Raw genomic sequence first — 57671 nt, 5'->3', positions numbered from 1 at the left:
CTGGTTCGGACCGGATATGGACGGCCTGAGCTGGCACGTACAGTACGGCGCCGAAGAGGTCGAAGACGGCGCCAACAACATGGGCGGCCAGATCCATTACAGCAACGATATGTATTTCGTCGGCGCATCGTTTGACGCGAACGACGGCGGCAGCGGCGGAACCGACGAAGAAGCCATGAAGCTCGTCGGCAGCATCAATCTGGACGGCGGCTTCACTGTCACCGGCGCCTTCGAGTCCATCTCGGGGGCCGGCTTCGTCGACGGTGCTGACCGCGACGCCTTCTGGCTGGCAGGCTCCTATCGGGCCGGCGACACCCGCTTCAGCCTCGCCTTCGCCACCGCCGATGAACTCGACACGGTGGACGACAGCGGCGCCAGCCAGGTCTCTCTGGGCGTTTTCCACAATCTGGCGGAGAGCACCACCGTATACGCCATCTTCACTGACATCTCCAACGACGATGGCGGCAGCTACCGCTTCGTGTCGGCGCCCCACACCTCATCCTTCGATTCCGACCTTTACACCGGCGGCACCGCGGGCGAGGACAGCAGCGCCATCGCGCTCGGCATCAAGTACAACTTCTCCGCCGACATCATGTGATCCCTCCTGGCACCTCCAGGAATGGTCAGCGGGCACCCGGAAGGGTGCCCGTTTTTTTTGCTCACCGATTACAGAGCGCACGGCCAGGCATTGATGTGGATCCCGCCACATCATGGGTGGCGGTTTCCTTCCGGCAAGGACGGATGCCAGGAGACGGGATTGGCGGCGCGATCTTAACGCTGGCATCCCGACACCGGTTGGTGATATATATTAGCGCTGCAGTCAGGAATTATTGGCGAGGCGCGAAGCCCGTGCGCCGGAGCGGACTGCTTGTTCTTGCGACAATGCATGAATCTAAATATTTAATTATTTGTTTTATTTGACTAATCTAATCATAGATCGGGGGAATAACATGAACGCGCCTTTTCTAATGTTTGCCGCTACCGGCGGTATCCTCATCCTGTCCTTTGTCATCACCGGTTCCCTCTAGCGGAAGCCGAACTATAACGATCGTACGACCACCGCTGCGGATCCGTGGCGGGTAATTGCACCAGGCACTGAAATCGATCCCGTCCCTTGGGGCGGGATCGGTATTAATGCCCCCATCCCTGCAAGCTCCAGCCGGATCGGTAGACCGCATGGCAGCCGATTGCATCGAACAGTAATCTGGATTGGTCGAGGAGAGACAGTAACCGCTACCGTTCGTCCCCGTGGACGAACGCAGCGCGGCGAACGCCCGCAGGGCCGGGAATCCGATCGCCCCGCAGGCGGAGGTGTGTCAACGATGCTGAATTGGTCGGGGCGAGAGGATTTGAACCTCCGACCACTACCACCCCAAGGTAGTGCGCTACCAGGCTGCGCTACGCCCCGAATGAATTTAAAGAGTGAGTATCAAGGGTGAAAAACTGTGCAATGAATGCGCCTGCTCCGCGTGCAGTATGGATCAGGCCTTCATCACTTTCAGGAGATCCTCTAGTTCCTGCCGGATCTGACGCACCACCTGCCGGCTGCGGCTGGTATCCGTCCTGGTCTCCTTGCCGGACAGCTGCTGGCGCGCGCCGCCGATCGTGAATCCCTGCTGGTAGAGAAGTTCACGGATCTGGCGCACGACCATGACGTCCTGACGCTGATAATAACGGCGGTTGCCCGCACGCTTGACCGGCGCCAGCTGGGGAAATTCCTGCTCCCAATAGCGCAGCACGTGCGGCTTCACACCGCACAGATCACTGACCTCGCCGATGGTGAAATACCGTTTGCCGGGTATCGGAGGCAGTTCGTTATTGCCGCTGGGTTCCAGCATGGGCTTCGACTCTTGCTTTTAGTTTTTGCCCGGGATGAAACGATACGACGCGACGCGCGGTGATCGGTATTTCCTCCCCCGTCTTCGGGTTGCGTCCCGGACGTTCGTTCTTCTTGCGCAGATTGAAGTTGCCGAATCCGGACAGTTTGACCTGCTGCCCCTCTTCCAGTGCGGCACGCACCTCTTCGAAGAACATCTCCACCAGATCCTTGGCTTCCCGCTTGTTGAGTCCGAATTCCTCGAACAGCCGCTCCGCCATATCAGCCTTTGTCAGCGCCATAATCACTCTCTCAATGTTGCCTGAAATTTGAGATGCAGTTGCTTGAGCACGCCTTCAATCAAGGCGTCAACTTCGACATCGGTAAGAGTGCGCGAAAAATCCTGCAAGGTCAAGCCCAGCGCAACACTTTTCTTCCCGGAATCAACACCTTTGCCACGATAGATATCAAACAGGTGCAAACCTTGCAACAGCGTGCCGGCCGCCTCCCGGACGCAGGCCTCAAGCGCGGCGGCGGCCACCCCCTCGTCGACGATGACGGCGAGATCGCGCCGGACCGCAGGAAACTTCGACAGCTCGGTGAATTCGGGAACCGCCGGCGATTCAATGCGATCCAGATTCAGCTCGAATACAAAGACCGTCTGCTCGACGCCCAGGCTGGCGGCCGCCTGCGGATGGAGGGCGCCCAGCCAGCCGATTTCCCCGCCATGTGAATCAAGGATGCGCGCCGATTGCCCCGGGTGCAGGGCGGGATGCACCGCGGCCTCGAAGGTATGACCGCGCCCCCTGCAGAGATCGTTCAACAGCGCCACGACGTCTGCCTTGACGTCGTAAAAATCAAGCTCCCGCGCCGGCACGCCCCACTGCTCCGGATAGGCGGCGCCGGTGGCGATGCCGGAAAATACGCCTTCTTCCTTGATCGCGCCCAGGGATGCGCCGGGCTTCCCGCCCCGCTGCAGCGTACCGATGAATCTGCGTCCATACTCGAACAGGCGCACACGCGATTGCTGGCGCTTCAGATTGTAGAGGCACGCCCGGACCAGGCCGGGCCAGAGGCTGGTGCGCATGACGGCAATGTCCGCGGCGAGCGGATTGGCCAGCGGCAAGGCTGCATTCACCGGGTCGAGCAGACGCTGTGTTTCAGCATCGACGAAGCTGTAGGTGATGGCTTCCTGATACCCGATATCGGCAAGCAGGTGGCGCGCGCGGCGGACACGCTCCACGTGCGCATCGCGTGCTCCGATCTCCAGCCGCGTACTCGGGCGGCTCGCCGGCAGCTTGTCATAACCGTGCACGCGCGCGAGCTCCTCGATAAGATCGGCCTCGATGGCGATATCAAACCGAAACGAGGGCGGCAGGACCTCCCAGGCTGCATTCCCGTCGGCACGCACGCGCATGCCGAGCCGCGTGAGGATCTGCTCGACCTCTGTACCGGCGAGAGGATAGCCGAGCAGTCGCTTGAGCCGGTCCGCGCGCAGGCGGATCGGCGGCCGACCCGGCAAGGAGTCCGGATTGACCGCCTCCACCACCGGTCCGGCCACGCCACCGGCGATATCGAGGATCAGCCGCGTGGCGCGCTCCATTGCACGCGCCTGCAGCTCCGGGTCGACGCCGCGCTCGAAGCGGTGCGAGGAATCGGTGTGCAGGCCGAGGCGGCGCGCCTTGCCGGCGATCGCACCCGGGGAGAAGAAGGCGCACTCCAGCAGGATCGCATTCGTCTCCGCGCCCACCGCACTGTCCGCGCCGCCGATGATCCCCGCCAGGGCCAGCACGCGCCGCCGGTCTGCGATCACCAGCATGTCGCTGTTCAGCGTAAAGGTCTGGCCGTCGAGCGCGGTAAAGGTTTCCCCCTCCCCGGCACGGCGCACGCATATGCCGCCGTCAACGCGGGCAAGATCGAAGGCGTGCATCGGCTGACCCAGCTCCAGCAGCAGAAAATTCGTGACGTCCACCACGGGACCCAGGCTGCGCAATCCGCTGCGGCGCAGGCGTTCTCTCAGCCACAGGGGTGTCTCGGCCGCTGGATCGATACCGCGGATCACCCGCCCCAGGTAACGCGGACAGGCCCTGGAATCCGATACCTCGATCGCCAGCGCGTCGTCGACCGCAGGCGGCACCGCGGGATAGCGCACCGCCGCCATATCGATGCGGTTCAGCGCGGCGATCTCGCGCGCCACGCCGGCCACCCCGAGGCAGTCGCTGCGATTGGGCGTCAGCGACAGCTCGAGCGACACGTCGTCCAGCGCAAGCAGCGTGCGCACGTCCGTGCCGGGGGCGGCGTCCGGCGGCAAGGGCAGAAGTCCTTCGGCGTTTTCGGCCAGCCCGAGCTCCCTGGCCGAACAGAGCATCCCGTGCGATTCCACGCCGCGCAGCTTCGCGCGCGTGATCGCCAGACCTCCCGGCAGCCGGGCACCGACCAGCGCCGTCGGTACGTGCATGCCCGCGGCGACGTTGGCGGCGCCGCACACGATGGTCAGGGCCTCGCCCGAACCGACATCGACACGGCAGACGCGCAGCCGGTCGGCCTGCGGGTGCGGTTCGACGGTCTGGACCAGGCCGACGACGACGCCGCTGAATGCCGGCGCGACGGGTTCGACGGCTTCCACCTCGAGCCCGGACATGGTCAACTGCGCCACCAGGGCCTTGGTATCAAGCGGCGGATCGACCCACTCGCGCAACCAGTGTTCGCTGAATTTCATGGTCAGTTGAACTGTCGCAGGAATCGCAGATCGTTTTCGAAGAACAGGCGCAGGTCGTTCACCCCGTATCTCAGCATGGCCATGCGCTCGACCCCCAGGCCGAAGGCAAATCCCGTATAGCGTTCGCTGTCGACGCCGACGTTGGCGAACACCTGCGGATGGATCATGCCGCAGCCCATCACCTCCAGCCAGCCGGTCTGCTTGCACACCCGGCAGCCCTTGCCGCCGCAGATCACGCAGGCGATATCCACTTCCGCAGACGGCTCCGTGAAAGGGAAATACGACGGCCGGAACCGAACCGCCGCGTCGCGCTCGAAGAACGCGCGCAGGAAATCGGTCAGCGCGCCCTTGAGGTCGGCGAAACTCACGTCCTCATCGACCATGAAGCCTTCCACCTGGTGGAACATCGGCGTGTGCGTCACGTCGGAATCGCAGCGGTAGACGCGTCCGGGCGCGATGACGCGCAGCGGCGGGGTGCGTTCGCGCATCACGCGGATCTGGACCGGCGAGGTGTGCGTCCGCAACAGCGTATGCGCGTCGAAGTAAAAGGTGTCATGCATTGCGCGCGCGGGATGGTCGGCGGGAATGTTGAGCGCCTCGAAGTTGTGGAAGTCGTCTTCGATCTCCGGTCCGCGGGCGACCTCGTAACCGGCCTGGGCGAACAGCCCTTCGATGCGGTCCATGGTCATCGCCACGGGATGCAGGCCGCCCGCCGCCTGCCCGCGGCCGGGCAGCGTGACGTCGAGGGATTCGCGGCTCAAGCGCTCGTGCAGCGCGGCGCTGTCGAGTTCGCGCGCGCGCGCCTCGATGGCCTGCTGCAGTTCCTGCTTCGCCTGGTTGACGACAAGCCCCGCCGCGGGCCGCTCCGCGTCGGACAGCGTCTTAAGCTGTTTGAGGAACTCCGTGATGCGGCCGTTTTTCCCGAGATACTGCACGCGCGCCTGGTCCAGCGCCTTCAGGTCGGCCGCCCCGGCGATCAGCTCGCGCGCCTGCGCGACTATCGTATCCAGCTCGTGCACACTGTCATTCCTTGCCAATTTCCCCGCGCAACCGGATCAATACGGGAATCGCCCCCGTACACCGGCGTCCTCCGAACGGGACAAGGGTAATGAGTAATGGATGGCGAGTAAAATACAAAATCACCATGCCGTCCCGCCCATCCGCCCGGCGCCCTCCCTCCAAAACAAAAAAGGAAAGGCGCTACCTTTCCTTTTCTGCATGCCGACGCATCGACCGCGCGGCCGTGGAGGTTTCGTCAGGCGGAAAGTCCCGCCTTGGCCTTCTCCGCCAGCGCGCCGAAGGCGGCCTTGTCGAACACGGCCAGGTCGGCCAGGACCTTGCGGTCGATCTCGATGGCCGCCTTCTTCAGGCCGTCGATCATCCGGCTGTAAGACAGCCCGAATTCACGCGCCGCCGCATTGATGCGGATGATCCACAGACCGCGGAATTCGCGCTTGCGCACGCGGCGGTCGCGGTAGGCGTACTGCCCGGCCTTCACTACGGCCTGGTTCGCAGCGCGGAAAACGTTCTTGCGGCGTCCGCGGAATCCCTTGGCCTTCGCCAGCACCTTCTTGTGGTTGGCGCGGGCGGTTACCCCTCGTTTTACTCTTGGCATGGTGTGTTCCTTTCCTTCAACTGTACGGCAGCATGCGCTTCAGCTCGGGCGTATCGGACACGGCGACCAGGGCGGGAGCGCGCAAATGACGTTTGCGCTGGGTGCTCTTCTTGGTCAGGATATGCCGGCGATGGCTCTGCTTGTGCTTGAAGCGTCCGGACGCGGTGCGCGCAAAACGCTTGGCGGCGCCGCTATGTGACTTTAGCTTGGGCATGTTCGATCCTTAATATTGTCAACTCATCAAACCAGGCCGGACCGCTTGACTCAGCCGACCTGCTGTTTCTTCTTGATGCTGCTTCCCGGCGCCAGCACCATGATCATCTGCCGCCCTTCGAGTTTGGGAAACTGCTCCACCGTTGCATACTCCTCCAGATCCTTCTTGATGCGATCGAGCAACTTCATCCCGAGGCTCTGATGCATCATCTCGCGCCCGCGGAACCGAAGCGTGATCTTCGCCTTGTCTCCGCTCTCGAGAAAACGGATCAGGTTGCGCAGCTTGACCTGATAGTCGCCTTCCTCCGTACCCGGACGGAACTTGACCTCCTTGACCTGGATCTGCTTCTGCTTTTTCCGGGCCGCGTGCCGCTTCTTGCTTTCCTCAAACAGGTACTTGCCGTAGTCCATTACGCGGCAGACAGGCGGATCCGCGTTCGGCGACACCTCGACCAGATCGAGCTCGGCTTCTTCCGCGATCTTGTTCGCCTCCGCCAGCGGCACTACCCCGACCTGCTCACCATCAGCGCCGATGAGGCGCACCTTGGGTGAGGTTATCGCATCGTTCAAGCGTAATTCTTTCTCAGCAGCTATAACCCGTTCCTCCGCACTATTCCTGAAAAACAACGCGGCCGCGGCACGCAATCTCGGATGCCAGACGATCCGCGCATGCCTGTACAGACAGGCTGCCCAGATCCGTGCCATCCCGCGCGCGCACGGCCACGGTCTCATCCTCCATCTCCCGGTCCCCTACGACCAGCAGATAAGGTACGCGTTGCAGCGTATGCTCGCGGATTTTAAAGCCAATTTTTTCATTTCTCAAGTCTATTGCGACCCGGATGCCCGCTTTTCTCATGATTGCGGACACTTTGGCGACATAATCCGCCTGCCGGTCGGTGATATTCAGCACCACCGCCTGCACCGGGGCCAGCCACAGCGGCAAGGAACCGGCGTGTTCCTCGATCAGGATGGCGATAAAACGCTCCAGTGACCCCAGGATCGCCCGGTGCAGCATCACCGGGACCTGCTTGCTGCCGTCCTCGGCGATGTAATAGGCGCCCAGGCGCCCCGGCATGGAGAAATCGACCTGGATGGTCCCGCACTGCCAGACCCGCCCGATGCAGTCCTTGAGCGAGAATTCGATCTTGGGTCCGTAAAAGGCCCCCTCCCCGGGCTGCAGGTCCCAGTCCAGGCCGCGGGTGTTCAGCGCCTGCTCCAGGGCGTGTTCCGCCTTATCCCAGACGGCATCGTCCCCGACCCGGCTCGGCGGCCGCGTCGAGAGCTTGACGATGATGTGCTCAAACCCGAAGTCGGCATAGGCGCTGAACAGCATGTCCATGAAGGCCGAGACCTCGTCCTGGATCTGGTCCTCGGTGCAGAAGATGTGGGCGTCGTCCTGCACGAAATTGCGCAGGCGCATCAGCCCGTGCAGCGTGCCCGAGGGCTCGTTGCGGTGGCAGGAACCGAACTCCGCCAGCCGCAGCGGAAGGTCGCGGTAGCTCTTCAGGCCCTGGTTGAAGATCTGCACGTGGCAGGGGCAGTTCATCGGCTTGATCGCGTAATCGCGGTTCTCCACGTGGGTGGTGAACATGCCGCTGGCGAACTTGTCCCAGTGCCCGGACTTCTCCCACAGCGAGCGGTCGACCACCTGCGGCGTGCGCACCTCCTGGTAGCCGTGCTCGCGCAGCAGGCCGCGGATGTACTCCTCGACCGTGCGGTAGACGGTCCAGCCGTGGTCGTGCCAGAACACCATGCCGGGGGCCTCTTCCTGCTGGTGGAACAGCCCGAGCTGCTTGCCGATCTTGCGGTGATCGCGCTTCTCGGCCTCCTCCAGCCGGTGGAGATAGTCCGCCAGATCCTTCTTGTTCGCCCATGCCGTGCCGTAGATGCGCTGCAGCATCTCGTTGCGGGAATCGCCGCGCCAGTAGGCGCCCGCGACCTTGGTCAGCTTGAAGGCCTTGATGCGCCCGGTGCTCGGTACGTGGGGGCCGCGGCAGAGATCGATGAAGTCCGCCTGCCGGTACAGGGAGATCTGCTCGCCCGCCGGGATGTCCTCGATGATGCGCGCCTTGTACTCCTCACCCAGCTCGCGGAAGAACCCGATGGCCTCTTCCCGCTTCATCACCGTGCGCGTCACCGGCTGATCCTGTTCCGCGATCTCCGCCATCTTCCGCTCGATCGCCGCCAGGTCCTCCGGGGTGAAGCTGCGCTCGAAGGCGAAATCGTAATAAAAGCCGTCCTCGATCACCGGGCCGATGGTCACTTGGGCCTGCGGGAACAGGCTCTTGACCGCCTGCGCCAGGAGATGGGCGCAGGAATGGCGGATGATGTCCAGCCCGGCCGGATCGCGTTCCGTCACGACGGCCAGATCGACGGCATCCTCGATCACAAACGAGGTGTCGACCAGGCGCCCGTTCACGCGGCCGGCGAGCGCCGCCTTGGCCAGGCCGGGACCGATGGACGCAGCCACCTCGGCTACGCTGACCGGGTGGTCGTAGCTGCGCTGGCTCTTGTCTGGGAGTGTGACTGTCGGCATCGTGGTGAAGAAACACTTCCCCACCGGAGCAATGTGCCCGGCGGGGAATAAAAAAAGCACTGTAGCCACAGTGCCTGTAACTGTCTGGTAGGCGCGATTGGATTTGAACCAACGACCCCCACCATGTCAAGGTGGTGCTCTAACCAACTGAGCTACGCGCCTAAAGCGCCTAAGATACTCGATCGCCCCCATGGCCGCAACAGGGGAAGCTGCCGCGGCCGCACCGGGTCACTCGGCCAGGCCCAGATTCGCCGCCTGGATGGCGCGGATCTGGTCGCGGATCCTGGCGGCCGCCTCGAACTCCAGGTCACGCGCGTGGCGGTGCATCTGCTTCTCCAGCTGGGCGATCTTCTTGTGCAGCTGTTCCACCGGCATGCGCCCGTATTCGACCACCTGTTCGGCCACCCGGGCGTACTCGCGCGCACCGGACGCCCCGCCCGGCGCCTCGCCCTCGATGATGTTCACCACCGCCTTCCGGATGCCCTGCGGCGTGATGCCGTGGGCGGCGTTGTACTCTACCTGCTTCTGGCGCCGGCGGTCCGTCTCATCGAGCGCGCGCCGCATCGAGCCGGTGATTTTGTCGGCGTACATGATGACGCGGCCGTTGATGTTGCGCGCGGCGCGCCCGATGGTCTGGATGAGCGAGCGGTCGGAACGCAGGAAACCCTCCTTGTCCGCATCGAGGATCGCGACCAGCGATACCTCCGGGAGGTCGAGCCCCTCGCGCAGCAGGTTGATGCCGACCAGCACATCGAAGGTGCCCAGCCGGAGGTCGCGGATGATCTCCACGCGCTCGACGGTGTCGACGTCGGAATGCAGGTAGCGCACGCGCACCTCGTGCTCGGCCAGGTATTCGGTCAGGTTCTCCGCCATGCGCTTGGTCAGCGTAGTCACCAGCACGCGCTCGTTGCGCTCGACACGCAGATGGATCTCCGACAGCAGGTCGTCGACCTGGGTCAGCACCGGGCGCACCTCCACCTGCGGGTCGACCAGCCCGGTCGGGCGCACCACCTGTTCGACCACGGCATCGGCGTGGGTGTTCTCGTACTGGCCCGGGGTCGCCGAGACGAAGATCATCTGCGGCGCGAGGCTCTCGAACTCCTCGAAGCACAGCGGCCGGTTGTCGAGCGCCGAGGGCAGGCGGAAACCGTATTCGACCAGGTTCATCTTGCGCGCGCGGTCGCCGCGGTACATCCCGCCGAGCTGGGGAATGGTGACATGGCTCTCGTCGATGACCAGCAGCGCGTCCGCGGGCAGATAGTCGAACAGCGTCGGCGGCGGCTCGCCCGCCTCGCGGCCGGACAGATAGCGCGAATAGTTCTCGATCCCCGAGCAATAACCGATCTCCTGGATCATCTCGAGATCGAAGCGTGTGCGCTGCTCCAGCCGCTGCGCCTCGACCAGCCTGCTGGCCGCGTACAGTTCGGCCAGGCGCACGCGCAGATCCTCCCGGATCTGGTCGATCGCCTTCATCAGGATCTCGCGCGGCGTTACATAGTGCGTCTTCGGATACACGGTCAGGCGCGGGACGCGGCGCAGTATCTCGCCGGTGAGCGGGTCGAAGTAGCTGAGCGATTCGATCCCGTCGTCGAACAGCTCCACGCGCACCGCCTCGCGCTCGGATTCAGCGGGGAAGATGTCGATCACGTCCCCGCGCACCCGGTAGGTGCCGCGCAGCAGCTCGACATCGTTGCGCGTGTACTGCAGATCCGCCAGGTGACGCAGGATGCGGCGCTGATCGGCCGGCTCGCCGCGCACCAGGTGCAGCACCATCTTCAGATAGGATTCCGGGTCGCCCAGGCCGTAGATGCAGGACACCGAGGCGACGATCACCGTGTCGTGCCGCTCAAACAGGGCCTTGGTGGCGGACAGGCGCATCTGCTCGATCTGCTCGTTGATCGAGGAATCCTTCTCTATGTAGGTGTCCGTCGTCGGGACGTAGGCCTCGGGCTGGTAGTAATCGTAATAGGACACGAAATACTCGACGGCGTTGTCCGGGGAAGAATTCGCGCATCTCGCTGTAGAGCTGCGCGGCCAGCGTCTTGTTCGGGGCCATCACCAGGGTGGGTCGCTGCACCCGCTCGATCACGTTGGCGATGGTATAGGTCTTGCCCGAGCCCGTGACCCCGAGCAGCGTCTGTCGCGCCAGCCCGCTGTTGAGTCCCTGCACCAGTTCCTGAATGGCGCGCGGCTGGTCGCCCGCCGGGGAAAAACCTGCCTGAAGTCGGAATTGTCTGTCCATGGTGGCGCTTTGCGGGGATCTCGCCAAGTATATTACACTTAGCACCTCTAATTATTCCGGAGACCTGGACACACGTGGAACTCTCGCAACGGGTACAGCGCATCAAGCCCTCGCCGACCCTGGCAGTGACGGCACGCGCGGCGCAACTGCGCGCGGAAGGCAAGGACATCATCGGTTTCGGCGCCGGCGAACCCGACTTCGACACACCCGAGCACATCAAGCAGGCAGCGATCGAGGCGATCCGCGCGGGCTTCACCAAGTACACGCCGGTGGCCGGCATCTCCACGCTGCGCAAGGCCGTCGCCGACAAGTTCCTGCGCGACAACGGACTCAAATACAAGCCGGGCCAGGTGCTGGTCTCGGTCGGCGGCAAGCAGAGCTTCTTCAACCTGACCCAGGCCCTGCTCAACACCGGCGATGAGGTCATCATCCCGGCCCCCTACTGGGTCTCCTATCCGGACATGGTGCTGCTCGCCGACGGCGTCCCCGTCTTCATCGAGAGCGGCATCGACCAGGGATTCAAGATCACGCCGGAACAGCTCGAGCGCGCCATCACCAGACGCACCCGCCTGGTGGTCATCAACAGCCCGTCGAATCCGACCGGCGCGACATATTCGCGCGCGGAACTCGTCGCGCTCGGCGCCGTGTTGCGCCGTCACCCGCACGTGATAGTGGCGAGCGATGACATCTATGAACACATCAGCCTGGACGACGGCGAGCCCTTCTGCAACATCCTGATGGCCTGCCCCGAACTGTATGACCACGCCATCGTGCTGAACGGCGTCTCCAAGAGTTATTCCATGACCGGCTGGCGCATCGGTTATGCCGCAGGGCCCGTCGAGCTGATCCAGGCGATGGAGAACATCCAGTCCCAGAGCACTTCCAACCCGACCTCGATCTCGCAGGTGGCCGCCGAAGCCGCGCTGAACGGCGACCAGTCCTTCATCACGGGCATGAACCGCGCCTTCCGTGAACGCCACGACTATGTGGTCGCCGCGCTGAACGCGATCCGCGGCGTGCGCTGCCTGCCGTCGCGCGGGGCGTTCTACGCCTTCCCGCTGATGCAGGAGGTGATCGACCGCCTCAAGCTGAAGGACGACGTGGATCTGGGGGAGTATCTGATCAACGAGGCCGGGGTGGCCCTGGTGCCCGGCTCGGCGTTCGGCGCGCCCGGCTACATGCGGCTGTCCTTCGCCACCAGTCTGGACAATCTGAAGAAGGGACTGCAGCGCATCACCGCGGCGCTGCAAGGCTGAGGAGTATCTGTTACCGCCGCCAGGCCGCGGTCAGTTTCTGGCAGTCAACACGCCACTCGCAACCGCAATTGCGGCACTGAAAGCGATCTTCGCTCAGGAAACAGGTCTTGCGGCCTTCGGCCTTCTGGATAGCCTGGATCAAAGTCCGCTTGGAGCTGTGCAGGACGTACTCGTTCAGTCCGAGGCTGCGTCCCCGCGTCTTGATCAGTTCCAATTCCATAGTGACCCCGTGACGCGCATTCGTTCTTGGTTATTGTTTAGATACGGTCTACATTAGCCGGCACACATGACACAGGCATGACGGATCACACTTGTTTCGACCACGCCGGGTACAACTTAAGCATTAATTCGCCTGAGGTGCTGACTGAATCCCTGCTTAAAAATAAGGGCTTAGCCCGCGTGTCGCGACCGGAAGTGACCGCCAACCGGCGACGGAAAACCGGCGCACTGCGACAAGACAGCAATTATCATGCCTCCGCCGCAACCACGCCCGACGGCCTGTCCTCATCGCACGCGGGGAGCGTGCTTGGGGTAGTAGTAATCAAAACAGATACGGCACAGGCCGTGGCTGGTCCTCGCCGGTTGCCGCTTCACCCACGCCGGAATCCAGTCCCAGCGCTCGGCCACCTGCACGCAGCGGTAGCGGCGGCAATGGCTGCACTGGCATAACAATCCGTTCTCGTCCCGATAGTCTTCCTCCCGCGGCGCCGGCACTGCGGCGAGCGGATCATGCGCCCGCTCGATCAGCAAAGAGTTCACAACCAGAAACCCCTTGCCATGTTCGAGCGCGTAGACCTGCATCACGTAGCGCCGATACATCCCGGCGCTGGAGCAATCATATTCGTGGGAAAGCGGCGCCGGGATCCGCGGATCCGGGGCATTCGACCGGGCATAGAGATCGTGGTAATACGTGCGCAAGACGGCCGGCACGGCGCTCATGATGGAACTGCCCAGCGGCCAGCGGGTCGAGATCGCGGGTTCTCCGCCGTTCTCAGCCGCGAAGCGAAACCATGCCGCGTTGATATAGGCGAGACGGAAATCGGACCACAGTCCGAACACCACGCCGGGGTCATCGTCGAGCGCGCGGCGGTCGAACGGCTCCAGCAGGGGCGCAAAGTCCGCTGCGCATATGGATCTGATCGAATCGAGCGAAGTTAATCCCGGTTCCATGGCAGTAATACCTTGACGCGCTCGATATTGGCGGGACGACGTAAGCTATCTTGTCATTAAACCATATCGCGGCGGCATGCCACACACCGCCGTCAGGTTTGCGAGAATAGGCGGTCACCCCCTTCGTCAGCAGGCTCAAATACCATTTCCAATAGTTGAAAGGATCCGAACAGGGCCTTGTCTGCAGGCAATGGCAGCGGTGAGGCGTCTCGTACCGCTGCCGCCATGGAGGCGTCGAAATCAGCATCGCCGCTGCCTTTGATTACCGCCACATGCAGCACATTACCGGTAGACATCAGCGTGATCCGGAGTGTACATCTCAGCCCTGACCAACGTGCCGGGCGCATCCAGCGGTCCAGCACACGCGCCCGGATCAGCTCCAGTTGACGACCGATCAGGGCGCGGCGCGCCTCTTCCACCGCGGGATCGACCGGGGTCAGCAGCAGCGCCCTTTGCTCCTCTATCACGCGTGATCGGGCCTCGCGCAACCCCCTCTCCCTGTCATGATCGATCGGCGTCTCGATACCCAGAGTGCGCGCAAGCACGCCGCCCGAATCTCTCAGCGAAAAGCTCACTGACTCATAGCCGATCGATCCCGCAGGATACTTGAATGTAATCCGCGCCCCTTCCAGGATATCAATGAACGACTCGCTTAGGCCGGCTTCCAGCGCACCGTTGACGCTAAAGACCAGCTTCCGGTACAAATCCGCCCGCTCCCACTTGCCCTCCCTGATTGCCTGCGCCTCCTTGCCGTCGATGCTGAATAAAACCGGGGTCGCGCCGCCAATCGGGTCGGGCTCAGGCAGGAATGCATTGAGCATCAGGATTCCGACGATAGTCCCCGCGGGATCTTTCTGCAGCAGGAAGCTGTTGCCGCGCGGATCGGTCGTGCCGACCGCCGGGCCGGACAGAGGGGTTACAGTAAGCTCGGGATTTCCCGCTTCCCAGTCCGCCAGCGCTGGTATACAGCCGAGGATGACGCACCCGAGTCCAAGGACCGTGCGTATCATCGCAGCGTCTCGCAATCACATGGCAGGTATGTGAACTCCATGCCTGTATGACGCTGCGCAGATTCGGGCAGTTCCCCCGACTAGCTTAAGGATACATTAACAGGCGAACGCCATGCCCTGGTAAGCTGCGTCGACAATGCGCTGGCCGGGACAAAGTTTCCGCTCTGACTATGGTAGAAGCAACCTGGCTCCCCAGGCGGCTTTTCGCTGACAAGATTGAGCATTCCAAGGTGCGTGGCAATCAAATTCAATGCGAATGGATAATTCAACCGGTACGACCTCAGCCTATTGAGCGCGACTGTGCTTTGCCGTCGTACTCATGAGTAAGTATCGATGTGGCCATGGAGGGCAAACTATGGCTCCATAGTTGTCCCCAGCGTAAGGTGCAATGGTTGACTCGGATGTCTCCTAGCAAATCCTGATCGCGGCGACACACATGCACTTGAATGTCCGGTTTGGGTCGGGGGCTACCCCTGGTTAAAAGGTGACATTCACGACACAAACAAAAACTCCGCCGAGGCGGGATTTATATGAATGCAGATACATGTTACTCAGCTTGTAGCTTCCTGCGCCGCCGAATCCAGCCCATCAGCGCAAGACCCACTCGTATCATGACGTAGGTAGCGGGCTCGGGGATCCCGGAGGCAAAGGAAAATCCACCTACCGAAACCCCAGGTCAAAGATTGTCAAAAACTGTCGTCCCGGCTCAGACGATGGATCTCGCCAAACCCATAGACCAGGTTAATTAGCACGCTCATTTCGGTATACTCATTCACGCTCTGCGTGCTGTCCTTTTGCCGGTAGCGAATATCCAGAACACTTTGCAGTTTGCGTGACAGGTGGTAGCCAAGCTTGCCGCCAATCGTGTAGCGCTTGTCCGTCTGGTTGATTTCGATTTCCTTCTCATAGTTATAATTCCCGTAGACGCCGACGGAGAGCATCGCGGAAATTGGATAATCCAGATCGACGCCAAATATTGCTTTGTCACTGTCTCGTGGCGACTCCATATAGTCGAGTTTACTCAACGCCCCCCATATATTGGAATTGAGCGTCGAACCCTGCCTTGCATAGGTGACTCTTATCGTGCTGTCATGAAGCACATCTCCTGATATTTGTTCATCGGAAAAACTGCCATCCCCGGGAGTGGTCGACGCATTCAATAAACCGGTACTGCTATCCCTCAGGTCAGATCCAATATGTGTCCGCACAGTCGAGCGCTTCGTCAAATCAACCAGCCAGCTCAGATAACCTGTAAAGTACTGATAGTTGTCAACTTGTCCCCCTGTCAATAAAAGTTGCCCCCAGGTTAAGCGTGATGTAGTTCGAGCGGACGCGTTGACTTGAAAGGACCAGATGAAGGTTATTGATTGTATAGCTCGGGTAACGCTGCTCCTGGTCATAGACGACTCTCGTTACATCCCCGTCCAGACCTATGTCCAGGGCCCGGTACTTTTGATTGAGCCAAAAGGCCTGCAAAGCATATTGCTGATTGTCAGTATCGGAATTCTCATAATAGAAGTTCCGGTAAAGGGCACGCACATTGAGTTTTTGCTGATTCGGAAAGGCAAAACGAATGTTAGGCCCAAAGGAGAATGTATTAGTATCCTGGATGTTAACCGGAGTGTTTGGACCGAGGGAATTGATCGGACGTTGAGTAAAATAGTCCTGCAGCTGCCAAATAAACCGATCTCTTAACATTTCCCACGTGCCACTCGCACTCAGATCGAAGTTATATTCATCATCAAAGGTATTCTGGGTGTAGTGATTATAAGTGAGTGCCGTTGAGGCGGTGCCAATAACAGAGCCAGTAGTTTCCTGGACTTTTGCGCTAATGTAGCCGATGCCTATCAAGTCCTGATGTTCATCGTCCGGAGTGAGCGCTGCATTATCGGTGTATTCCATGCCAGCGCCGAATCCGGGTTCGACTACCAGCGCGTAAGAGATGGGCGCATAGCAATACATACCGCAAAGCATTGCCGCAAGTGAATGCCTTAATGCATTACGGAACACGGTCTCCCCTAGTGTGGGGTGTCAGAATGAGCGATCCGGCACAGTGATGATATCCCCTGGCATCAACGGAATGTTGGTCCTCATATCGCCGCCCTCCAAAATGTCTTTGAGCCGGATATCATAGGTTTCGGTTCCGTTTGCGGCGCGCCTGTGCAGCTTGGTGCGGTTGCTATCCGCGTACTGTTCGACACCGCCCGCCTCCAGCACCGCATCGAGCACAGTCATACCCGGGTGATAAGTCAGCGAGACATTCTTGACTACCGACCCGGTTACCCGGATGCGGGAGAGGAACTCCTGGCTCTGGAGGCTCGTTAACATAACGGTAACATTCGGCTCCCTGATGTAGGTTGCCAGTTTCTCCTTGATGTCCGCGGCTAATTCCTCGGGCTTCCGGCCAGCCGCCATAACATCGCCAATCAATGGCATGCCTATTTTTCCATCCGGCCGGATCGGTTGGCTTACGGAAAGCTCGGGATTTTTCCAGACATTGATCTGGACCACGTCTCCGACACCCATCAGGTAAGCGTCGACCAGCACACCGGGATTCTGGGCTGCGAATCCTTCAGGTTGAGTAGGAGGCGGCGAGTCCAGCGTACCGGGACCCTGGGTTGCAACTCCTTCGGGCTGAGGCGGCAAGTGGGGTGGCGTTGTCACACAGCCAGCCAGTCCGGTGATCATCAAACCGACGAATAGTCGCTTGAAATAGCGGTTCATTTTTCTCGCACTCCCAAAGCAGGGTTTAAATCCTGAAAATCCTATCACATTAGCGCGGACTTTCTTGGCAAGGTCAGCGCAAGGCAAAGACTTGACGAATCTGCTCGATATCGCCGGCGCTTACCCGGCGATGGGTGGGCAAGGTCAGGATGCGGGCGGCGAAGTCCTCTGCCGCCGGGAACCGTCCCTGCCCCGCCAGCAGCGCCTTCATCCCCGTAATGCCCGGCAAAGTGGCGGGATACATTGTCGAAGGGCCGAGCCCCTGTCGTCGCAGTTCCTGGTAGAGCCGGCCCCTTAGCTCCGCCTCAACCAGTAACGGATAACGCAATAGCCGGCGGTTCCCCGGCACCTGGCACGCCCTCGGCAGGTCGATCACTCCTGTATCCGCAGGGTCCCGATCCGTCAGTATGCGCGCCAGGGCGTTCTGCGCGTCCATATCGCCATCCCGGTAGGCCGCGATGTTACTTGGTAGCAGGCGCAATCTCACCGGATCCATGGTATCGATGGCAGGCAGAGGCTGAAACCGGGTTTCGCCCAGATGCAGGAATGGGATGGCCTGTGGTATCCAATACAGCCTCGGAGCAATCATCAGGTTATAGAGCGCCGTCTGCAGCCACACAGCGGCCTGCCGGTACATGCCACCGGAGTGTTGCAGCTCTCTTTGGGGCAGAAGTCGAGCCAGCATATCCTCGCGAAACAGCACCGCTCCACCACCCAGTAGGCTGACCGGTTTTCCCCGGCCGAAGCTGAGCACCACCAGATCACCCTTCCAGAGGTTGGATTCCTGGCTACCGGGAAAAAGCTGTGCGCCGTCTTCGATCAATACCACACCGGCCCGTTCAGCCAGCGGGCGCAACTCGGTCATACGCTCAGGGATTCCGAACAGACTGGCTGCCACAATGGCAACCGTGCGGGAATTGATCTTTGCCGGCAACTGCTGCAAATCCAACCAGGGCCGATCCGCCACCAGGTCAACCAGCACCGGCTTCGCTCCGGCAAAAACAACCGCACTTACCAGATCCGGGCAACCATAGGCGGGCAGAATGACCTCCGGCTCGTCTGCCTGTTTCAAGCGGACAGCCGCCACAATGGCCGCGGCCAGCGCTGCCGTGCCGGAGGCAAAAAACTGAGCTTGATAGGGCGAGAAAACGGAATGCAGGACAGATTCCGGCTGATCGGTGCCGTGCAGACGGATCGGATTACCTGCGGGTGGCAGCTGGTAAAACATCTAGCGCCTGGAGGGCGTCCACACGGTCATGCGGGTGCCAGACAGAAACGCCAGCGTGGCCTGCGCGAGGGCCAGATTGGTCTGAACGAAGAATAATGCCAGCCTCACCAGCGTATTTTCCCGCATCTGGCCCGACAGCCACCCTGCCAGCGCCAGCAGGTAAAACCCCAGCTGGGCGACAAGCGCCAAAGTATAGATCGCGCCCTGGCCCTGGAGCAGCAGGGACAAAACCGCAAAAGTAAGCATAAACCACGGCACACACCAGCGCATGATCTTGTGACTCCAGACCTGGAAGGCAAACAGGCCCATGGCGAAAGGATTAAGCACGCGCGGATGTCGGACTATGGCGGTGATGCCGCGGATCACCGTGCGCATTTTCCTGCGGTACTCAAGTGCGGGATCCTGGACATCCTTGTAGATGCCGACCACATCTGGACAGCTGATCGCGACCAGACCTTTTCTGACGCAGTTGAGCGCCGTATTGAAATCACTGGGCGAATAGATATCCCACTCATCGCAGACCTCGCGGCGGGCGGCGAAAAAAGAACCGCTCAGGCCCACCAGACCGGCCCGATCGGATTCCAGGCGCCGCAGCCACATTTCATATTGGACATAGGCGCCCTCGCCGACCAGACTGCCGTCATTGCTGACGAATCGATCTTCGCTGGATACCGCCCCCACCTGCGGATTCGCAAACCGGGCTGAAAGCAGCCGCAAAGCTTCGGTGGGATGCGCGTCGCAACGTCGGAAAACACCAGGATGTCTCCCTGCGATGCGCGAATCGCGCACAGTTGCGCATATTCCTTGCCCTTGCGCTCGTCGGCCCGTACCAGGCGAATCCCCTGATCCCTATACGACTCTACGATGGCGTCGGTGGCATCGGCGGAAAAGTCCGAGGCCACGATGATTTCCAATCGTTCACGCGGGTAATCGATACCCAGGCTGTTGGCCAGCTTCTCGCGGATGCACCCTTCTTCGTTGTGGGCGGTAATGATGAGACTCAACCTGGGGTGACTGCCTTCCTTACTGGTCTGATACGCCGGCGTGCGCCTGCGGGGTATCAATTTCAGTATCAAGGGATACACAAAGTAGCTGTAAATACACAGCAGCGCGAATAAATAAAACAGACTTTCCATTTTTTATTTTCTCGACACCAGTTATCCGGCAACCATTCATAATCTCGGGCACTGGAACGCCTCGATCATATCCCCGGCGACCTGGTTAATTCGATCGATCTGCTCCCTGCTCAGACGAGCAAAGCTCTCATACTCAATGTTCCGTATCTTTTCATCGCGATGGTGGATCGCCGCCCAGAACCAATATGATTCAAGCCTATTGGAGCCATAATTAATAAAAAAGTGTAACATAGGGCCAACTTAGAAATCCCTGTAATGAACGACGTTTGCCATCGCAAAATCATGCATATCGCCTCCGGCGACCTCTGGGCAGGCGCCGAGGTACAGCTATTTACCCTCGCAAAATCACTGCATACACGCCTGGGCACCACGATCAGCGTAGTATTGCTCAACCACGGTGAACTAGAACATCAACTCCGCGCCACGGGCATCGAAGTCATCGTTCTGGACGAATCCCAGTTGAATGGGCTCCAGATCCTGCGCCAGCTAGTGCGCACTATACGGGACGTAAAGCCAGAGGTTGTCCATACACATCGCCTCAAAGAGAACATTCTCGGCAGTATAGCCGCTTGGATTTGCCGAAGAATTCCCTCACTCCGAACCGCTCATGGCGCACCGGAGCACAGACCGTCCTGGAAGCAACTGCCGAAACGCCTGATTTTCTTCCTCGACTGGTTTTGTGGGCGTTACCTGCAGCGCAAGATCATTGCAGTTTCGGACGATCTGGCCGGTATTCTAGGCAAAACCTTCCCTGCAGAGAAGATCTGTGTCATTGAAAACGGAATCGACTTCGAGTCTGTTCACCGACGGAACAATAAAACGCACACTATTCCAGACACCCAGACAGCAAACCTGAAAGTCGGTTTCGCCGGCCGACTGGTCCCGGTAAAGCGCGTTGACCTCTTTATCCAGACGGCGCGTTATATCCTCGATCACTATCCGGATCTCAAAACAAGCTTCCACATTTTCGGAGACGGTCCACTGCGCGAACAACTCGAACAGCTCAGCCGTGACCTCGCTACGGACCGAATCGTGCATTTTGAGGGTCACTGCAACAACATCCACGAGGAATTACAGAAACTCGATGTACTGCTAATGACTTCGGACCATGAGGGCCTGCCCATGATCCTGCTTGAAGCCATGGCATTGGAACTCCCCCATCATCGCCCACGCCGTGGGCGGAATTCTAAAACTGCTGGACCAAGGCCGCTGTGGCCTCTTGGTCCAGGATCACAGTCCCGCGGGCTATGCACGTGCAATCCAGCAGCTCGTGGCTAATCCAAAAACTCGAATCGGAATCACTAGAGGCGCCCTAAACCGCGTAAAGACCCGCTACTCCGCCGAACAGAATGCAAAGTCTGTTTGCGCCGAGTATTTGTAAGAACACAATGTTATGATAAGGCAAGGTCTGAATCTCCCTCTATTATAGTGTTTGCGAGCACAACCATCTGTAACAGCCCGGAGCATTCAGGCTTTTTCTATTTCTCGTTTATGGAACAGCAGTGCTTAGAACTTATAGAAAACTCTACGACATCCTGGACTCGAACGAGCGGCGCCTGACGCTACTGGTGTTTATCATGCTGGTCCTGGTGGCCTTCATGGAGATTGTTGGCGTTGCCTCGATCATGCCCTTCATGGCCGTTGTGGCAAATCCTGATGTCGTGCATACCAATCCGTATCTTGTGGAGATCTACGGACGATTGGGGTTTCTGTCCACGGACGCCTTTCTTTTCTTTCTCGGGGTTTTCTTTCTGGCATTGATGACCGGCTCCCTGGCCTTTCACGCTTTTGCCTTCTGGGTCATGGTTCGTTTCTCTCAGAAAAGAAATCATGCATGGTGTTGCCGTCTGGTTCAAGGTTACCTGGCAAGACCTTACGATTGGTTTCTGAATCGGCACAGCGGCACTCTTGGCTCAGTTATTCTGAACGAAGTCAACAGAGCAGTTGAAGGGGCCTTGTTTCCTTCCCTTCAACTGATTTCCAAGACATTGGTGGCAATGTTTCTTCTTGCCCTGATGATCGTCGTAGATCCAGCCTTGGCACTGTCTGTGTGCCTGATTATCGGAGGAGCCTATGGGGCCCTGTTCCTGACCGTACGCCGATATCTAGGGCGCGTCGGACAAGATATCCAGACTGCCAACCGCCAACGGTACAAAATAACGCAGGAGATGTTCGGAGGCATCAAGGACGTAAAGGTCTGCGGTCTGGAACTCCCTTTCCTGGCGCGTTTTCGAGACCCCTCATTGATTTTTGCCGAACGACAAATTACATCCAGAGTTGTTTCAGAATTGCCTTCCTTTGCTATGCAGGCGCTTGTGTTCGGTGGAATCATGGTGGTCCTCCTGTACTTTATGGCTAATCGCGGTGGATTGCAGGCGGCCTTGCCAGTGTTCTCGCTCTATGCGCTGGCGGGCTACCGATTGATGCCGACCCTGCAGGCCATCTACACGAATTTAGCGGCCATGCAGGTGAATGCCGTTGTCCTGGATTCCCTGCACCGTGACCTATGTGGTGAGGGTATCGAACAAAACCGAGGCGACCGTGGACTGGCCGGCTTAGCTCAAGAGTCTCCGATGGGGCTGAGCAACAAGCTGGAGCTGCGGGATGTGTTCTATCGCTACCCAGGCGCCGACTACTTCACATTGGAGGGCGTATCACTTGAAATAACGGCCCGGACCACAGTGGCACTGGTCGGCCTAACGGGTTCCGGGAAGACCACGCTTGTGGATGTACTTCTCGGCCTGCTCGTGCCGGAACAAGGCACGTTGATAACCGATGGAAAGCCGGTCACGGACGAATTGCGCCGCGCCTGGCAGCGTAGTATTGGATACGTACCGCAACAGATATATCTCGCCGATGACACCATCGCAGCCAATATTGCCTTTGGTATCCCTACAGGTGAGATCAATCACGAGGCCGTTGAGTGTGCCGCCAGGATTGCCAACCTGCATGATTTCGTGGCCAATGATCTGAGCGAGGGCTATAGAACTATCGTCGGCGAGCGCGGCGTTCGCTTATCCGGCGGGCAACGACAGCGCATCGGCATCGCCCGCGCGCTTTACCATGATCCGGACGTATTGATCCTGGACGAGGCCACCAGTGCGCTCGATAACGTGACCGAGCAAGCTGTCATGGAAGCGGTAGGCAACTTGGGGCACCGTAAGACGATCGTGCTCATCGCGCATCGCCTGAGTACCGTTCAACAATGTGGCCAGATTTTCTATATTGAAGCGGGGCATGTGATTGCAAATGGTACCTACGAATCCCTGTTGAAAACCAATTCAAAGTTCCGCTTGTTAGCAGGTGGGGGGAGCTAGTTGCAGAACTTTCCTGCCAGATTTCTGTTGCATTCAAAATAAATTTCCGGCATTAAAATCGCACAATTCGGCACCAAGGAGCACGATGATGAAAACGGCGATCAGAAAGAGAGTGCTTGTCACCGGAGGTGCAGGCTTTGTCGGGTCGCACCTGTGCATGCATTTGCTCAATGGCGTCCATGAAGCGCGCGATCTCTGGAAAGTCTATACGCAGGAGTTCCCAGGGCAGACTCACTATCTTCGGGACCGGGCCAACATCAGCTACAACCACTGGCTTACCGATAAGACCTATAGAGACGAGTTGGGTGCTCGGCTTGGCTTCGAGAACCAGGATCGCAGAGTCACGGAAGCTGCTAAGTGGGGGACCAAGCACGAGGGCCAGGCCCAGGAAATGGAGGTCCTGGAGCGTTGGCAAGCGTACCTCGACAATCCCATCTACCGGAAGTTGCTCGCCGATGAGGTGTTGCACCATCTGTCGGCCGAGACATTCGGCGAATTACCGGGGACCCTGGCGCTTCCCGGGGCACCGGGGTCATGACCACGCCCAAGGCGTCATCTCGCCCCGGTATCCTGCTGGTAGCGAATTACTCCAATCGCACGGGATATGCCTGGAACAACATCTACCGGCTGTTTGAGCATGTGGCATGCGAACTGCGCGGCATGGGGTTAGCTTCATGGGTTTCGTTTGCGAAGTATGAGCCGCCCCTGGAGTGGGATGGCGCCAGGTCCTTTGATGGGGTGCTGGAGCTGCCACCGGATCCGCAGGGCTCCAGAGAGCTATTCCATTGGTTCCGGATGATTCGCCGTCATTCCATTCGTTACCTCTACCTCACCGACCAGGCTAACTGGGCCTGGCGCTACGCGATCTTCCGAGCCGCGGGTGTGCAGAAGATCATCGTCCACAGTCGCGTGTCCGTCGCGAATCCACGTCCGGCTGCGCCAGAAACAGGTATTCGTGGCGCGTTGAAATGGCTTGTATCCCGCCTTCCATTTATCCAGGCGGACCGAGTATATGCGGTTTCCGAGTTCGTACGGAATCGCTTGATCGTCAAGGCTCGGATTCCCTCCCGCCGGGTTGTCACGATACTGGATGGTGTGGATCTTGAGCGGTTCTCACCGCGGGAAAATCATAATCAGCGAGCCATGGTGGAGATCTTCTGCGGCGGCAGAGCGACGGTCCATAAGGGCATCCAGGTGCTGATAGAGGCTACGGCGATGCTGCAGACGAAGCACGGCCTTTCGAGTTTCCGTGTGTCCTACGCGGGGGATGGCCCCGACATGCAGAAATTCGTCGAATTGGCGGAGTCTCTCAGATTAGGATCATCGTTCCGGTTTCTCGGCCAGCAGCCATCGACGGAGGAACTGGTATCCGTTGCGGATATTATCGTAGTGCCCTCGACCTGGGGTGATGCCGGTCCGTTGGCGATTTCGGAGGCACTTGCGGCTGGCAAGCCTCTCGTCGCGACGAGAGTCGGAGGGGTACCTGAACTGATTGGTGAAGAATCCGCGGCCATCATGGTCGAACCCGGCGACAGCGCCGGGTTGGCTGAGGCGCTCGCGGGCCTGATTTCGAGTCGTCCCAATCGCGAGCGCTTCGCGGCGCGTGCGCGCAGCCGCGCGGAGCAGACGCTTGATCAGCGCCGATATTACTCCGAGGTGATTCTTCATCTGGCCTGTGATCTCGGCCTGGAGAGTCGTTCATCGGGAGAGGTAGCCGATTCGCCTGGCGTTCGGTCAGAGCACAGTTCGCCCAACCAGAAAGGCGTCTAGGAAATTATTGGAACAAATACATGCAAACGCTTGTAAATTTTGTCCACAGTTACATAGCGAAGCGGGAGGAGTTCGCTCGTTGGCATAGCGAGAGACCCGAATTGGTATTGAGGGCCCGGTACTACTCGGCCCTGTTGAGGCGTCGCGTCTGGGGTCATTGGGCTGTGGGTCATCGCAAGGCACCTTGGAAGTTGGCGGAGGGGGTAAATGGCGAGGCTCAACCTCTACCAATTTTTTCAGTGAAAAGATATTTCACAAAGTCCTTGTCAAGGCGATCTGAAAACCAGCGCCAAAATGGATATTTTCTCGAAAGCCAAAGTTGGCTGGGGCTTTTCATTATGCGAGAGTCTTTTTCAATTTGGCTCACGCGATCACCGTAACGATGACCGCTCGCGCCGGAGTAGTGGATCATCCAGCTGCGAAATCTTTTTTGGGTGGCGGTAATCACTCGGGTGTGGTTGAAGCGATATCCCAAGTCCAAAAATGGAACATTTAACTGGTTTATTCGGTAGTTGAGATACGCTTGGTCGTTGGTTGTTCTTTTTGGGATTGTTATTTTTTTTTCTGCCCATTCTGCCAGAGCTGCTACTTTAGGATCGAACACCACTTGGTGGCTTTTTCCAAAAACCATAACGCCAGAATTAAAATAGACATTTTTCCATTGAATTTTGCCCAATATTTCTTGGGTTTGTTCCTTGTCATTCTTGGAGAGAGAAAATGATTCTTCGTTTGCTGCGCCAAAAACGTCAATCGGGACCATGTCATAAATAGATGGGGCATCTGGAGCGATTAAAATATCGCTATCGAAAAAAGCAATTTGCTCGAACCTGTCAAGCAGTTCGTATAGCTGAAATTTATCGTAACGATTGTCTAATCCGTACTTAACCTGTACTTTTGGTTGATTGATTGTAACAAATTCCGCGTTGTGGCGTTGAGCATAGAGTTGCATGAGTGGGTGCGTTATTTGCCCCATTCTTTCATAGAGGTCACCTATAGCCAGCGTAACAACAGCTCTCGACTTAGGCATTGGTTGCTCCCTGAATCTATTTAATTTGGTTGCTCTGATCTTGATTGACTTGATGAAATATAATTTACTGCTGCTGTAAATTCACGAGTCGAACGATCAAGGCTATATTGTGTGTTCGCCACGACTTTGGCTGATTGACCTACATGATCCGTTACTGCAGGATTCATTATCAGGTATTTTAATATGTCTGCAACCATATCAATGTCATCTGCATTGTAAACGAATCCAGTCTGCTGATCTGTGATTGCTTGTTTCACTGAATGGACATCGGGGACTAGAGTTTCCAGGCCGGTGCTCATGTATTCGATTATAGATAACGAAAACCCTTCACCTTGGGATGCGTGTATGGCTATGTCGGCGCAGCATAGCAGCTCTCTTACGTCATTGCGAAATTCTAGCAAGTAAACTATTTCCTGGAGTGGATTTGCTTCGTTTCCGTAGACACTCAGCCTAGTCCTGGCGGCCGACATTCTCCAGAAAGTCATCCGCGCCAATCGGCGCTTAAGTTCCAAACAGAATGAAGCACTACACGAGCGAGGTCAGACAATCAAAGCGATCAGAGGACGTAATGGCGCATACGTTGGACTTCGCGTGTCAGTCGATCTGGTCTCAGGTACCGGTCACAATAGGCCTTCTCCACCTCGCGATCACAGTCATGCACAAATACATGCCCGCCGTTACACACAAGCCTGCTCGCTTCAAAGATGCTCTTCATCCGCCCCGGCTGTCCCGACTGCCACCCAGCCGGCGCATCCACAATGACCACGTCCCACCGCAGCCCACGCACGTCCTGCGGCAAATCTAGCTGAAGCAACTCTGGACGCTCCATCAAACGTTGCGACTCCTCAATCTGCGTGTGGTAGGAAACCAGGCGCACATCGGCCAGCGGGTCTCTCGCCAAGACGGTCGACATCCATTGCGCGTTGTCCTCCAGAAATACCGTCGAGCCACGTTCGTTGAGCTGCCGCCAGAATGTAGAGTCGTTGCCGACACCAAACACCAGCATTCGAATGGGTCTCATGCGGACGACAACGTCACAGATCTCGGTGAGTTCCTCTGCAAACAGCTGGATCTCATTGAGCCATCTGCAGAGTCTCAGCAACGATCCCGTGGGGTGTCGGGCTGCTAGAGACGCCACTCCACGCTTCGCGTTAGTCCGCAGCGTTGACTTCAATGCCTCTCGTATCACGATCTCTCTCCTGCTTCCGTCGATGTCGATTGCGCGCACGTCCGCCGCGCGCACCGTCGGATGCGTATGCGTCTATACGCTTCGAATAGAGTTGCGGCAATCGAGATTCATTGAGGAAATATAGAAAGAGAATAATCGGTGCTTGCAAGGATAGCAATTCTTTTACGTAGAGGCTGGAAGCTACGATATGGCAGCCAAGAATTATTGGGATGCTATATTTTTGAGTATCAAGGCACAAAAGTTTCTCCGATGTCATTCGAGCACTAAGCGGCTACTTCAAATCCTTAATACGGGGGCGTGCTCGTTAGGTAGGAGGCGTTACGAGATCCTTTGTCCTGCGTGAAGTGTAAATGGATCATGGTTTGGAGTTTGCTGGTGAAAGTGCATCCTGATAGTATGTTTAAGCTTAAATATTAAGAGTACCCTAAGAGCTATGGATTATTCGATTTCTGTTGTAATTCCTGCCTTTAATGCAAAATCTACAATCGATCACGCAATAGCAAGCGCACTTCATCAGTCATGCCCGCCCAAAGAGATCATAGTTGTGGACGATGGCTCCACCGATAATACTGTTGAGGTGGTTAGGTCTTGGGGAGAAAAGATTCAGCGAGTGAGTAAGCCTAATCAAGGTTCGGCAGTTGCTAGGCAGAATGGAAGTGCACTTTCGACTTCGGACTACATCGCTTATCTGGATGCTGATGATTGGTGGCCAGAGGGGAAATTAGCGATGTGCCAGGAAATACTTGCAGCAGAGCATATAGATTTCTTGCTTGCTGATTTGCAGCGCGCCCATTGGGGTGAAAGCCCAGAGCAATATCTTCCTAGGAATAGCACTTTTTTCCCTTGGGTTGGCGGATATTTGAGAAGGTTTTCTCAGTCCAATTCAATGAGTGGGCTTTATAAGTTTGAAGCAGAGCATGGGTTGAACCTGCTTCTGGAGGGATTTCCTGTTTACCCAAGTACTGCGCTTGTTAGGCGAGCAGTGATTGATGAAGTTGGTGGCTGGGATGCCAGATTCCGCCGGTGTCAGGATTTTGATATTGGTTTGCGTATAGCGCGACAATTTCCATTGCACTACTTTGATCGTGTCCAAGCGATTTTGGGTCTTCATTCCGGTAATGATGAGTCGCAAACGTATGTGATCAAGCAGACAGAGGGTGACATCAAGGTATTGCTGGCCCATCTAGATGAGTCAGGCGAAGATATGCAATATAAGGCACTTTTGAGTAAAGCCTTGGCAAAAAAATATTGTAATCTTGGATACACTTTGAGGCAAGTGGGTGACTGCCGTCGAGCAAATAGCGCGTATAAAAGTGCCATGGATTGGCCCGGTAAGCGCGCTCATGCATTCTTAAGATGGTGCTGGACGAGTTTTCACTAATAGTCGAAATTTATTCGGAGTGTCTTTATTTAAATAAAGGGTTGCGACTGCGACATTCTTTGGACTTGAGAATGAACTGCTTATCTTCTTTATTCAGATCGTTGTGGGTGTTTGTATTTACTTGTTCTGTGTGGTGACGATGAGGGTAAGAGCATACTAGGATCTACTGGAAGTCCTTCGAGATGAGTTCGTGTCTTGGCAGGAGAATAAGTAAGGAACCCATGATGAACCTTCCCCATTCAGGTATTCCAGTTGTAAATTCGTACTCCGGCTCATTAAAGCAAATTCTTACTTCACCAAGTTTCACACAAACAGCATACGTAAACAGTTATTCATCCAGGTTAACCGTAATCCTTTAATTTATCTCAGTTGCCTATGGAAAAGTTTCTTCCAAATGTGCTGCAAAGCAGCGAACTGGGGTTCCGACTCCGGATTTTCTTGACTATAACAGGGCGGCATGAAAAGGTGGCGGTATGAAGCATCTCACAATCTGTGAGTTTGATTGTGTATTCAACCAGAGCCGATATTGTTATACATTTTCATCCACATTATCAGCAAGGAGTAATGTGTCGAGAGCAACCCTAATCTTTATGTGCTTTGCAATATCATGCGTCGCATCTTTTTCGGCCTATTCTTTAGATTTTGAAGATTCGTTCGAACTTGGCAATATGTCGGCGACTAATGCCGAGGGATTCACTTGGCGGTCTCCTGTACGAACAGAAATTGTAAATTCATCTCACACTATATGGCGCAACCATAGTGCTGTAGATATTGCAAAGCCAGTTGGTTTGAATTGGATCCCTAAAGAAGGCTTGAACAGTCTGCGATTCAAATGGACGGCGCGGTCTACGCCTACCGTAGAAGCTAATTTCTGGTCGGAGCAGCGATTTGATCTTGGTACGCCACATAAGGATATATGGTTTCGTTACTGGCTAAGGGTTCCGACCAACTTCAAACATGGGTATGTAGGCACAACCAATACAAACAATAAATTATTTGCCTTATGGATGGATGGCTATGAGACTCATGGGTTCGGACCTTCCCTTATCTGGGGATTCTGGTTACCTAGCGAGACACCCGGAACTGATTATGGTAGTGAGATTTCTTTTCACATCAAGGAGGGAGGCCCCGGAGGAGCTGGTGGCGAGCAGCAACGCGCTCGATTTATCACTTACCCAACAGACCAAAGCCGCTGGATGCAGGTTGTCTTTCATGCTAAAGCCTCGACAAATAACACATCTCATGATGGAGTGGTCCAGATGTGGCGTCGGTGGGAAAATGAAACGGACTTCACTATGTTACATGAGAGGCTACACTTGAATATACCATCGCCTAAAGGCGGTCCTGATGGATGGAAAGCGGGTTACCTCATGGGATGGAGTAATCCGGGCTACGAAGAAGACACTGAGTGGTTAATCGATAGTTTCACAGTATCAGAGACCTGCCTCCTCGAATTGAACTGCGTTGCAAATCCAAAACCGCCGAACTCATTCAGAGTGATTGACCCTTAGTTAAATACACCTGTACTAACCCGTATGGAAATTCGGATTTACAGAAATAGACCTCAATTTTGGACAGCTGCTTAACTGTATTCCGCACAACATATGGCCTGATTATGCTGCAGACGGCCACATAGAACTACCTTCGAACATCTGATGTGGCGTCTGCCGGCCCATGCTCCGGCGTCTGCGTTCACAGATGTAGACCCGGAAATAGCACCTAGCCAACCAGATCGCCCGAGGACGTATTTCTCCAGACCCTCCGGCGCACGACCGTACCCAATGCTCGTGCCGTGAGCATGACCTGACACAGAAACGTCATGGCGAGGAATTCGGCTGGACTGATTTCGCGCGTCAATTTCACGGCAGCCTTCACCAGGGCGGCGGCCGTCAGGCCGCCGAGGGCGGCGATAACGGGAAAGGCCAGAACCGGCCGATGGAATACCAGTGCTGCGACGGATCCTACGACGCCCGCGCCGATGAGACAGACCAGTAGGACAATGGCGCTGTCCACCACGGAATGCCGGAAGTTCCGCAACACGATCCGAAGCGGGTCGGCGTGGAACAGTTCGCGCATGAAGAACTGCTGCAGGGTCCCAGGCTCGCCATAGTGATACACGGCGAGGCGTGGGTCGAAAAGCAGGCACTGGCCCAAGGCAATCGAGCGCTCGCAGATCTCGACGTCCTCTCCGGCAATCCGACCAGAGTTGAACCCCCCCACGCGATCGAACAACGCCCGGCTGATCAGCAGATTTCCACAGTTCAGCGTATTGGGGAGTCGTGTCGGGGCAAACCTGACACGTTGCCAAGTATGCGCCACCCAGCCGGCGTCAATGGGAGCGAGGACAGGCCAGCCAGCGATCTCCCTGTTTGTGACTTCGACCCGGCCGGCGACGAGATCACCGACCGCATCAAACCAGGTTTCGGTCGGCTCGGTGTCGGCATCCAGGAACGCCAGCCAACGTCCGGTGGCGACCGCGACCCCTTCGTTTCGCGCCGCCGCTGGTGAGAGCGGTGGCCTCTCTAGGCATCGTACGCCGAAGCGGCGGCACACCTCTGCACTGTCATCTCGACAGCCATTGGCCACCACGATGGTTTCCGTGACGCCGATCCGAGGAAGGAGTCGTACCAGAGTCGAGAGCAGGCGCGTTAGGTTGTGAGAATCGTTGTGCGCTGGGATGACTACACTGACCTCTATGCCGGTGATTTCCACGCGTGATCCGCCTGGCGTCTGTGCCGCAGCCGCGCTCATGACTGTGTGTGACCTTGTAATTCGTCTATCCATTACTGTCAAGTCTGGGCGCACTTACATCCCCAGCCGCCTTCCTTACATACCCATATTCAGCTCTTGCGACCGAGTGCACCGTCACTGTTAAAGCAAACTGAATCCAGAAAAACGGATAATATAAGGCTGCAATAAAAAAAGCCCCTACCAACAATCCTATAAGTCCGGCATCAAGCCCGTATGTAATATAAAATAACAGGGCATTATTATCTTTGACTATTTTCCGGGTCGATGAATTAAGCGCCAACAACGTAACAATTATCGCCAGAAACACAACAAGTCCTGTATAGCCCAGTTCCGCACCGGCCTGGATGAACGTGTTATGCGGGATTTCAATAATTTGTTTTGGACCAACCCCGGTGGGCTCAACAAAATACATATAGTCCAGCCAGTTAAAGTATCCAATACCGAGCACGGGATTTTTATTCATTATGTCTATGCCATAGTACCAATACGCCATTCGCTGCAGTGATGTATCATCCTCTCCCATCTCGCGGAAGCAAGCAAATAGAATAAAGCCAGGCCAATAACGCTGAGTAGCACCATCGCCTTGATGCGCCGCTTGGATTTCAACAGGAGCCAGATACCAATCGCGACCAGACCTAGCTGCCCACCCCGCGAGCTGGCGCCGATAATCGAAGCCGCGGCGGAAATCGGCAGGAAATACAGCGCCCATTTCTGATACTTCCCCCAGCGCTCCTTCAGTGCAATTATGAAGGCGATCGCCAATGGCATGAATATGAGCATCTCGAGAGAAAATTCACCGGAGTTTTGAAACCAGCCAGGTGAACCAGACAAGCCCCAGGACGCAAAGGTAAATCCTCGTTGTGCCCACGAGAAAAAACCATGCTGTGACATCTTGAGGTTGAACAGAAGAAATGCGCAAATGAACAAGAACAGGCGTTTTTCCGTATTAATGATGCACACCATCAGGAAATACACGAGGACCCAGTTCAATAAGAAGGTGTGGTTATCCCACGCAACCATCGGTTTAAACGCAAATAGGCCAGAAAGAACGGCCACCATGGCAAAAAGAACTATCAGTTTATTGCCAACGTTACTCACCCATTTGACCGACGGATCGGCGAACGCGCTTATTATTGTCAAAGCAAGAAATATCCGTGCATATGGCAAGACATCGATCACAGGATATACTGACTGGGGCCTTACATACTCAAAGAAGAAGTAGATGCACAACATCCAGAACGATATGTGCTCTTGCTTCAAGCCTGCCCAAAGCGCTTTTATCTTGAGCGCGTAGAAGTCGCTTATTTCAATGTGTTTGTCTTTTAAATAATTTGGCAATTTCATACACTGATTGTTCTATTTGTGTAAAGCATTGTTGAAAATACGCGTCAGAAGCACCAAACGGATCCTGAATATGCGGTAAAACAGGCTGGGACCATAAACCAAGCAACGTACAATAATGCTTCCTTATCAGGTGTTGCCGGAGAAATTCAGCGTGCCAAGGCTCCATCGTAACAATCAGATCCGATCTTCTCAGTATCAGGTACATTATCGGTGTTGTTTTATGTTCCTCAAGGTGGTGGCCCATCTGCCTTGCCATACGGATTGCATCGCGATTTGCCGGCAAACCTTCGCGCGTATCAAGACCGCAGGAAATTGCCTCCATGCCCAGTGATCGGGCGACAACTTCAGCATACGCACTTCGGCAAATATTCCCCCTGCAGACGAATACCAGACGATCGATAGATTGCCAATCAATCTGTTGGTAATCGCGATACCTGCCTGTAAGATAAAGGAAGCGATGCCAGTACGTCCGCACGAAGCCCTTCTGCGAGCCATAGCGGGTGGTAAACCTGCGCTTGCCCTGTTCAAGTAAGTTCATTGTTTGACATTCGTAACCAGAGCATGGACTGTCTTGCTCGGATTCCGAGCGCGGCGACAGTCCAGAGCTAATCAAATATAATAAAGCTATTTACCGCCTGCTGTGAAAATACTTATTTGTCCAACCCAGTGTCTTACATGAAACGCGCCCTTGTTCTAGATGCCGGCCAGCGCGGTGCCTTGGCGGTGACCCGTTCGCTGGGCGCACAGGGCGTTTCACTGGTCACGGCGGATGAATCCCGCACTGCGCTGGCGGGATGTTCCCGTTTTTCTCAACGCTTCGTTACCTACCCGTCACCCCGTTCGCAGCCGGAACGCTTTGTTTCGGATCTCGCAGAGTTATGTCGAAACGAAAAAATTGACATCGCATTTCCAATGACCGAGCTGACAACGGCATTGCTACTCGCGCATCGGTCTGACTTCCCCGATATTACCCTTCCTTTCCCGGCTATAGATACGGTAGAGGCATTGGCCAACAAGTGCTCGCTCATGCGACTGGCCGAGACACTGGGTGTCCCGATTCCGCGTACCTGGTATGCGGACAATCCAGCCGAGCTTCCCGCAAATCTGGCAGATCTGCCCTACCCGCTTGTCCTCAAACCCGGGAAATCATGGCTCAATAGGAACGGTCAGTGGCTTCATACCAGCGTAAAGTTCGCCGCAACCCCTTCGGAGGCGGCTACCATACTGGAATCAGACCCCGCTTTTCATGCTCACCCCTTCCTGCTCCAGGAATGCGTTGCGGGTTATGGTCAGGGTGTATTTGCACTGTATGACAAAGGCAAACCGCTGGCTTTTTTCGCCCATCGGCGCCTGCGGGAAAAACCCCCTCGAGGGGGAGTCAGCGTCCTGTCGGAAAGCATACCGGTTGATCCTGCCCTGCTTGCACATGCCCGCGCCTTGCTGGACAAGGCGGGCTGGCATGGTATTGCGATGGTCGAGTTCAAGGTATCTGCAGAGGGCGCGCCCTATCTGATGGAAATCAATACGCGGTTCTGGGGTTCTCTGCAGCTCGCGGTTGATGCAGGAATCGATTTTCCCTGGTTATTGTATCGCATGGCCTGCGGGGAGCGAGTAGAGCCGGTTGAAGACTATAAAGTGGGGGCTCGGCTACGGTGGCTGCTGGGGGATCTGGACCGGCTGTACCTGATCACTCGAGATTCGGAGTATGCGTTTGCGGAGAAACTCAAGGCTCTCCTGGGTTTCGTGCGGCCCGATCCAATTCGGACCCGGCATGAAGTGGATCGGTGGGGGGATCCGGGCCCGGCCTGGTGGGAGTTGAAGCAGTATCTCAGGGATATATTGGGCCGAGGATAGATCGCTACGCTGTTTGCGGGCCTGCCCGCTCCTGCGTGAGCTTCTCGTAAATAGCCTGGTAGGCCTTCAGCATGGTGTCGATGCCGAAGGTTCGGGTGGCATGTTCCCGACCGTTTGCCGCCATACGTTCACATAACGCTCGATCAGTGGCCAGTTTAACTACAGCTTCTGCGATAGCCGCCGGGCTTCCCGGATCTACCAGCCAGCCGGTTTCACCGTGGGTAATGATTTCTTCTGGGCCGCCGCTTCGTGTGGCTATGACCGGTAGCTTGGCGGCCATGGCCTGGATGGTGGCGAGGGGGAAACCTTCCGATGTTGACGACATCAGGAACAGGTCCAGGTTGGACAGGAACCCGGCCGGGTCATCGTTAAAACCCAGGAAATGGACCGTGTCGTTAAGCCCCAGTTGGCTTCTCAGCTTGAGCAGATCGACGTACAGGTCAGACTTGCCTTGTCCGGCGATCACAAAGCGGATGCTCGCAGCGCTGTTCTTCAGCAGGGCTGCTGCCCGCAACAGGATGTCATAACCCTTGGCTGGGCGTATGTTACCGAGGCTTCCGATAATAATATTGTCACTGGACCAGCCGTGTTGCTGGCGGAGGACGTCAGAACGGGGACGGCGGAACTTCGCTATGTCGACACCATTATGAACGATTTTTATTTTTCCAGGCCTTAGCTGTGCTCTATTGGCGATGTCCTCGCGAAGGCTATCCGACACCGCAACGACGCAACGCGCCCCCAGCTTGACAGCGCCGAACTTCAGCGCCTTGAAGCGTTCTTGTTCCCCAATATCGACAGTGCCGTGAAAGGTCGCAACGACGGGTTTTCGTGTCAACAGGCCGGCCAGCGAGCAATAGACGTTCGTACCCAGCAGGTGAGCCTGTATCAGGTCGACTCGTTCCTGTCGGATCAGGTCTACCAGCCCTTTTAGATAGTGCCAATTGAAGGATCCCTTGGCATCGAGGAATTGCGGTGTCACGCCTCGGCGTGATAGCTCCTCGTAAACCCAACCCTTTCCGCGAATCAGCACTATGGAGCGGTACTTATCCGCAGGCAACCGGGTCGCCAGGTCGACAAATACGGTTTCGGCCCCACCGGGGCCGGTGGTATCGATGGCGTGCAGGACGGTTTTCATTCATTCATGTCTTTCTATGTTTGGACACATTACAATAAGTTTGAAGTTGAAGATCAGCCGGCTGAGTTTCTTCCATCCTAAATGATATCCAGACCCGATCCAGTCAAACGAGCCGTCAAACGCACCCTGCAACATGTCGCAGCGAGGCTGGGTCCCCACGCCCGCCTTCACAAAACACCACAGCTACTGGTTCTGGTATATCACCGGATTCTTCCAAGCGACGACGAACGTACGCTAATCGAGGAACCCGGCATGATGGTAACACCGGAGAGCTTCATATTACACATGAATATTATTAAAGAATATTTTGATATTATTCATATTTCAGAATGGATAGGTCTCAAACTCACAGACGCAGAACTGCCCGCCCGGGCCTGCGCCATCACCTTCGACGATGGATGGGCCGACAACTATGAATTCGCTTTCCCGGTTCTGAAGGAACTGCAGGTGCCGGCCACCATCTTTCTCGTCTCGGACATGATTGGCACCAAGCGCATGTTCTGGCCAGACCGTCTGGCGCGAGTGGTCACCCGTGTCGCCCGTACTCAGCCCGCCCAGTGGTCACATCGAAGCCTCGCATGGCTAAGGGACGCCCCAAGCGACTATCGGTTTGATGCCCTTCCACCCGCATCAGAGGAACTCGCCCAGTTGATCGCCCATGCCAAGGCGTTGCCTGATCGCGAAATCCACAGCCGGCTTGACCGGATCGAAGAGGAACTCGGGCTGTCAGTTGAAGGACCCGCCCCCTCGCTGTTGAACTGGGAGCAACTGGTGGAGATGACCCGTTCTGGCCTCGTCGAAGCCGGCAGCCATACCTGCGATCATATTCGCCTGACCGAGGAGATAGGGGATAGTGTGCTGGAACATGAGATCGTCGCCAGTAAACGGCGCATAGAAGAGCAGACAGGGCGTGACGTAAAGACATTTTGTTTCCCCAATGGCGATTTCTCACCGAAGGCACTGGCACTGGTCCGGAAGCATTATGAGGGTGCCCTCACTACCGCAACCGGCTGGAACTCTGCGGCAACTGACCTCCATTTACTGCACCGTATAGGTATTCATGAAGATGTTAGCCGTGACCGGACCGCTTTTCTGGCGCGGATCTCGGGATGGCTATGATAGAGGGGATAGGAAAACTTCATCGCGCTTATCGCCATAATGAGATTGCTGCCACGGCGGATGGTTAGCGATGAGCGTTGAGAAAAATGCACAGAGGAAGCAGATCATGTCTGATCCGGTTGCGGTGTTCCTAGCTCTGCATCCGGACAAAGATGCACAGTTACTCACGGCGCTCGCTCACCTCCAGGAGCAGCGCTGCGCGTTGGAAAAACAGCGCAAGGAAATCCAGACTCAAACCAAAGTCATTTCCGGAAGAATCGGAGAAGCCAGGCGCAACGGGAAATCCGTCGATGCCCTCAAGCTATCGATGAAGGAAGAGACGATGCGCCTAAAAACCATTAATAATCAATTTGGCGCCATTGAAAACAGGATAATGAGTTTCTTCGAGTCCAGCCAGGACGAGCAAGCAGAGACGGCAACAACGCCAGCCATTCCCACCCGGAGATCCTATTCTTCCGCAATAACCGATGTTGGCGCGGTATCGGTTTCACTCTTGCAGGATGAACTGAGTGAATGGAATAGCTATGTTGATGGCAACCCGGCCGCATCGATTTACCATCGAGCTGAGTGGCGTGAACTGATTCGCAACACTTTTGGGCATGGAAGCTTTTATTATGTCGCTCGCGACAGCAATAGCAATGTCGTAGGGATACTGCCATTGATTCGTCTGAAAAGCCGTATGTTCGGTGATTTCCTGGTTTCCATGCCCTATTTCAACTACGGAGGCGCCATTGCGGATCATCCAGTCATCGAACAGGAACTCATGCGGGCGGCCAATGAATGTGCCGCCGCCATTGGCGTCAGTCATATCGAGTATCGCGACGACATTCCGCATGACAATCTGCCAGAAATATCCGAAAAGGTGAACATGATTTTAACGCTACCCGATTCGCAGGCAGAACTCTGGAATAGCTTCAGTGCCAAGCTGCGCGCCCAAATCAAGCGCCCGCAGCAGGAAAAACCACAAACCTGCTCTGGCAGGCAAGAGCATCTGGACGATTTCTACACAGTATTCGCGCGCAATATGCGTGATCTTGGCACTCCGGTTTATGCCAAAGCGTTCTTTCGCAATATTCTGGATAGTTTTCCGGGAAACAGCTGGATTGTTGTTCTTCGTCTGAACAACCAACCCGTTGCTGCCGGTTTTCTGATCGGATATCGCGATACCCTGGAGATTCCATGGGCGTCTACCCTGCGCGATGTCAACCACCTGAGCATGAATATGCTTCTCTACTGGGAAGTACTCCAAGTTCGCGATGCAACGCGGATTCAGGCATTTTGATTTTGGGCGCTCAACCAGGGACGCGGGCACATACCTATTCAAACAACAGTGGGGCGCGCAGCCAAAACAGCTGTACTGGCACTACTGGGTGGGCGAGCGCGGTGAACTCCCCGCCCTGAACCCGTCGAATCCGAAATATGCGCTGTTGATCCATCTATGGAAATGGCTGCCGGTAACCCTCACAAATTGGCTGGGACCTCCGATTGTGAAAAATCTACCCTGAAAGCGGAAGATGATCGAGTGAAAAGCCTGTTAAAACGTTTATTCGTCCCGGCGCTTGCGAGCCGCCCCGTGTCAGCAGTCGCAGCTCGTGTCTTCGGGCAGGGAATTCCGATATTCATGGTTCATCGCATGGTAGCCCAAGGGCAATCCCTTACAGGTATCACTCCCGATCACCTTCGACGTTGTCTGCGCTATCTGCAGAAATCCGGCCATACCTTTGTTTCCCTGGAAGAGATCATCCTGGCGCTGAAGAACAAGACGCCACTGCCTGGCAAGTCCGTAGTTTTTACCATGGATGATGGATTTTCCGATCAGGCCCGGATTGCGGCTCCGATTTTCCATGAGTTTGATTGCCCGCTAACCTTTTTCATTATTACTGGTTTAATCGACCAGGCGATGTGGCCCTGGGACGCGAAGGTCTCATGGATTGTCGACAATTCGAAAAAAACGATGCTGAATATAGAGTTTTCAGACGAATCTCTCACGGTAAAACTCGGTGATGACCGTAAATGCCGGTTGGCGAGACAAACGCTACGGGATGTTATCAAAGAGATGGATGCCGAGCTTGTTCCGGACATATTGAACCGGCTGGCCCTGGCTGCTGACGTGACGATACCGGACGTGATACCAGCCATCTATCAGCCACTGACCTGGGACACAGCGCGTGAACTCGAAGCCAACGGTGTCCGGTTCGCTCCACATTCAATGACCCACCGCATCCTGTCCAAGCTGGGCAGAGCATCTGTCGAGCAGGAAATCCGCGGCTCCTGGGAAACCCTGCAACGGGAACTTGCCAACCCGCTAAAAGTGTTCTGCTACCCGACCGGCCGCGTTCTTGACTTCGGACCGAGGGAAATCGGATTGCTCAAAAACGAGGGGTTTCTGGGCGCTACAGCCACGGCACCCGGCTTTATCGAGCCCGGCAAATCCCGGGATGATCTGATTTACCGCCTACCCAGATTCGCATTGCCTGAGAACATGACGGATCTGATTCAGCACTGCAGTTGGATCGAGCACGCCAGATACAGGCGCGCATTCCACTGAATTCTGCCATGCATTCGAGATAAATCATGTCAAATGCGTTGATCTCTGCCAGCTCGCCTGCACATACGCACCGCACCCACAGCAAAATTCTCCAGACTGTACTTTAATCGCCTGCGCTGCAGAACCAGCCAGTAAAGCGTTTGAGTTTGATTACACAGGATTCCCTTGTACAGGGAATCCCCGTGCATCAGGTCATAAACTTTCATTCCCTTTTTCTTGTTGTGCGCCAGCGCAAGAACATGAGCGACATACCCTGGCATCAGTCGCTTGTCCTCGGATAATTTCAACCCGGTTTGGATTACATAAACACGCTTGCGCCAAATCAAGCTATATACATAGCCGATCGGACCCTCTGCGTTGCTGATTCTGAGCAACTGAATTTCGCCCTTTCCGAATCGGGACTGGATCATGCCTCTGTGAAACGCCTCCCAGCGAGGATTTGAAAACGAACCCGGCAGCCCTTTTAATCTCCAGCGATCGGTATGCAGTAGTTCCAGTTTCTCAAAATAACCCAGCGCTTCTTCCCTGGTGCCCGCCTCGACCAGTTGTAGCGGCGTCCCTTCTTCATACAGCCGAAGACTGCGACGAATTTGGCCCCTTCGATTTTTACTCAGGGTCGCCAGATAGGCATCAAGGCCTTCCCCGAATCTATCCAGATCTACTGACCACGCGGGCGACTGCTCCAGCCTCTTGACTCGTCCCGTGGTCGGGAGCGCCTGTACCTCACGCTCGCTCAACGCGCCGAGAAAAAGTTCATCGATATGTCTTTGGCTTCCGAATACATGGCGGATGGTCTCAGAATACACGGCGTGATGATGGCGCTGATCTGCAAGAAGGCCATTGTACTCAATGACCATATTTCGGCCATCGAAGGGATATTCATTCAGGAACAGGGCATCTGACCGAATGATTCGGTGCCGCGAGACTCTCTTCGGGACCAAGACGCCCATTCCAACCAGCGTGTCCTGGTACCACACCCTGACCACCAGTGGATTGAGACCGGCGGCGATTTGTTCCAGCCAGGTTCCGATCCAGCCCCAGGACTGAAAATAAGAGCAATCGGCCCGTTCTTGCAGATCAAGCCATTCCTGTTCGATCTGCTCCGGATATTTTATTACGCAGGACTCAACGCGATAATTGGGCAATGTGTACTACTCTCGCTGGCCTTGTTCTCTCTATTATCTAAGCATCTTGCCAAGGCGATGGTGCTCAACAGGTTATCGGCTATCTGCCAAACCAAGGCTTCCCAACACCTGCCAGACTGTTCCGAACTGGAAATCGCTCATGAGCTTGCGCAATCGCGATTCACACTTGTCGAGGTTATTATAGTGGCGAAAACGGGAAAACCAGCTGGCGGCTATCCGTGGCTGCTCAGGATCAATTTCCCATGGATGCAGGTAGAATATAAACGGGTGCTGTCGCCGATTGATCTGCCGCAGACCCGCCCGGCTTAGTGCGTAGGGATACAGCCGGAAATATCCACCACCCGCCACCGGCAACCGGTAATTGAATAGCTTCGCTGTTGATAGGGGAAACTCCACCAGGGAATGCCCCTGCGGGGTCTCCAGCCGATGAGGGAATTCGATGGCGTTTGGCATCCCGTAACGGTCGTGACGTATGGGAAAAATGCTCGAATCGTAGTCAAATCCGGCCTCGACCAGAATATCCAGTGCCCAGCGAGAGCGCTCCGTAATCGAATAACTGGCGGCCCGGTAACCATGCACCGGGGACTGGATTATGTCTTCCAGGAGATGCTTCGATCGAAGCGTTTCCTCGCGAAACACGTCCGAGCTCTGGTCGTAGACAAGCTGATGGCTATGACCATGACAGGCCACCTCATGCCCACGGGCGCTGATGCTTTCTATCAAGCTTCGGCTTCGTTCTGCCACCCAGCCCAGAACGAAAAAGGTGGCCCTGACTTCGAACTCATCGAAAAGGTCCAGCAGACGCCGGGTATTGTTTTCTACACGTAACGGGTGGTTTCCCCAATCAGCTCGATCAATACTATTTGCAAATGCGGAGACATGAAAATAGTCTTCCACATCGATGGTCAGGGCATTCAGTATTACCATTGAAATCAGTATCCGACATGGAATGTCGTGAAATTAAGGCGCGCTATTCACTCTTGCCTGTATTTGCAGTGTAATAGCCATAGTAATAGTCATGCTCCTGAGCCAGGCCTTCAACCTTGTTCAATACCAGTCCCACGGCTTTGTCTTGCGGAATCATGTCCAGCGCCCGATCGACAACCGATTGAGGTGTACAGCCGGCCTCAATCACGAACACCACTTGCCCTACCAATTCCGCCAACACCTGCGTTTGAGGTGTTGATAAAACAGGTGGGCCGTCAAAAATAATAACCCGGTTATCATATCGGGAGACCATTTCTTCGACCAGTCCGACCATGCGTTGACTCGCCAACAATTCATGAACGTACTCATTCTCTTTGCCCGCTGAAAGCACGCTTAACGCAGGGATATCTGTGCGCAGCAACAAATCGCTCACTGATAAATGATCATCCTCGAGCACGTCAATCAAGCCCCGTGTGTGACTTATATCCAGCATCCGGCTGGCACCTTGTTTTGATACATCACAATCCACGAGCAAGACGGTATGGTCCTGCTCCTGCGCAATAGACAGTGCAAGATTAACGGCTGTATAGGTTTTACCTTCGCCCGGCACCGAACTGGTTACAAGGATAAGATTTCCCCGATTGACAGGCGACGCCGTCTTTCCAAACGCGTTTAACAGCAGCGACCGCTTGATATGACGATACTGGTCCGAAAAGCGCGGCCCGAGGCCACTGCCCGGAACAAGCATATCCGCAGCCTGTAATCGGTCCTGAATCGCGACACTGTCCGGACGCAGACCTGTCGATTCCGAATCATCTCGAAATGCCGACGCTGACACGGGAGCCACGGTCTTACCAAATATATCGATGTTCTCGATGGCCACTTTTTTGATTCGAGGCTGCCCCCGCTTGATACGGGGCTGCCTCCGCCGTTCGGCTTTATTATCCGTGCTCATTATTTATTCAAGTTATACTCTGAAAAGCAGCACTGACCAGTGCCGTACCGGTGTCTCGGAACCAGACCACTCCGCCGAAGACCCCGATCAGAAGAAACACAGATACCAGGAAGGATGCCAGTTGCCGGTGGCGCTTTTGCTCGTGCTCCGGCGTCAGGTAAAAACTGACCGATCCCAGCACAGGCAGTGCAATCGAACCCCTGAGCTGCCGGACATTAATAAATGTCGGATGTATCAGGTATCTGAGCACGCTCCAACCCACTCCGGCCCCCAACGCCGCGACGAGGACCCCGGCAAGCAATAACAGGCGATTGGGGGCAGACGGTTCAGCGGGCACTATCGGTGGTTCGATAATACGAAAGGTCACGTCACTGCCGCTCTGCCCAGCGTCCTGTGCAAGCCGTGCCGACTCTCTGCGTCCTACCAGGTCGTGATAGCGCTGGCGCGTCACTTCATAATCACGGTTCAACTTGGACAGATTCGCCTCGACCTCCGGAATGTCGTCGGCGGACTTCCTGAGTCTCTCTAGAGCCTTTTCTTGCTGGGAAAGCTGGATTTTAAGTGTCTCCACCTCGACCCTGGCCTTGCTGATTTCTACTTTCAGTTCCTGGTAGACCGGATTGACCTCGACCGAATCTCCCGACCCAACCATATCGGTATCGCTCCCATCAGAGATTTCGTTCGCCTTGATATTTGCAATCTGGGACTTCAAGAGCTGCACATCCGGGTACTCATCGGTATATTGGGTCAACAATTCTGCCAGTTTTGCCTGATACTGCCGCAGCTTGTTTGCGGAGGCTGATTCGTAGCTGGCGCTGCCCACTAAAGGCTTTTCGCCGCTCAGCTGCTTCTGTAGCTCACTATACCGTTGTTCAGTCAGGTCCAGTGATGACCGGGTCTGCTCTAACGCATCCTCCGCACGCTGAATACGCTGATAGTAGCTCCCACTTTCATCAGGCATAAGTCCAATGTTGGCTTTTTTGAATTTTGCCAGCCTCTGTTCGGCTACCATTAGACGCTGTTCATAGTCAGTAATCTGGGCGTCGAGAAATTTCTGCGCTGCTGCGGTATCGGTACGGCTGGAGTTAAGCATGTTTTCAATCAAGGCGTTGAGGAGATTGGAAACAACCTGATGTGCGAGTTGTGCAGAGCTGGATTTGTAGCTGATTTCGTAAATATTATTTTTCGGCACCCGCTTGCTTTTATCTGCTTCCCACCCTTTAATCGAATTGAACTGGCCAGATCGGCAACCAGACGATCCTGATCTTGCGGCGAATGGGCCTCAAGATCCATATCCGTCTCGCGGATCACTGTGAGCAGATTTTCCCGGCTCATTAACATCCGCGACATAACATCGAGGTCATCCGTAACGTCGGACTCTACGGCGAGACCCTTTAATAGCGGCTTCATCACCGAGTCAGCGTCGATATAAACAACCGCTCTGACCTCATATTGATCAGGAATCGCATACACCGTAAGCCACCCGGCCACGGCCACGATCCACGCGATCAGCAGCGCGGACCAGCGGTAACGCCACATGCCGTTCAGGTAACCGTACAAATGACTGAGATTTTCAATCATTAACTCATGAATCTCATGGGTATATTAGGTAAATCTGCCTAACCAGGCTTTACGAGTGTGACAAAATATTGGCTGATCAACAACAGGGTGATCAACAACATTTTTTAGAATATCATGAACTAATCAGTTAGTTATATTTATGATTTCGTCAAAGTCCGGTTCGGAGGCTCGTTTTTCCCCGTTGCTGTCATAAAAACCTGCGTGAGCGATACTGACATAATACGAGTTCGCTCATGACGGCAAGCGATGGGTACAATGTGTCTGATCGTGACGGAATGTGCTGAACCAGTAATAAAACCGCTTAATTCGCCCAATGAATCAACACATAAAAAAAAACCGCGCCATAGCGCGGTTTTTTTATTTAAGTTCTTGTTTTGAGCTAATGTTATGCGGACTTACGAAATTTGCGCGCTACAACAAATCCAATCAGTCCAAGACCTAGCAATAGTGCGACACCTGGCTCAGGCGCAGCAGTTGCGGTTGTGGTTGATAACCAGATGAAGTTTGATCCAACTTTATCTGCATGAAATGTCCATGTGCCGCCTGTATCATCGTAGCCATCTAAAGTGTTCGTGATCACACCAACACCAGACAGATCTAATGTGTTTGGAGTGGTTGGGTTAGCTAGAAACATCTGCGTCAGATTAAACGTAAAGTTATCAACGCTCCAGATTCCAGGCACTGGACCGAGAGGATTATAGGTAAAGGGCAAGTAACTGACAGGATCGCCAGCGCTTATCCCTTCACTACTGAAGCTACCAGTAGCGGATGCGACTGTTGGAGTACCTAGGATAGTAACGCTTGAAGTTGTATGTGAACTTAAACCAAAAAATCCAATATCGCCAGTGATAGGCACTGCTAATGCACTTCCAGCTAACATAAAAAGGACAACCGCAACCAGCATTTTGCTCTTAGTGTTCATGACATTAATCCTTTTTAAGTCCATTTTGAATTCCAACACAGTCGGACTTCGTGATACTTAGAAGACGTAACCAATGTACAGCAATTCGGATGCCAATTATGTAATTTATTGAAACTAATATCATTAGTTAAACAATGAGCATTTCAGTCCGTGAGCGGCTGTAAAATATTGTGACACTGATTTACTTAAGACTGGATCACACGTATATGGATTGTTGTCTAGTCGTTCATAAATATATTTGAATCATAGAGTTATGATTTATTGTAGTGTTGTTAAAAAAGTTGACACTTTTTCTTGTAGTGTTTAGTTTTAAGCGTCTTCTTCCCATCACAGTGTATCCAGTGCGGCCTGTGCATCCTTGCGACCTTCAAAGGGGCGATTATCTTTGATAAGTGCGCCCAGCAGCTTGCGGGCCTGCACTCCATCGCCAGATTTTAACAAAGCTATTGCATAGTGATACTCAACTTCCGGAACCTTGGACAGCTGTTTCATCGCCTGCTCCAACAATCGACGCCCCTTATCTACTTGCCCCTGCTGCACCAGTATCCACCCGTAGGTATCCTGAATTCCAGCATCATCCGGATTTGCCTGGTAAGCTCTTTCAGCCAGTTCTAAGGCTTTGGGGTCATTGGTCAGGGAGTAAAACCAGGCCAGGTTGTTTAGGGCAACGATGTTTTCCGGTTGCTCCGCCAGGACCTTCTCGTATTCCTGGATAGCCCGGGTCTTCTGTCCCATATTCTGGTAAGTGGTCCCAAGGAACTGGCGTACCCTGGTATCACCTGTATGATCGTTGAGCCAGTCCGACAAGATATCCACCGCCTTCTCAGGTTGACCGGACTGTGTTAACGCCTCCGAAAGCTTGATTGCCAGTTCAGCGGTTTGGTTTCGCTCCCAAGCCTGCGTATAAACGCCCTTGGCCTTGATATAATTTTTTCTCCCCATCCAGGCGTCTCCGGCCAGTTCATAACCCATGTACAGCTCCGGCTGGGCCTTCTGAGCCTTATCAGCAGACTCCAGCGCCAGGTCATAGTTACCCGATTGCAAATGCGCCCGCGCCATCAACAGCAATGCAGGCACATAATAGGGCTGTTTTTCCAGCGCGAGATCCAGCTGTCTGCGTGCGTCCTTTGTCTGCCCTAATGCCAGATAGGTTTCAGCAAGTAACGCGCGGGCGAATACCGAATCGGGTTCCCGCGTGACGAGTTTATTCAGCGTGGGCAGGGCATCGTTGTAATGACCCTGTGCCATCGAGACCCTGCCTTGTAAGGCCAGCAGCACGGACTGACGGGGAGCGATCTTTATGGCCTCTACAACCAGGGCATCTGCCTTCTCCGGCTGTTTTTCGCGCAGATAATATTCAGCCAGAAGCACGCGCGGGGTAATGTCCTTTGGCGCACGCTTTTGGGCCTTTTCCAGCCAGTCAAGCATTTCCTGTGTCTTGCCCTGCTTTTCCGCCAGGCGCGCAAGCGCCAACAAAGGCGCAATCGACTGTGTGTCCGAATCAGCGATATCCCGGTACAAAGTGGTTGCCTCTGCGGAGTTACCTTCTATCTCATCGAGGCGCGCCAGCGACATGGTGGCCGGCACAAACCCGGGTTTGTACTTCAGGGTCTTGTTGAAATACTTGCGCGCCTCGGGCCTGTCGCCACTGGCGGCAAAGACATTGCCTACCAACGTCAGGACAGCCGGATCTTCCGGGAACCTGGCCAGCATGCCCAACACCGTATTAATCGCCTTATCTACATTGCCGGCACGCAGATGGGCCAGCACCAGTAGTGTCTGTGTTTGCTGCTCGTTGCCACCCTGCGCAAGGAGTGTATTCAGTTGCTGAATAGCGCGGTCAGTATCGCCGGCTGAGATATATGCCTTGGCGAGTTCCCCGCGAATGGCTGCGCTGTCGGGCGCGGCTTTTACCGCCTGTTCCAGCCCCTCGATCCCTGACGCCGTCTGGCCGCCCTGCAGGCGGGACAGCCCGATCAGGGCCAGCAACTCGGCATCGTCGGCGCTTTCTTTCAGTGCCGGTTGTAACGTGGCCCGCGCCTGATCTTGTTCCCCAAGTAGCATGTAGGTGCGGCCCAGCAATTTACGGGCGCCAAGGTTATCCGGTACTGCACTGACGTACTTGGCGATATAGTAGGCTGCCTGCTCATAATCCTTCTGTGCGTAGTTGACGGTGCCGAACAGTAACAGCGTCTGAGCGTGATCCGGCGCATCTTTAAGCACCTTGAGCAAGCGCTCCTCGGCGAGGTCGAGATTAGCCTGCTCAAAAGCCAACATACCGCCCAGGAAATTCGTTTCCGGGTCATTCGAATATTCCTTGAAAAGCGGTGCGAGAGTGTCCTGCGCCAGGTCGAGATTCTTGTCCAGAATCTGCAGACGTGCCAGTCCCAGACATGCCAGACGGTCATAGACGGTAATGTACTTGCCATTAAACTGTTCGATAATGGCTTGGTAGGCCTCCATGGCGCCCGCCTTATCCTGGCTCTGAAGTGCTGTGATGGCACTCAGCAATCGAAGCTCGGGGTTATCCGGATAGGCAGATAACGCTTGTTTCATACTGCTGGTGGCGCCTTTGAAATTACCGGAGGCAAGCTGTATCTGAACGGTGGTTTTCAGAACCTGGAATGCTCCCGCATCGATTTCGACACCAGAGGCCAGGGTCGCTCTGGCCTGGTCCAGGTCACCCAAGCCCGCCTGTGCGGCGGCACGCAGGGCATACAGGTTGGCGCGCGCGGGTGCCGAATAGGTCTCCTTGATCTCGATATCATCGATCACACTTTGAAAGGCGTTGCCGTTGATCAATGCCCTGGCCAGACCGATCTGCACTTCTTCTTCTTTCCATCCTGCCTTGCCGGCACGGCGATATTCCTTTTCAGCCCCGGCGACATCGCCCACGTCGAGATTGATCTGCCCCATCAGGTAACGGGCTTCTGCATTGTCGGGGTTTTCCTGTAAGGCGTTACTCAGTTCGAGGGAGGCTTCCCGCAGCTTGCTCTCGGCCAGATACCCCTTTGCCATTTGCACCATCTTCTGGTCATCCATTCCCGGACGGTCACAGGCGGCGATGGTTAGCGCTGCCAGCGCCAGGATTGCCTGCCGGAACCAGAACTGTGTTTTGCTCGTATCTCTCATGTTGGCTCTAATGCGCTTGGATTTATGCTTTTTTGTTTCGTTATGTTCGCGGCCGGAAGGCCGCCTTCAGGGAGGCGGCGATTCACCGTTTGGGCGCTTTTAGTGCTGGTTTGCATTGCCTTCCCCGACGTTCGCCAACGATCCCTGCATGGTGGATATGAATTCAGCCAACACCTGGCGGGCACGACTGATATCAGCGTGGGTGTCCACGGCGGCGGCAGTCACCGATGCCTGCGGCTGCCCTGTCACCAGCCCAAATACCTGAAGTGCCTTGGCTGTGTATTTGTTTGTAGTCTGGCGACCGGCGACCCGATACCAGTACCACACCAGTCGCTCACCACCGCCGGCTTTTTCCAGCAATTGCTCGAGAACCGGGATATCGCCCGCATCCTGCAACTGACTTCGTGTGTAACGGGTATGCCAAAAACCGTTATTGCTGATTTGGTTCAGATCATTGATGAGTTCCTTATCTTGCTGCTGCGCCGGATAATAGCCAACATAAAGATAAACTTCTGTGCCATTTTTTTGATATGCCTGCTTGCGAGTGATCGCACCATGGAATTCCGGCGTCCAGTCATCGTCACTGGCGATAGGTCCGGTCCACCCTCCTTTTCCTGCGGGCAAGTCGAGCTCGGTCACTCTGATTTCGTTGGATGGCTGATGACTGACCCAGTGGACCGCTGCAGGCCCGGCTGACACCAGTACGACACCGACGCCCAGGAACAGCATTTCTTGCAGTTTACCTTTTTCATCCCCTGCGGGCCGGGCTGCATTTCCCCCGGCCGGTTTACCCGCCACTGCCGGCTGATGATGCCGGTGCACCAGCGCGTCAATGACCAGGAGCAGCACCACCATGCCACCAAACAGATACCAGCCCAGGGTTAGATGATGTCTGATCAAAGGGTGCTGCATGTCCGTGGCATAGGCCAGATAGACCACGATAAAAACCCGCAGCATATTAGTCAGTACTGCGGCGCCCGCCGCTATCAGTACAACGACCAGTCTGCCACGCAGGGTTGTATAGTTCAGGTAGGCATAGAGCGTCCCCAGAGTGAGTGCCGCGAGCAGGTAACGCAGACCACTACAGGCTTCCTCGATCGACAGCGTACCGGCCGGAAGCACAATGAGATTTTCCTCCCGAAACGCGGGGATTCGCAGCGCCCGGGCAATCTCGAAGACCACATTCGCGGTCAGATCCTGCAAAACGGGTGAAAGTGGAAACCAGATGGGCAAGGCAAAACCGATAAACAGGATCGGAAACAGCAGCTTCCCGGTTACCTGATTTCCGAGCACTGTCCACACGATTGACAGCATCAGGAACAGCAGTCCCACCGCCTGCACCGTCAGCACATCAGCCAGTGCGGCCGCCGTCCACAGCAGGCCGGCCGCCACGACTGCCAACAGCGCCCAGTAGTTCGGGCAGGGCGTCAAATCGGCTAATGCCCGCCGATCACGCACCATCAGATACACACTGATTGCGAGCACCAGATAACCATGGGCGTATTCACCCATCTCCAGCTGGTTCCAGATCCCGGTTAAATAAAAGACCGTCTCGCGATGTGCACCCAAAAGGACGAGCAGCAGCACCGCAACCGAGACACCGGCTATCGGCCAGACCTGCTGCACTTCCCTGCTCACTGGTGACCGGGTTCCGTCATGCCGAACTTCTTCACCATGGCGTAAAGTGATGGCCGGCTGATTCCCAAAGCTTCGGCGGCGCGCGACACGTTGTTGTCGTAAACAGCCAGGGCACGTTGTATGTACTCACGTTCGACGCGTTCCCTGGCCTCCCGTAGATCCAGTGACTGGGGTTCGCTCTGGCTCGCGAAACCGAGATCCTGGGCCGTGATTCGCTTGCCTTCCGCCAGAATGACTGCGCGCTTGATCTTGTTCTCCAGCTCCCGTACGTTTCCCGGCCAGCTGTAGGCCTCTATCTGGACTTGCGCATCATCACTAAACCCGCGGAATGTCCGACCGTATTCTTTGCTGTATATATTCAGAAAATGTCTGGCCAGCAGCAGCTTGTCACCCACACGCGTCCGTAACGGCGGAATCGCTATGACGACCTCGCTGATCCGGTAATACAGATCCTCGCGGAAGGCACCCTCCTTAATCAGATTTTCCAGATCCTGGTGTGTCGCACAGATGATGCGCACATCCACCGGAATCGAGGCTCGTCCACCGATGCGCTCGATAACCCGTTCCTGCAGGAAACGCAGCATCTTTGCCTGCAAGGGAACCGGCATGTCACCGATTTCATCGAGGAAGAAGGTGCCTCCATCCGCATACTCGAATTTGCCCTGCGTCTGTTTGGCAGCGCCAGTAAAGGCGCCCTTTTCGTAGCCAAACAGTTCGCTCTCCAGCAGATTATCCGGGATGGCGGCGCAATTGAGGGCGACAAATGGCTTGTCCCTGCGCGGACTCAGATCATGCAGCGCCCGCGCAATCAGCTCCTTACCGGTACCACTTTCGCCGAGCACCAGGTCGTGGCCTCGGACGGGCCCACTTTCTCCACCATCCGGCAAACTGCCAGCATTTGCTCGCTGGACGTGATGATGCCGGTTAGTGGCGAGGCGGTATCGCGCTCTGTGAGCCGCCGGTTTTCTTCTTCCAGCTCAAACAGCGCATATGCACGGCCCACGATCAAGCCAAGAATATCCGGGTCTATTGGCTTCTGGTAAAAATCATACGCGCCCAGAGCAATGGCTTTGAGCGCGTTTTCCCGATCATCGTTGCCGGTTACCACAATCACTTTGGTATGGGGTGAGAACCGCAGGATTTCCCCCAGCGCGGCCAGCCCTTCGCTTGCATTGGTCTGATCGGGGGGAAGACCCAGATCGAGGGTCACCACGGGCGTGTGGTACTGCTTTAATAGTTCGATTGCCGAGATGCGGTCGCCCGCAAGGTACACCTCATAGCCTTCGAAAGACCACTTGAGTTGCGTCTGCAAGCCCGGGTTGTCTTCAACCACCAGGAGCGGTTTTAAGCTACTGTCTGTCATCACCGGAAATCACAAGCCCAAGTCAAGGAAGGACTCCGAATCATATCAAGTCGTTATCGGTACCGGTACCGCAGGCTCCAGACTTGCGGGTATGTGCAGTGTAACCGCTGTACCCCGACCGGGCTCACTCGTGACATAGATTTCTCCACCGAGCCCGCGGATGAATTCCCGGCTTTCATACATACCAATACCCATTCCTGCGTTGCCTTTCGTGGTATCAAACGGCTTGAAAAGCCGGTTGCGTACGAAATCTGCATCCATTCCCTGACCATTGTCCCATATTTCGATGACATGCATTTCGTCTTTGCCCTTCAGCGAGACATCAATCGCCCCGTCCTCCCGAGTCGCCTCCTGCGCATTTTCGATCAGATGCGCCAGCACATTGGCCAAACGGACTTTCTCCGCGACGACGAAATACGTCTCGCCCCCCATATCGAAGCGAGGCTGTGGAAACCGGCCCTGCTTCTTTGCGACGACTTCCTGGATAAGACTGCCCAATTCAACGATGACTTTCCTCTCGGTCTGACCCCGTTTATTGCGCAACTGGTCAAGCAGCCTTTTGATATCCCCCGAGGCATTGTTTACCGTATTAAATGCATCTTCGAGAAATGCCAGGTTGTTTTTGTGTTTTACGGCATTTCGCGCTACCAGTTCCAGTTCTGCCGCAATATTTTTCAGATCGTGCACCATGTAGGCAGACAGTCGGTTAAACACCTCGAACTGCTTTGCCTCGGCGAGCGCATCGGATGTCTGCAGCACCGCGAGATAACTTGATACCTGCCTGGCTGCCGTGTTCAGGAGATCTCGATCCTCCCAGTTGATCGATCTATTAACCAGCGGGTTAGCCAGAATGATGAAACCCATCAGTGAATCGAGTGTGAATAGCGGCACTATCAGCCAGGCGCGCGGTATATCCGCGAGCCATTCCGGTAATTGCAATCCCTCATATTCATCGGCATGCGATGTGAGCTCCGTCAGGTTGATGACGTAGCCCTTTTCTTGGAGAAATCGGACAAGTGCCGTGTCTCCAGACACGACTTCCTCGATCAGCCTGGCTTGCCAGGTACCGACAATTCGATAATGACTCTGGTTATCGCGAAGCCAAAGCGCACCTGCCCGGGCATCGACGATTTGCGCCAGCACCTGAACTGCGCTCTCGAAGCGCTTTTCTCCCTGCACTCTCTCGGTTAGTTCCCTCGTCAGCCTGAGCCATTCGTGGCGATAGTCATACTTATTCCTGTAGAAGTGCTTGCCCAGAAACACCCTGATTTGTGCACGCAACTTGGTGGAAAACATAACCACGGCGAGCAACACTACCGCTAGCGAGATAAATACAATCTGCGTCAGTTTCCCCCAACTGCTACCGAACTCTCTCAGGTAATATCCGGCCCCCGCCATCACCAGCAGGTACAGCCCCCCCCAAGGATTGCGGTGGAGTTCAGAACTATATTGCGGGAGACAAATAGGTTCTGCGACCAGTCCTTGTTCCGTGCGGTGGAAATTGCCAACAATGGGACTGTAACCAGATTGATAATGCCGCGCGTTTCCCAGAGTCCCTGATCAATGCCGCGATACAGCAATGCATCGGAGTACAAATAGAAGTCAAATGTAAAAATAGCACCGGCACCTAGAAACAGATACTTGGTCGCCCACCGGTTATGGGCCGAGGTATTGCGAAACAATTGTTCGATAATCGCCAGGCCGATGAGGGCTTGCAAAACATGTCCGGTGATTCCCAGTACTCGTTGCTCCGATGCGGCAAATAGTTCGTGCACGAGCACCAGGCTGGCGAAACCCACACTGAGCGGTAGCGCCCAGCGGACAAACTTCCAATATCCGCTCCCCTGCACCGCAACGGGATCAAGCAGCTTCAGCAGTAATCCATGCCAAGCAATGTTGCGGAGGATCTCAAACGTCCGATAAGCCGCGGTCGGATTGGTACCGTCAACCGCGATGTTCGCCGCAAGACCCGCCCATACGGTGCTGATGACGATCACCCCAATAAGCAGCTTGCCCTGCAGACTGCTGCGCCAACTGAACAGCAGCAGAACCGCAAAAAAACCGTAGGCGATCGCTGCGCTGAGATAACCGTAAAAGCCCAAATCCATAAGTTTTCGCGATTAGCCCCTATACATGGGAATCTTAGCCCTGAATCCGTGTCTTTACCCACGCTAAAGGTCAATTCTGATCGATTTGATTTAGGAAGGCGAGCATCTTGAGCCCCCTGATGGGCAAGGCACGAGGCTATCTGCAGCGATGATCTTCGGACTGCAAGCATGGGTTTATTTGGAGCGATGGGGGGCGTCACCCGAATTATGGCGCACTACTGCGGTGGCCTGGCCGTTGTGCAGCGTAGGTAAGAGGTGTTCAGGTGGTGCGGGTCAGATTAGCTCTTGGGTCAGCCGGTCATAAAGACAACACACTGTCTCAGTGTCCCTGCTGGGTTTTGGGATCCGCCATGAATTTCAGCGAAACCCATCGATGTTCGTCAATGAATCGCTGTGGGCTATCGTCCTGATGATTACTGGCGAATACTCACTCTCACGCCCGGCCACATCATAGGCCGTGATAACAAAATAGTAGGTTCCTGGGTGAAGGTCGGTCAGAGTAACCCCCAAGGCAGTACCGTCATTGACATCGACGCTGTTAGGGTAATTCCCTTCCTCCATTCCGTAGTAAACCTTGTATCCCCCGCTATCCGCCGGCGATAAAGGCGATTCATCTTCTCGCGCTAATGGGCGATCCCATTCCAAAGTAACAGCACTCATTGAGGTTTTTGATGTGTCTACGCCGGTGCTGCCCCCACTCCATCCTCCACCACAAGCCATAAGATGGACTGCCAGTAACACGGGGAAGAGGAACTTTGTGAGACCGGATCTGATAATATTTTGAGCCATCATTTGGTACTCTCCGAGATTGCTGGATGGGTAACATCCAGCAGCGATATTGGCATCGACTATGAGTATCGGACGATGACTCTATGACATTAGTTCCGCAGGTGTCGGAAGCATGTGACGCCCGTCAGAATAAAAAGGAGTAATTAATCAGAAATAAGTGTACTTGATGCACCCTTCAAACAGCGGAACGCATTGGCTATCTATTAGGCGCCCTTGCCCAGCATAACCACTTCTGCAGTTTGTAACAAAATCAATAAATCCAGAAAGACGCTGTAATTCTTGACATAATAGAGGTCATATTGAAGCTTGTTCATGCTATCCATATGGGATGCGCCATATGGGTAGCGAATCTGCGCCCAGCCGGTCAGTCCAGGCTTCACTCGATGGCGCTCATCGTAGTAAGGGATACTGTCCGCCAATTGTTCTACGAATTCAGGTCGTTCTGGACGAGGCCCAATGAAGCTCATTTCACCTTTTAAAATGTTATACAGCTGTGGCAACTCATCGAGACGCCCTTTCCTCAGGAACGCCCCGACGCTGGTAATTCTTGTATCATTTGACGCAGCCCAGCGAGCCACACCATCCTGCTCCGCATCAGGGATCATAGAGCGGAACTTGTAAATCTGAAAGGGCTTTCCATTGAGGCCGACCCTCGTTTGTTGATAGAGAAACGGCCCTCTGCCTCTGCTTTCCAACATAATGAGAATGATTACTAAAAATATGACGGGCAAAACGATTGGCAGAACCAGTAATGCTACAACTATATCGAAAGTCCGTTTTACAAGATCCCGAAACAGACTCACACGGAATCCGTCAGATAAGTACAACCAGCTTGGACTCATTATGTCCAAGCGGATCTTGCCTGTCTCTCTTTCAAAGAACGTCTGGAGATCCAGAATCTCTACGCCGTTCATCTTGCACTCTAAAAGGTCCTTGCACGGGAGCCCTGCGCGTCGGTCATCCGCCGCAAGCACGATTTCGTCAATTCGCTTTTTTTCAACGTAATCGACAAGAGATTCATCTGGATCAATCAAATCAGATTGAATCCCGCGGTTATAATCACAGGGCATGGGCACATAGCCAACAATATTTAGACCGGTCAATTCACCCGATTTAGCGGCCTCCCTTATCAGGAACGCATTTTCACCAGACCCCAACACGAGGATTTTGATTATTGAATCATTCGCACTGGCTAATCGTAAGTACAACACGCGTATAGTTATAATAAATACAAAACTGTATACGACCGTCAGTGCAAGCACACCTCTACCCAGAAAGTATGCTGGCGCGAAATAAAAACTCGCACCAAGCGGGACCAGCCCTAACAGCAAACCTCCGACGATGCGTAGCATGAGAACATTACGGAATCGGCCGCCTTGCCTCTGGTATACGCCCATCGAAATTAAACTAAGTGTCATTATAGTGGCGTATAAAAATGCCTTCGAAAAGAATGGACCGAAACTATCATCCCAGCCGTGCCCTGAAACCGCGATTCAAGTCCCAAGTATAGTGCGAGCATCAAGAGCAGAAACTCGATGAATCCAAGCAACAAATATTCTGTAGAAATATGGTGCCGAAAAAATACTGTGGAATGACTGAATAATCTGGGGGAATTCATAATGGCAGCCTGAGGGCGTATTTTCTTACTTTGATATATTGGTAGTCCCTATGGAACTTCGTAACACTCATCATATTCGCCGGGTTGCATTTCCCAATGTTTTATATAGGGGCTACCTATTCCGTTTTAATATTCTGCAGGTTCCTGAAAGAGCGCTTTGCAACCCCAGTTTAATGTCTGCTATCAAGACTGTAAAACCGTCGTTTCGCTATCGACGAGCCATGGAGAGCGCAGCGAGGGCGAGAAGCCCCCGGTAGCCGCGTGAGCGAGGGACGAACGCAGTGAGTAAGGAGCGAACATCGCGGCGTAGAGCCAGTGTGGTAGACGGGGCGCGGCGCCGCCGGACGCAGGGCGAACCGGGACACCCATAGCTGTCGCCCGCGCAATGTGCGAGGGTTGACTTGGATGTCCCCTCGCACATCCTGAGCACGGCGACACACTTGTATCAGACTTACAAACGCCAGTGCGCTGCAATTAAACGATTGGCGATCATCAATCTCACAGGTGGTGTTCTTGGTGAAGCGAAACTGGCTCTTCAGGACGTGCTCTTTCTGTCGACGCCAAATAGGCGCCTTCATCCAGAAACATCACTGGCTGGCCTTGCTGGATTGGTGTATCTCAGGATAACGAAATTACTTGGATTACGACGTATCGCAGTCGTCTCTGGTCACCTTTCGATGCATATGCAAATTATCAAGGATGTGGCATAAAATAAAACAAGACTGACACTAATATTGCTAGGTAAAGAATTAATAGTCTGAGTTTGTGCGTGGACTCATCGAATCTTTGCATGGTAATTGTCCTCAATTCCGTTTGATAATATATGTAACGCCGTCATTATTCAGGTAATTCCTTACAATGTCCACTATAGTATTCTTGTCAACAATTCAATTCATCATTTTTTATCCCTATTCACAGGGTTTCAAAGTTATAGGATGATTCCGCTTACATCACTGTAGCTGTGCTACGCATTTTGACCTATCCCCCGCCTAGGTAGCCAGCCTGAGTGAGAGATTTCCCGTACCATTATCCTCAGGGAGGTCTCGACATGAAAGGCAAGCGATATACCCAGGAACAGATCATCGGCATCCTCAAGGCCCACGAAGCCGGGGCCAAGGTGGCGGATCTGATCCGCAAGCACGGCATCTCGGAGCAGAGCTTTTACCGCTGGAAATCCAAATACGGGGGCATGGAGATTTCCGATGCCAAGCGTCTGAAGGAGCTGGAGCAGGAAAACACCCGCCTCAAGAAGCTGCTGGCCGAGGCCGAGCTCGACAAGGCCATGCTGAAGGACGTGCTCTCAAAAAAATGGTAAAGGCGACGGGACGCCGGCCCCTCGTCGCCTATCTGCAGCAGCAGTTTGCCGTCAGCCGGCGGCGCGCCTGTCACCTGATCGGGATCAGCCGCAAGGCCGCCTGTTACGTTTTACAACGTGCTCGACAGGATGTGCCTCTGGTGGCGCGGCTCAAGGCCTTGGGCGAGCAGTACCCGCGCTATGGGCACCTGCTCCTGCACGGGATGCTGCGGGCGGAAGGATTGGTGAGAAATCACAAGCGGACCTACCGGCTCTACACCGAGCTGGGTATGCAAGTCCGAACGAAACGGCGAAAGAAACTGATACGTCCACGGATACCCATGGCCGTACCGACCCGACCCAATGAGCGGTGGTCGGCCGACTTTGTCCACGATCAACTGGCCGACGGCAGGCGTCTGCGGATCCTGAATATCGTGGACGACTACTCGCGGGTGTGTGTGGGACAGTGGGTGGATTCGTCGATCTCGGGCGTGCGCATGGTGTACGTCCTGGATCAGCTCAAAGCGGAGCGGGATTTACCCACGACTCTGGTGCTCGACAACGGAACCGAGATGACCAGCAAGGCGATGTTTTTCTGGAGCCAGAAGAATAAGGTCAAGCTGCACTTCATCCAGCCCGGCAAGCCGACCCAGAATGCCTTCGTGGAATCCTTCAACGGTCGCTTCCGGGATGGCTGCCTGAACCAGCACTGGTTTCTCGATCTGGCCGATGCCCGGCGCATCATCGATGAGTGGCGGTCCCATTACAACGCGGTCCGTCCGTACAGCGCGCTCGGCTACATTCCGCCTGCCCTGTTCGAGGAGCGGGCCGCTTGATACTATGAAAATACTCTCACTCGAACTGGATATCCTTCGGGGGAAAGGTCAATTTGAGTCACGCAGACCTATCCTACAACCCCATCATCAGTTAGGTTTGTTCGTTATCGTACATACTGGTCTTCTGATTACTCCCCACGAATGCTGATACCTGCTTTGACCTGCCCAGTACTTTCTGACCCAAGTGACGTGGATGTAGTGTCCGAACTCACTCTCGAGAAGTCGATGCTGAAAAAGCTAGCCTCTGGAAATTAATAGGCCTT

At 55.3% G+C, this 57671-nt stretch carries 47 protein-coding genes, 2 tRNA genes and 7 pseudogenes (1 of these 56 cut by a window edge); 15 read left to right on the top strand and 41 right to left on the bottom strand.

The annotated features are described in order from the left end of the window. Positions 1-598, top strand: partial view of a porin gene (locus tag IPK65_08770; protein MBK8163220.1) — the 3' portion only. 458 nt of this gene lie to the left of the window's left edge; 598 of the gene's 1056 nt are visible here — the last part of the coding sequence; its start codon lies beyond the left edge, outside the window; the stop codon is at positions 596-598. 733 nt (positions 599-1331) lie between these two features. On the opposite strand, the gene IPK65_08765 is transcribed toward IPK65_08770, so the two are convergent. From IPK65_08765 to uvrB, 11 genes and pseudogenes are all read right to left on the bottom strand, one after another. Further along, a tRNA-Pro gene (locus tag IPK65_08765) sits at positions 1332-1408 on the bottom strand. Positions 1409-1481: 73 nt separating this feature from the next. Further along, positions 1482-1838, bottom strand: a complete 357-nt coding sequence (locus IPK65_08760) for a MerR family transcriptional regulator (GenBank protein ID MBK8163219.1) — start codon at positions 1836-1838, stop codon at positions 1482-1484. Then, the gene (locus tag IPK65_08755; GenBank protein MBK8163218.1) at positions 1816-2118 is read right to left on the bottom strand and encodes an integration host factor subunit alpha; all 303 of its coding nucleotides are present in this window, start codon (positions 2116-2118) and stop codon (positions 1816-1818) included. Before IPK65_08755 ends, IPK65_08760 begins: the two co-directional genes overlap by 23 nt. 2 nt (positions 2119-2120) lie before the next feature. Next, complete coding sequence (gene pheT / locus IPK65_08750; GenBank protein MBK8163217.1) at positions 2121-4535, bottom strand: phenylalanine--tRNA ligase subunit beta; 2415 nt, start codon at positions 4533-4535, stop codon at positions 2121-2123. Positions 4536-4537: 2 nt separating this feature from the next. Continuing rightward, a complete protein-coding gene (gene pheS, locus IPK65_08745) occupies positions 4538-5554 on the bottom strand; it encodes a phenylalanine--tRNA ligase subunit alpha (GenBank protein ID MBK8163216.1) in 1017 nt (338 codons plus the stop codon). Between the two features lie 236 nt (positions 5555-5790). After that, positions 5791-6150 carry a 50S ribosomal protein L20 gene (gene rplT / locus IPK65_08740; GenBank protein MBK8163215.1) on the bottom strand — a complete coding sequence of 120 codons (360 nt, stop codon included), beginning with the start codon at positions 6148-6150 and terminating at the stop codon, positions 5791-5793. Positions 6151-6166: 16 nt separating this feature from the next. Beyond that, complete coding sequence (gene rpmI / locus IPK65_08735) at positions 6167-6364, bottom strand: 50S ribosomal protein L35 (GenBank protein MBK8163214.1); 198 nt, start codon at positions 6362-6364, stop codon at positions 6167-6169. Positions 6365-6414: 50 nt separating this feature from the next. Then, on the bottom strand, positions 6415-7068 hold the full coding sequence (gene infC / locus IPK65_08730; GenBank protein ID MBK8163213.1) for a translation initiation factor IF-3: 654 nt from the start codon (positions 7066-7068) through the stop codon (positions 6415-6417). After that, the gene (gene thrS / locus IPK65_08725; GenBank protein MBK8163212.1) at positions 6974-8899 is read right to left on the bottom strand and encodes a threonine--tRNA ligase; all 1926 of its coding nucleotides are present in this window, start codon (positions 8897-8899) and stop codon (positions 6974-6976) included. The genes infC and thrS overlap by 95 nt, the downstream gene beginning before the upstream one ends. A gap of 85 nt (positions 8900-8984) precedes the next feature. Continuing rightward, positions 8985-9061 (bottom strand) — tRNA-Val (locus IPK65_08720). Between the two features lie 66 nt (positions 9062-9127). Beyond that, positions 9128-11141: pseudogene (uvrB, locus tag IPK65_08715) on the bottom strand (excinuclease ABC subunit UvrB). 74 nt (positions 11142-11215) lie between these two features. Here uvrB and IPK65_08710 point away from each other — a divergent pair. Beyond that, positions 11216-12397 (top strand): pyridoxal phosphate-dependent aminotransferase, encoded by a 1182-nt coding sequence (locus tag IPK65_08710; protein ID MBK8163211.1) that lies wholly within the window; start codon positions 11216-11218, stop codon positions 12395-12397. A 10-nt stretch (positions 12398-12407) separates the two neighbouring features. Here IPK65_08710 and IPK65_08705 read toward each other — a convergent pair whose 3' ends face one another. From IPK65_08705 to IPK65_08665, 9 genes and pseudogenes are all read right to left on the bottom strand, one after another. Next, entirely contained in the window at positions 12408-12617 is a 210-nt protein-coding gene (locus IPK65_08705; GenBank protein ID MBK8163210.1) for a hypothetical protein, read from the bottom strand. A gap of 284 nt (positions 12618-12901) precedes the next feature. Then, entirely contained in the window at positions 12902-13567 is a 666-nt protein-coding gene (locus IPK65_08700) for a hypothetical protein (GenBank protein MBK8163209.1), read from the bottom strand. Between the two features lie 92 nt (positions 13568-13659). Then, positions 13660-14577 carry a cell envelope integrity protein TolA gene (locus IPK65_08695; GenBank protein MBK8163208.1) on the bottom strand — a complete coding sequence of 306 codons (918 nt, stop codon included), beginning with the start codon at positions 14575-14577 and terminating at the stop codon, positions 13660-13662. A 547-nt stretch (positions 14578-15124) separates the two neighbouring features. After that, positions 15125-15190: a hypothetical protein gene (locus IPK65_08690; GenBank protein ID MBK8163207.1), complete on the bottom strand. Its 66-nt coding sequence runs from the start codon at positions 15188-15190 to the stop codon at positions 15125-15127. 73 nt (positions 15191-15263) lie between these two features. Further along, complete coding sequence (locus IPK65_08685) at positions 15264-15737, bottom strand: outer membrane beta-barrel protein (protein MBK8163206.1); 474 nt, start codon at positions 15735-15737, stop codon at positions 15264-15266. 109 nt (positions 15738-15846) lie between these two features. Next, positions 15847-16587, bottom strand: a complete 741-nt coding sequence (locus tag IPK65_08680) for a hypothetical protein (GenBank protein ID MBK8163205.1) — start codon at positions 16585-16587, stop codon at positions 15847-15849. 21 nt (positions 16588-16608) lie between these two features. Then, positions 16609-17265 carry a polysaccharide biosynthesis/export family protein gene (locus IPK65_08675; GenBank protein MBK8163204.1) on the bottom strand — a complete coding sequence of 219 codons (657 nt, stop codon included), beginning with the start codon at positions 17263-17265 and terminating at the stop codon, positions 16609-16611. A gap of 109 nt (positions 17266-17374) precedes the next feature. Then, positions 17375-18529, bottom strand: coding sequence for a DegT/DnrJ/EryC1/StrS family aminotransferase (locus IPK65_08670; protein MBK8163203.1), 1155 nt, complete (start codon positions 18527-18529; stop codon positions 17375-17377). Further along, positions 18530-19665 (bottom strand): annotated as a pseudogene (locus tag IPK65_08665) (glycosyltransferase family 2 protein). It abuts the gene before it with no gap. 255 nt (positions 19666-19920) lie between these two features. Between IPK65_08665 and IPK65_08660 the strand changes: the two are divergent. The 4 genes and pseudogenes from IPK65_08660 to IPK65_08645 all read left to right on the top strand — a co-directional run bounded on the left by IPK65_08660 (position 19921) and on the right by IPK65_08645 (position 24752). Continuing rightward, complete coding sequence (locus IPK65_08660) at positions 19921-20943, top strand: glycosyltransferase (protein ID MBK8163202.1); 1023 nt, start codon at positions 19921-19923, stop codon at positions 20941-20943. A 299-nt stretch (positions 20944-21242) separates the two neighbouring features. After that, positions 21243-22982 carry an ABC transporter ATP-binding protein gene (locus IPK65_08655; protein ID MBK8163201.1) on the top strand — a complete coding sequence of 580 codons (1740 nt, stop codon included), beginning with the start codon at positions 21243-21245 and terminating at the stop codon, positions 22980-22982. Between the two features lie 85 nt (positions 22983-23067). Beyond that, positions 23068-23151: pseudogene (locus tag IPK65_08650) on the top strand (NAD-dependent epimerase/dehydratase family protein). Positions 23152-23516: 365 nt separating this feature from the next. Beyond that, positions 23517-24752, top strand: a complete 1236-nt coding sequence (locus tag IPK65_08645) for a glycosyltransferase family 4 protein (protein ID MBK8163200.1) — start codon at positions 23517-23519, stop codon at positions 24750-24752. A 217-nt stretch (positions 24753-24969) separates the two neighbouring features. Here IPK65_08645 and IPK65_08640 read toward each other — a convergent pair whose 3' ends face one another. From IPK65_08640 to IPK65_08630, 3 genes are all read right to left on the bottom strand, one after another. Beyond that, positions 24970-25779 (bottom strand): hypothetical protein, encoded by an 810-nt coding sequence (locus IPK65_08640; GenBank protein MBK8163199.1) that lies wholly within the window; start codon positions 25777-25779, stop codon positions 24970-24972. A gap of 20 nt (positions 25780-25799) precedes the next feature. Further along, the gene (locus IPK65_08635; protein ID MBK8163198.1) at positions 25800-26264 is read right to left on the bottom strand and encodes a glycosyltransferase; all 465 of its coding nucleotides are present in this window, start codon (positions 26262-26264) and stop codon (positions 25800-25802) included. A gap of 71 nt (positions 26265-26335) precedes the next feature. Further along, complete coding sequence (locus IPK65_08630) at positions 26336-26881, bottom strand: hypothetical protein (GenBank protein ID MBK8163197.1); 546 nt, start codon at positions 26879-26881, stop codon at positions 26336-26338. A 520-nt stretch (positions 26882-27401) separates the two neighbouring features. On the opposite strand from IPK65_08630, the gene IPK65_08625 reads away from it, so the two are divergent. Continuing rightward, positions 27402-28349, top strand: a complete 948-nt coding sequence (locus IPK65_08625; protein MBK8163196.1) for a glycosyltransferase family 2 protein — start codon at positions 27402-27404, stop codon at positions 28347-28349. Between the two features lie 473 nt (positions 28350-28822). Then, positions 28823-29860, top strand: a complete 1038-nt coding sequence (locus tag IPK65_08620) for a hypothetical protein (GenBank protein ID MBK8163195.1) — start codon at positions 28823-28825, stop codon at positions 29858-29860. 208 nt (positions 29861-30068) lie between these two features. Here IPK65_08620 and IPK65_08615 read toward each other — a convergent pair whose 3' ends face one another. The 4 genes from IPK65_08615 to IPK65_08600 are packed head-to-tail and all read right to left on the bottom strand — an operon-like array spanning position 30069 to position 32982. Continuing rightward, positions 30069-31100, bottom strand: coding sequence for a glycosyltransferase (locus IPK65_08615; GenBank protein ID MBK8163194.1), 1032 nt, complete (start codon positions 31098-31100; stop codon positions 30069-30071). Between the two features lie 25 nt (positions 31101-31125). Next, positions 31126-31623, bottom strand: coding sequence for an O-antigen ligase family protein (locus IPK65_08610; GenBank protein MBK8163193.1), 498 nt, complete (start codon positions 31621-31623; stop codon positions 31126-31128). Further along, on the bottom strand, positions 31569-32444 hold the full coding sequence (locus IPK65_08605) for a hypothetical protein (GenBank protein ID MBK8163192.1): 876 nt from the start codon (positions 32442-32444) through the stop codon (positions 31569-31571). Before IPK65_08605 ends, IPK65_08610 begins: the two co-directional genes overlap by 55 nt. Further along, positions 32407-32982 carry a low molecular weight phosphatase family protein gene (locus IPK65_08600; protein MBK8163191.1) on the bottom strand — a complete coding sequence of 192 codons (576 nt, stop codon included), beginning with the start codon at positions 32980-32982 and terminating at the stop codon, positions 32407-32409. The genes IPK65_08605 and IPK65_08600 overlap by 38 nt, the downstream gene beginning before the upstream one ends. Positions 32983-33119: 137 nt before the next feature. Between IPK65_08600 and IPK65_08595 the strand changes: the two genes are divergently transcribed. Continuing rightward, entirely contained in the window at positions 33120-34298 is a 1179-nt protein-coding gene (locus IPK65_08595) for an ATP-grasp domain-containing protein (protein MBK8163190.1), read from the top strand. A gap of 4 nt (positions 34299-34302) precedes the next feature. Here the strand turns inward: IPK65_08595 and IPK65_08590 are convergent, their stop codons facing one another. Then, positions 34303-35433, bottom strand: a complete 1131-nt coding sequence (locus IPK65_08590) for a glycosyltransferase family 4 protein (GenBank protein MBK8163189.1) — start codon at positions 35431-35433, stop codon at positions 34303-34305. A 252-nt stretch (positions 35434-35685) separates the two neighbouring features. On the opposite strand from IPK65_08590, the gene IPK65_08585 reads away from it, so the two are divergent. The 4 genes and pseudogenes from IPK65_08585 to IPK65_08570 all read left to right on the top strand — a co-directional run bounded on the left by IPK65_08585 (position 35686) and on the right by IPK65_08570 (position 39100). Continuing rightward, positions 35686-36552, top strand: a complete 867-nt coding sequence (locus IPK65_08585) for a polysaccharide deacetylase family protein (GenBank protein ID MBK8163188.1) — start codon at positions 35686-35688, stop codon at positions 36550-36552. A gap of 70 nt (positions 36553-36622) precedes the next feature. Further along, positions 36623-36928 (top strand): annotated as a pseudogene (locus tag IPK65_08580) (hypothetical protein). After that, positions 36926-38057, top strand: a pseudogene (locus IPK65_08575) (FemAB family PEP-CTERM system-associated protein). Before IPK65_08580 ends, IPK65_08575 begins: the two co-directional pseudogenes overlap by 3 nt. A 17-nt stretch (positions 38058-38074) precedes the next feature. Further along, complete coding sequence (locus IPK65_08570; GenBank protein ID MBK8163187.1) at positions 38075-39100, top strand: polysaccharide deacetylase family protein; 1026 nt, start codon at positions 38075-38077, stop codon at positions 39098-39100. Positions 39101-39129: 29 nt separating this feature from the next. Here IPK65_08570 and IPK65_08565 read toward each other — a convergent pair whose 3' ends face one another. The 13 genes and pseudogenes from IPK65_08565 to IPK65_08505 form a co-directional block, all read right to left on the bottom strand. Further along, positions 39130-40245: a GNAT family N-acetyltransferase gene (locus IPK65_08565; GenBank protein ID MBK8163186.1), complete on the bottom strand. Its 1116-nt coding sequence runs from the start codon at positions 40243-40245 to the stop codon at positions 39130-39132. A gap of 72 nt (positions 40246-40317) precedes the next feature. Continuing rightward, a complete protein-coding gene (locus IPK65_08560) occupies positions 40318-41172 on the bottom strand; it encodes a DUF3473 domain-containing protein (GenBank protein MBK8163185.1) in 855 nt (284 codons plus the stop codon). 43 nt (positions 41173-41215) lie between these two features. Next, positions 41216-42127: an AAA family ATPase gene (locus tag IPK65_08555; protein MBK8163184.1), complete on the bottom strand. Its 912-nt coding sequence runs from the start codon at positions 42125-42127 to the stop codon at positions 41216-41218. 7 nt (positions 42128-42134) lie between these two features. Beyond that, entirely contained in the window at positions 42135-43319 is a 1185-nt protein-coding gene (locus IPK65_08550; protein MBK8163183.1) for a hypothetical protein, read from the bottom strand. Beyond that, on the bottom strand, positions 43229-43708 hold the full coding sequence (locus IPK65_08545) for a hypothetical protein (GenBank protein MBK8163182.1): 480 nt from the start codon (positions 43706-43708) through the stop codon (positions 43229-43231). Before IPK65_08545 ends, IPK65_08550 begins: the two co-directional genes overlap by 91 nt. 385 nt (positions 43709-44093) lie before the next feature. Continuing rightward, on the bottom strand, positions 44094-44630 hold the full coding sequence (locus tag IPK65_08540) for a PEP-CTERM sorting domain-containing protein (protein MBK8163181.1): 537 nt from the start codon (positions 44628-44630) through the stop codon (positions 44094-44096). 327 nt (positions 44631-44957) lie between these two features. Next, positions 44958-47762, bottom strand: a complete 2805-nt coding sequence (prsT, locus tag IPK65_08535; GenBank protein ID MBK8163180.1) for a PEP-CTERM system TPR-repeat protein PrsT — start codon at positions 47760-47762, stop codon at positions 44958-44960. A 99-nt stretch (positions 47763-47861) separates the two neighbouring features. Beyond that, positions 47862-49388 (bottom strand): EpsI family protein, encoded by a 1527-nt coding sequence (gene epsI / locus IPK65_08530; GenBank protein MBK8163179.1) that lies wholly within the window; start codon positions 49386-49388, stop codon positions 47862-47864. 8 nt (positions 49389-49396) lie between these two features. Beyond that, a pseudogene (gene prsR, locus IPK65_08525) lies at positions 49397-50763 on the bottom strand (PEP-CTERM-box response regulator transcription factor). 45 nt (positions 50764-50808) lie between these two features. Next, positions 50809-52164 (bottom strand): PEP-CTERM system histidine kinase PrsK, encoded by a 1356-nt coding sequence (gene prsK, locus IPK65_08520; protein MBK8163178.1) that lies wholly within the window; start codon positions 52162-52164, stop codon positions 50809-50811. After that, positions 52161-52871, bottom strand: coding sequence for a hypothetical protein (locus tag IPK65_08515; GenBank protein MBK8163177.1), 711 nt, complete (start codon positions 52869-52871; stop codon positions 52161-52163). Before IPK65_08515 ends, prsK begins: the two co-directional genes overlap by 4 nt. Before the next feature lie 357 nt (positions 52872-53228). Then, positions 53229-53663: a fibronectin type III domain-containing protein gene (locus tag IPK65_08510; protein ID MBK8163176.1), complete on the bottom strand. Its 435-nt coding sequence runs from the start codon at positions 53661-53663 to the stop codon at positions 53229-53231. Positions 53664-53863: 200 nt separating this feature from the next. After that, positions 53864-55078: a TIGR03013 family PEP-CTERM/XrtA system glycosyltransferase gene (locus tag IPK65_08505; GenBank protein MBK8163175.1), complete on the bottom strand. Its 1215-nt coding sequence runs from the start codon at positions 55076-55078 to the stop codon at positions 53864-53866. 640 nt (positions 55079-55718) lie between these two features. On the opposite strand from IPK65_08505, the gene IPK65_08500 reads away from it, so the two are divergent. Both IPK65_08500 and IPK65_08495 read left to right on the top strand, forming a co-directional pair. Beyond that, positions 55719-55988, top strand: coding sequence for a hypothetical protein (locus tag IPK65_08500; protein ID MBK8163174.1), 270 nt, complete (start codon positions 55719-55721; stop codon positions 55986-55988). Positions 55989-56326: 338 nt separating this feature from the next. Beyond that, positions 56327-57408, top strand: a pseudogene (locus IPK65_08495) (IS3 family transposase). Positions 57409-57671: the final 263 nt, after the last annotated feature.

The sequence above is a fragment of the Gammaproteobacteria bacterium genome, from assembly GCA_016712635.1.
Lineage (GTDB): Bacteria > Pseudomonadota > Gammaproteobacteria > SZUA-140 > SZUA-140 > JADJWH01.
This window is presented reverse-complemented; position numbering and strand designations above follow the sequence as displayed.

Excerpts from the sequence above, each read along its gene's own strand:
- rpmI (MBK8163214.1), bottom strand. The coding sequence starts at position 6,364 with ATGCCCAAGCTAAAGTCACATAGCGGCGCCGCCAAGCGTTTTGCGCGC.
- IPK65_08605 (MBK8163192.1), bottom strand. The coding sequence starts at position 32,444 with ATGAAATTGCCAAATTATTTAAAAGACAAACACATTGAAATAAGCGAC.
- IPK65_08585 (MBK8163188.1), top strand. The coding sequence starts at position 35,686 with ATGATGGTAACACCGGAGAGCTTCATATTACACATGAATATTATTAAA.
- IPK65_08615 (MBK8163194.1), bottom strand. The coding sequence starts at position 31,100 with ATGAGCGCGGCTGCGGCACAGACGCCAGGCGGATCACGCGTGGAAATC.
- IPK65_08670 (MBK8163203.1), bottom strand. The coding sequence starts at position 18,529 with ATGTTTTACCAGCTGCCACCCGCAGGTAATCCGATCCGTCTGCACGGC.
- infC (MBK8163213.1), bottom strand. The coding sequence starts at position 7,068 with ATGGCACGGATCTGGGCAGCCTGTCTGTACAGGCATGCGCGGATCGTC.
- IPK65_08595 (MBK8163190.1), top strand. The coding sequence starts at position 33,120 with ATGAAACGCGCCCTTGTTCTAGATGCCGGCCAGCGCGGTGCCTTGGCG.
- IPK65_08655 (MBK8163201.1), top strand. The coding sequence starts at position 21,243 with ATGCTGGTCCTGGTGGCCTTCATGGAGATTGTTGGCGTTGCCTCGATC.
- IPK65_08645 (MBK8163200.1), top strand. The coding sequence starts at position 23,517 with ATGACCACGCCCAAGGCGTCATCTCGCCCCGGTATCCTGCTGGTAGCG.
- IPK65_08675 (MBK8163204.1), bottom strand. The coding sequence starts at position 17,265 with ATGATCACCGGACTGGCTGGCTGTGTGACAACGCCACCCCACTTGCCG.
- IPK65_08625 (MBK8163196.1), top strand. The coding sequence starts at position 27,402 with ATGGATTATTCGATTTCTGTTGTAATTCCTGCCTTTAATGCAAAATCT.
- IPK65_08510 (MBK8163176.1), bottom strand. The coding sequence starts at position 53,663 with ATGATGGCTCAAAATATTATCAGATCCGGTCTCACAAAGTTCCTCTTC.
- IPK65_08555 (MBK8163184.1), bottom strand. The coding sequence starts at position 42,127 with ATGAGCACGGATAATAAAGCCGAACGGCGGAGGCAGCCCCGTATCAAG.
- IPK65_08620 (MBK8163195.1), top strand. The coding sequence starts at position 28,823 with ATGAAGCATCTCACAATCTGTGAGTTTGATTGTGTATTCAACCAGAGC.
- rplT (MBK8163215.1), bottom strand. The coding sequence starts at position 6,150 with ATGCCAAGAGTAAAACGAGGGGTAACCGCCCGCGCCAACCACAAGAAG.
- thrS (MBK8163212.1), bottom strand. The coding sequence starts at position 8,899 with ATGCCGACAGTCACACTCCCAGACAAGAGCCAGCGCAGCTACGACCAC.
- IPK65_08540 (MBK8163181.1), bottom strand. The coding sequence starts at position 44,630 with ATGAACACTAAGAGCAAAATGCTGGTTGCGGTTGTCCTTTTTATGTTA.
- IPK65_08760 (MBK8163219.1), bottom strand. The coding sequence starts at position 1,838 with ATGCTGGAACCCAGCGGCAATAACGAACTGCCTCCGATACCCGGCAAA.
- pheT (MBK8163217.1), bottom strand. The coding sequence starts at position 4,535 with ATGAAATTCAGCGAACACTGGTTGCGCGAGTGGGTCGATCCGCCGCTT.
- IPK65_08560 (MBK8163185.1), bottom strand. The coding sequence starts at position 41,172 with ATGGTAATACTGAATGCCCTGACCATCGATGTGGAAGACTATTTTCAT.
- IPK65_08640 (MBK8163199.1), bottom strand. The coding sequence starts at position 25,779 with ATGCCTAAGTCGAGAGCTGTTGTTACGCTGGCTATAGGTGACCTCTAT.
- IPK65_08610 (MBK8163193.1), bottom strand. The coding sequence starts at position 31,623 with ATGGGAGAGGATGATACATCACTGCAGCGAATGGCGTATTGGTACTAT.
- IPK65_08660 (MBK8163202.1), top strand. The coding sequence starts at position 19,921 with ATGAACGACGTTTGCCATCGCAAAATCATGCATATCGCCTCCGGCGAC.
- IPK65_08600 (MBK8163191.1), bottom strand. The coding sequence starts at position 32,982 with ATGAACTTACTTGAACAGGGCAAGCGCAGGTTTACCACCCGCTATGGC.
- IPK65_08515 (MBK8163177.1), bottom strand. The coding sequence starts at position 52,871 with ATGGATTTGGGCTTTTACGGTTATCTCAGCGCAGCGATCGCCTACGGT.
- prsT (MBK8163180.1), bottom strand. The coding sequence starts at position 47,762 with ATGAGAGATACGAGCAAAACACAGTTCTGGTTCCGGCAGGCAATCCTG.
- IPK65_08755 (MBK8163218.1), bottom strand. The coding sequence starts at position 2,118 with ATGGCGCTGACAAAGGCTGATATGGCGGAGCGGCTGTTCGAGGAATTC.
- IPK65_08505 (MBK8163175.1), bottom strand. The coding sequence starts at position 55,078 with ATGACACTTAGTTTAATTTCGATGGGCGTATACCAGAGGCAAGGCGGC.
- IPK65_08545 (MBK8163182.1), bottom strand. The coding sequence starts at position 43,708 with ATGATTGAAAATCTCAGTCATTTGTACGGTTACCTGAACGGCATGTGG.
- IPK65_08590 (MBK8163189.1), bottom strand. The coding sequence starts at position 35,433 with ATGAAAACCGTCCTGCACGCCATCGATACCACCGGCCCCGGTGGGGCC.
- IPK65_08695 (MBK8163208.1), bottom strand. The coding sequence starts at position 14,577 with ATGATACGCACGGTCCTTGGACTCGGGTGCGTCATCCTCGGCTGTATA.
- IPK65_08700 (MBK8163209.1), bottom strand. The coding sequence starts at position 13,567 with ATGGAACCGGGATTAACTTCGCTCGATTCGATCAGATCCATATGCGCA.
- IPK65_08705 (MBK8163210.1), bottom strand. The coding sequence starts at position 12,617 with ATGGAATTGGAACTGATCAAGACGCGGGGACGCAGCCTCGGACTGAAC.
- IPK65_08635 (MBK8163198.1), bottom strand. The coding sequence starts at position 26,264 with ATGACTTTCTGGAGAATGTCGGCCGCCAGGACTAGGCTGAGTGTCTAC.